The sequence below is a fragment of the Pseudomonas sp. PA15(2017) genome (assembly GCF_001945395.1).
Lineage (GTDB): Bacteria > Pseudomonadota > Gammaproteobacteria > Pseudomonadales > Pseudomonadaceae > Aquipseudomonas.
In genome coordinates this window covers 1-57140 of record NZ_MSXV01000001.1, presented here as the reverse complement: position 1 = coordinate 57140, position 57140 = coordinate 1, and the positions used below count along the sequence as shown (strand labels likewise).

The following is a 57140-nucleotide window of genomic DNA, read 5'->3' as shown; positions in this document are numbered from 1 at the left end:
ATGGACAATAACGTCGAGATCGTCGGCAAACAGCCTGAGCAGCAGAGCATCTGGACCCAGTTGCTGGTCGCCAGCTTCCCGATTCTGGTGATCATCGCCGTGTTCATGTTCTTCATGCGCCAGATGCAGGGCGGTGCTGGTGGCAAGGGCGGGCCGATGAGCTTTGGCAAGTCCAAGGCACGTCTGCTCTCCGAAGATCAGGTCAAGACCACCTTCGCTGACGTCGCCGGTTGCGACGAGGCCAAGGAAGAGGTCAGTGAACTGGTCGAATTCTTGCGCGATCCGGGCAAGTTCCAGCGCCTGGGTGGTCGCATCCCGCGCGGCGTGCTGATGGTCGGCTCGCCGGGTACCGGTAAGACCCTGCTGGCCAAGGCCGTTGCCGGCGAAGCCAAGGTGCCGTTCTTCACCATTTCCGGTTCCGATTTCGTCGAGATGTTCGTCGGTGTCGGTGCTTCCCGCGTGCGCGACATGTTCGAGCAGGCCAAGAAGCATGCCCCGTGCATCATCTTCATCGACGAGATCGACGCCGTTGGTCGCCATCGTGGCGCCGGCATGGGTGGCGGTCACGACGAGCGCGAGCAGACCCTCAACCAGTTGCTGGTGGAGATGGACGGCTTCGAAATGAACGATGGCATCATCGTCATCGCCGCTACCAACCGTCCGGACGTGCTCGACCAGGCCCTGCTGCGTCCGGGCCGTTTCGACCGTCAGGTGGTCGTCGGCCTGCCGGACATCCGTGGTCGCGAGCAGATTCTCAACGTGCACATGCGCAAGATCCCCATGGGCGAAGACGTCAAGGCAGCGGTCATCGCTCGTGGTACGCCTGGCTTCTCCGGCGCCGACCTGGCCAATCTGGTCAACGAGGCCTCGCTGTTCGCCGCGCGCGCCGGCAAGCGCCTAGTGGAAATGAAGGAATTCGAGCTGGCCAAAGACAAGATCATGATGGGTGCCGAGCGCAAAACCATGGTCATGTCCGACAAGGAGAAGCTCAACACCGCTTATCACGAGGCGGGCCACGCCATCGTCGGTCGCCTGGTGCCAGAGCACGATCCGGTTTACAAGGTCACCATCATCCCCCGCGGCCGTGCCCTGGGTGTGACCATGTTCCTGCCCGAGGAAGATCGTTACAGCCTCAGCAAGCGTGCGCTGACCAGTCAGATCTGTTCGCTGTATGGCGGTCGCATCGCCGAAGAGATGACGCTGGGGTTCGATGGAGTCACCACGGGCGCTTCCAACGACATCATGCGTGCCAGCCAGATTGCCCGGAACATGGTCACCAAATGGGGCCTCTCCGAGAAGCTCGGCCCGCTGCTCTATGCAGAGGATGACGATCAGCCGTTCCTGCGGGGTGGTGGCGGCTCTTCAGGCGCCAGCGTGTCGGGTGAAACCGCCAAGATGATCGACTCCGAAGTGCGCGCGATCATCGACGGCTGCTACAACACGGCCAAGCAGATCCTCACCGATAACCGTGACAAGCTCGACGCCATGGCCGAAGCGCTGATGAAGTTCGAGACCATCGATATCGATCAGATCGACGACATCATGAGTGGTCGCACGGTGCGCGAGCCGAAGGACTGGACCGGCGGCGGCAACGATGCCGGCAAGCCATCCGCCAAGTCTGACGAAGCGGATCGCCCCGAGAAGCCCATCGGCGGGCCTGCTGCCGAGGTATAAAAGCCGTCTCATGTCTCTCGTGCAAACAAACGACCGGCTGCCCTGTGGCAGCCGGTTTCTTGATTTAAGCCATCCGCAAGTGATGGGCATCCTCAACGTCACCCCAGATTCCTTTTCCGACGGTGGCCGTTTTGCCTTGCGCGATGCGGCGCTGCGGCATGCCGAAAGCATGGTACGCGCCGGTGCGACGCTGATCGATATCGGCGGCGAATCCACGCGGCCGGGCGCTGCCCCGGTCTCGGCAGCCCAGGAGCTCGAGCGCGTAGCGCCGATGGTCGAGGCGGTCGCCGCCGAGCTGGACGTGATCATTTCCGTGGATACCTCCACGCCCGAGGTGATGCGCGAGTCGGCCAGGCTAGGTGCAGGGCTGATCAACGACGTGCGCTCGCTGCAGCGAGAGGGTGCCTTGCAGGCGGCGGCTGAGAGCGGTTTACCGGTGTGTCTGATGCATATGCGGGGCGAGCCCACGACCATGCAGCAAAGCCCCTGGTACGATGACGTGCTGGACGCAGTGTCGGATTTTTTGCGCGAGCGCTTGGCGGTCTGCGAGGCAGCCGGCATCCCGGCGCAGCGCATCGTGCTCGATCCGGGTTTCGGCTTCGCCAAGACGCTGGAGCATAATCTTAGCCTGTTCAGGCGCATGCCGGCGTTGCAGGCTTTCGGTCTGCCGCTACTGGTCGGCGTTTCGCGCAAGAGTATGATTGGCGCCGTGTTGGGGCGTGAAGTCGATGGTCGTCTGTACGGCAGCCTGGCTTTGGCGGCCCTGGCGGTAGCCAAGGGCGCGCATATCTTGCGCGTGCACGATGTGGCGGAAACCGTGGACGTGGTGCGCATGGTCGCTGCGGTCGAAGCGGCGCATTAAATAGAAAAAGGGAGTTGTCGTTTTGAGTCGCAAGTATTTTGGCACCGACGGTATCCGTGGGCGCGTCGGGCAGTACCCCATCACCCCGGACTTCATGCTCAAGCTGGGCTGGGCCGCCGGCATGGCGTTTCGCAAGCAGGGCAAGTGTCGCATCCTGATCGGCAAGGACACGCGCATCTCCGGCTACATGTTCGAGTCGGCGCTTGAGGCGGGGCTCTCCGCCGCCGGGGCTGATGTGCTGCTGCTGGGGCCGATGCCCACGCCGGCGATCGCCTACCTGACGCGTACCTTTCATGCCGAGGCCGGTATTGTCATCAGCGCCTCGCACAATCCGCATCATGACAACGGCATCAAGTTCTTCTCGGGGCAGGGCACCAAGCTACCCGATGAAGTCGAGCTGATGATCGAAGAGCTGCTCGATGCAGCGATGACCGTTGTCGAGTCCGAGCAGCTCGGGAAGGTGTCGCGAATCAACGACGCCGCCGGCCGCTATATCGAATTCTGCAAGAGCAGTGTGCCGACCAGTACCGATTTCTCGGGCCTGAAGATCGTGCTCGACTGCGCCCACGGTGCAGCTTACAAAGTGGCACCAGCGGTATTTCAGGAGCTGGGTGCCGAGGTGTCGGTGCTGTCGGCCCAGCCCAACGGGCTGAATATCAATGCTGATTGCGGTTCCACGCACATCGAGAACCTGCAGGCCGAAGTCAAGGCGCGCCACGCCGATCTGGGTATCGCCTTCGATGGCGACGCCGATCGGGTGTTGATGGTCGATCACACCGGTGCGGTAGTCGATGGTGACGAACTGCTGTTCATCATCGCCAGGGATCTGCAGGCCCGCGGCAAACTGCAGGGTGGGGTCGTCGGCACCTTGATGAGCAATCTGGGCCTCGAGCTTGCACTCAAGGAGCTGGATATCCCCTTTGTGCGGGCCAACGTTGGCGACCGTTACGTGATCGCCGAGCTGCTCGAGCGCGGTTGGCAGGTGGGCGGCGAGAACTCCGGGCATCTGGTGTGCTTCCAGCATGTGACGACCGGTGATGCCATCGTGGCTGCGCTGCAGGTGTTGCTGGCCATTCGTCGCCGCGGTCAGAGCCTGGCCGAGGCACGCCAAGGGCTGCGCAAGTGCCCGCAGGTGCTGGTCAATGTGCGTTTTGGCGGTGGCGTCGACCCGCTCAAGCATCCCGATGTGCAAGCCGCCAGCGACAGTGTGACCCAGCGCATGGCCGGCCGTGGCCGCGTGCTGCTGCGCAAGTCCGGCACCGAGCCGTTGGTACGGGTGATGGTCGAAGGTGAGGACGAAGCCCAGGTTCGAGCCTATGCCGACGAATTGGCTGAAATTGTCTCGCGTGTCTGTGCTTGATTCGGCTTGCCAGTCCCCAAGCGGTTGGGTAACATCTGCGCCCTCTTTGACCAACGAGGTAAAGCATGCGTCGCTCAATGGTTGCTGGTAACTGGAAAATGCACGGTACCCGCGCCAGTGTCGCAGAGCTGATCGACGGTCTGAATCGGCAGGCACTGCCTGCCGATGTCGAGGTTGCGGTGTTTCCTGCCAGTGTTCATCTTGTCCAGGTTGTCGAGGGGCTCGGTGGGCTTGCGGTGTCGGTAGGCGCCCAGGACTGTGCCGTCGAGGCCGGTGAGGGGGCATTGACCGGTGAGGTGTCGAGCGAGCAGCTGTGTGATGCGGGTTGCGAGCTGGTGCTGATTGGTCATTCCGAGCGTCGCCTGATTCTGGGTGACAGCGACGAGCAGGTCGTGCGCAAGTTCGCGGCGGCTCAGCTCAAAGGGCTGGTGCCGGTACTGTGCGTTGGGGAAACCCTGGAGCAGCGCGAGGCGGGCGAAACTCTCAAGGTGGTTGCCGGTCAGCTCGATGGCGTGATCGATGCGCTGGGTGTTGCGGTGCTGTCCAGTGCAGTGGTGGCGTATGAGCCGGTCTGGGCCATCGGTACCGGCCTGACGGCGACGCCTCAGCAGGCGCAGGACGTGCATGCGGCAATTCGAGCGCAGGTCGCTGCGAAAGACCCGCAAGTGGCAAGTGGTTTGAGAATTCTTTATGGCGGCAGCGTCAAAGCCGCCAATGCAGCCGAGCTATTCGGCATGCCTGATATCGATGGGGGGCTTGTGGGTGGAGCCTCTCTGAATGCGGATGAGTTCGGTGCGATCTGTCGCGCTGCAGGAAACTAAGAATATGCTGGAAACAGGCGTTGTAGTTCTTCATCTGCTGGCAGCGATCGGTGTGGTTGTGCTGGTGCTGCTGCAGCAGGGTAAAGGTGCCGATGCAGGTGCTTCGTTCGGTGCTGGTGCTTCGAATACCGTGTTCGGTAGTCAAGGAACCACTACCTTTCTGAGCCGAGTTACTGCTATACTCGCCGCCAGTTTTTTCATTACCAGCTTGGGTTTAGCGTATTTTGCTAATCAAAAGTCTGATACACTGGGTCAGGCTGGCTTGCCAGATCCGGCAGTGATGGAAGTGCCGCAGGGCAACAAGCCTGCAGAAGATGTACCGGTGCTTGAGCAACAGCAAGCGCCAACTTCGAGTGAGCAAGACGTACCTCAGGCTCCCGAAGCGCAGTAAGTGTCAAATTTGCCGAGGTGGTGGAATTGGTAGACACGCTACCTTGAGGTGGTAGTGGCCATAGGCTGTAGGGGTTCGAGTCCCCTTCTCGGTACCAATTGAACAGGACAGCCCGCTGCATGCGGGCTTTTCTGTATCTGGGGATTGGTTGACCCGCGTAGCGGTTCGGTCGTATAATTCGCTCCCAGTTTTAGCGCGGGGTGAACAGTCCGGTAGCTCGTCGGGCTTATAACCCGAAGGCCGTTGGCTTAAGTCCATCCCCCGCAGCCAGTTGTCATTGAGCCCCTTTCAAGGGGCTTTTTGTTAGCTGGAGGACAGATTTTCCGCCGTCTGGGCGGTCTTGTAGATGGGCGTTTCGCCCATTTTTTATTTGCACAGCATGCGCGAGGGGTTCAGGTGTCGAGCAAGCTAGAACAGTTGCAGGCCTTGGTGGCCCCGGTAGTCGAAGCGCTTGGCTACGAATGCTGGGGTATCGAGTTCCTGTCTCAGGGGCGGCATTCGCTGCTGCGTATCTACATCGATCATGCCGACGGCATTCTTATCGACGATTGCGAGAAGGTCAGCCGGCAGATCAGCGGCGTTCTCGATGTCGAGGATCCCATCAGTGCCGAATACACCCTCGAGGTGTCGTCGCCTGGCATGGATCGGCCACTGTTCACGTTGGCCCAGTTCGCCAGTCACGTCGGCGAGCAGGTGAAAATCAAGTTGCGCTCACCGTTCGAAGGGCGCCGCAACTTTCAGGGTCTGCTCCGCGGTGTGGAGGAAGAGGACGTGGTGGTGCAGGTGGATGACCACGAGTTTCTTTTGCCGATCGATATGATCGACAAGGCCAACATTATCCCCCGATTTGATTGAGACACGGATCCCGCGGGATCGGAATGTGTCGGTCCCAATGGATTGCGAAAGGCGAGGCGTACGATGAGCAAAGAAGTACTGCTGGTTGTTGAGTCGGTATCCAATGAAAAGGGCGTACCGGCCGCTGTGATTTTCGAGGCGCTGGAGTTGGCGCTGGCCACGGCGACCAAGAAACGTTTTGAAGATGAAGTCGAACTGCGGGTGGCGATCAATCGCCAGAGTGGTAGCTACGAGACCTTCCGCTGCTGGACCGTGGTCGACGAGGAAAACTTCGAAGATCCGGCGCACCAGGTGACGACTGACATGCCGCGTGCGGTCGAGGCCAACGCCAAGGTCGGCGACGTACTTGAGGAGAAGATCGAGTCCATCGAGTTCGGGCGTATCGCTGCGCAGACCGCCAAGCAGGTCATCGTGCAGAAGGTCCGTGAAGCCGAGCGTGCGCAGGTCGTCGAGGCCTACCGCGAGCGCCTGGGTGAAATCATCGCCGGCACCGTCAAGAAGGTTACCCGTGACAACGTCATCGTCGACCTGGGTGCCAACGCCGAGGCCCTGCTGGCCCGCGAAGACATCATTCCGCGTGAGACTTTCCGTGTCGGCGTGCGCCTGCGTGCGCTGCTCAAGGAAATCCGCACCGAGAACCGTGGTCCTCAGCTGATCCTGTCGCGTACCGCGCCGGAAATGCTGATCGAGCTGTTCCGCATCGAAGTGCCGGAAATCGCCGAAGGCCTCATCGAAGTCAAGGCCGCCTCCCGTGACCCGGGTTCGCGCGCCAAGATCGCGGTACGTTCCAAGGACAAGCGCATCGACCCGCAAGGCGCCTGTATCGGCATGCGTGGGTCACGCGTTCAGGCGGTTTCCGGCGAGCTGGTCGGTGAGCGTGTGGACATCGTGCTGTGGGACGACAACCCGGCACAGTTCGTCATCAACGCCATGTCGCCGGCCGAAGTCGCGGCGATCATCGTCGATGAAGATGCCCATGCCATGGACATCGCCGTTGGCGAGGACAACCTGGCCCAGGCCATCGGCCGTGGCGGCCAGAACGTGCGCCTGGCCAGTCAGCTGACCGGTTGGACGCTGAACGTGATGACCGAGTCGGACATCCAGGCCAAGCAGCAGGCCGAGACCGGTGACATTCTGCAGAGCTTCATCGACGAGCTGGAAGTCGACGAAGAACTGGCCCAGGTGCTGGTCGAAGAGGGCTTCACCAGCCTGGAAGAAATCGCCTACGTGCCGATGGAGGAGATGCTCAGCATCGACGGTTTCGACGAAGAAATCGTCAACGAACTGCGCTCTCGAGCGAAGGATCGTTTGCTGACCAAGGCCATCGCCACGGAAGAAAAACTGGCAGACGCCCAGCCGGCCGAAGACCTCCTCGAAGTCGAGGGTATGGACAAAGGCCTGGCGCAGGAACTGGCAGTACGCGGGGTGGTTACCCGTGAAGACCTGGCCGAGCAGTCGATCGACGACCTGCTCGACATCGACGGCATCGACGAAGAGCGTGCCGGCAAGCTGATCATGGCCGCCCGAGCCCACTGGTTCGAGTAAGTTTTACGGCCTGAGGAGAGAAGTGCATGACGCAAGTCACGGTGAAAGAACTGGCCCAAGTGGTCGACACACCGGTAGAGCGCCTGCTGCAGCAGATGCGAGAGGCGGGTTTGCCGCACAGCAGTGCCGAGCAAGTTGTCACCGATAACGAAAAGCAGGCCCTGCTTGCTCATCTGAAGAGCAGCCACGGCGACAAGAAAGCCGAGGAACCGCGCAAGATTACCTTGCAGCGCAAGACCACCAGCACCCTCAGGGTCGCTGGTAGCAAGACCATCAGCGTTGAAGTGCGCAAGAAGAAGACCTTCGTCAAGCGCAGCAACGAAGAGATCGAAGCCGAGAAACAGCGCGAGCTCGAAGAGCAGCGTGCTGCGGCGGAAGCTGCTCGCCTGAAGGCCGAGGAAGAAGCCAAGCGCCAGGCCGAAGAGGATGCCAAGCGTCAGGCGGCTGCAGCGCCGACCGAGCGCGCCGCCGAAGCGGCGGTGGCGCCGGCCGTCGTCGATGCGCCGGTCGCTCCGGCTGTCGACGAGCGCAAGAAGGACGAACCGCGTCGCCCCGACAAGGCGCGTAGTGACGATGCCGATCGCCGTGGCGGTGAGCGCAAGACCACTCAGCACCGCCCGACCGTCAAGGAAAAGGCGCCTGCTCCACGTGTGGCGCCGCGTACCATCGACGAAGAAAGCGATGGCTTCCGTCGCGGTGGCCGTGGCAAGTCCAAGCTCAAGAAGCGCAACCAGCATGGCTTCCAGGCTCCGGCCGGCCCGGTGGTGCGTGAAGTGTCGATCGGCGAGACCATCACCGTGGGCGAGCTGGCCCAGCAGATGTCGGTGAAGGCTGCTGAAGTCATCAAATTCATGTTCAAGATGGGCACGCCTGCGACCATCAACCAGGTGCTCGACCAGGAGACCGCTCAACTGGTCGCCGAAGAGCTGGGCCACAAGGTCAAGCTGGTCAGCGACAACGCGCTCGAAGAGCAGTTGGCCGAGTCCCTGAAGTTCGAAGGTGAGGCCATTTCCCGTGCGCCGGTGGTGACCGTCATGGGTCACGTCGATCATGGTAAGACCTCGCTGCTCGACTACATTCGTCGTGCCAAGGTCGCGTCCGGTGAAGCCGGTGGTATCACGCAGCATATCGGTGCCTACCACGTGGAAACCGAGCGCGGCATGGTGACCTTCCTCGATACCCCGGGCCACGCTGCGTTCACTCAGATGCGTGCTCGTGGTGCCAAGGCTACCGACATCGTCATCCTCGTGGTGGCGGCCGACGACGGCGTAATGCCGCAGACCCAGGAAGCGGTTCAGCACGCGAAAGCGGCTGGCGTGCCGATCGTGGTCGCGGTGAACAAGATCGACAAGCCCGATGCCAACCCGGACAACATCAAGAACGGCCTGGCCGCGCTCGACGTGATTCCGGAGGAGTGGGGCGGTGACGCGCCTTACGTGCATGTCTCGGCCAAGATGGGTACCGGCGTGGACGAACTGCTCGAAGCGGTTCTGCTGCAGGCCGAAGTTCTCGAACTCAAGGCCATGCCGACGGCGCCTGGTCGTGGCGTGGTCGTCGAATCGCGTCTGGACAAGGGCCGCGGCCCGGTGGCTACCGTGCTGGTTCAGGACGGTACGCTGCGCCAGGGCGACATGGTGCTGGTCGGCTCCAACTACGGCCGCATCCGCGCCATGCTGGACGAAAACGGCAAGCCTGTTAAGGAAGCCGGTCCGTCCATCCCGGTCGAGATTCTCGGCCTGGACGGCACGCCAGAGGCGGGTGACGACATGACCGTCGTGGCCGACGAGAAGAAGGCCCGTGAGGTTGCGCTGTTCCGTCAGGGCAAGTTCCGCGAAGTGAAACTGGCTCGTGCCCACGCCGGCAAGCTGGAAAACATCTTCGAAAGCATGGGCCAGGAAGAGAAGAAAACCCTCAACATCGTTCTCAAGTCCGATGTGCGTGGTTCTCTCGAGGCGTTGCAGGGCTCGCTCAGCACCCTGGGCAACGACGAAGTGCAGGTGCGTGTGGTCGGTGGCGGCGTCGGTGGTATCACCGAGTCCGATGCCAACCTGGCCCTGGCGTCGAACGCCGTGCTGTTCGGCTTCAACGTCCGTGCTGACGCTGGTGCGCGCAAGATCGTCGAGGCCGAAGGTCTGGACATGCGCTACTACAACGTCATCTACGACATCATCGAGGACGTCAAGAAGGCGCTCACCGGTATGCTCGGCAGCGACGTTCGCGAGAACATCCTCGGCATCGCCGAAGTGCGCGACGTGTTCCGTTCGCCGAAGTTCGGCGCGGTTGCCGGTTGTATGGTGGTCGAAGGTACGGTCTACCGTAACCGTCCGATCCGCGTACTGCGCGACGACGTGGTGATCTTCGAAGGCGAGCTGGAGTCCCTGCGTCGCTTCAAGGACGACATGGCCGAAGTGCGTAACGGCATGGAGTGCGGTATCGCGGTGAAGAGCTACAACGACGTCAAGGTCGGCGACAAGATCGAAGTGTTCGAGAAGGTCCAGGTGGCTCGCAGCCTGTAATCGCGAGTCGCAACACGCAGCGCCCGGCCCCGCATCTGCGCGGCCGGGCGTTTGCCGCTTTTGAGTCCGCTGCTTTTGCAGGCGGCGAGACGAGTGGAAGGTAGCAACGATGGCAAAAGACTACAGCCGTGCCCAGCGTATCGGCGACCAGATTCAACGCGAATTGGCGCAGCTGATTCGTACCGAAGTCAAAGACCCGCGCCTGGGTGGCCTGGTCACCGTTACCGCGGTCGATGTCAGCCGTGACGCCAGCCATGCCAAGGTGTTCGTCACCGTCATGGGCGCCGAGCCGCAGGAGGGTTCCGAGCCCATCGCGCAGAGCCTCAAGGTGCTCAACGATGCCAGCGGTTTCCTGCGCATGCAGCTCGGCAAGGCGATGAAGCTGCGCAGCGTGCCGCACCTGCGTTTCCATTACGACGAAAGCATCGTGCGCGGTGCCCAGTTGTCGGCGCTGATCGAGCGCGCGGTGACCGAGGACAGCAAGCACGTCGACAGCGACACCGAGGCCAAGGAGTAGGCGCGTGGCCCAGGTTAAGCGTATTCGTCGCAAGGTCGACGGCATCATCCTGCTCGACAAGCCAAAGGGCTTCAGCTCCAACGCGGCGTTGCAGAAGGTGCGCTGGTTGCTCAATGCCGAGAAGGCCGGGCACACCGGCAGCCTCGATCCACTGGCCACCGGCGTGCTGCCGTTGTGCTTCGGCGAGGCGACCAAGTTTTCCCAGTATCTGCTCGATGCCGACAAGGGCTACGAGACGGTTATGCAGCTCGGCGTTACCACCACCACGGCCGATGCCGAGGGTGAGGTGATCGAGCGCCGCGACGTGAATGTCGACGCCTCGGACATCGAGGCGCTGCTGCCGCGTTTTCGTGGTGACATCAGTCAGGTGCCGCCGATGTATTCGGCGCTCAAGCGCGACGGCCAGCCGTTGTACAAACTTGCGCGTGCCGGAGAAGTAGTGGAGCGCGAGGCGCGTTCTGTTACTATTGCGCGCCTGGAGTTGCTGAGCAGTGCGGCCGACAAGGCGAGCCTGGCGGTGGACTGCAGCAAAGGTACCTATATCCGTACGCTGGTCGAGGATATCGGGCATCTGCTGGGCTGTGGTGCCCATGTCGCCGAGCTGCGCCGTACCAAGGCCGGCCCGTTCGACCTGTCGCAGAGTGTCAGCCTGGATGAGCTGCTACAGGCCCATGAAGAGGGTGGCAACGAAGCCGTCGATCGCTTCCTGCTGCCGGTGGACAGCGGGCTGCAGCATTGGCCGCTGCTGAGCTTTTCGGAGCACGGTTCGTTCTATTGGCTGCAAGGGCAGCCGGTTCGCGCCGCGGACGCGCCGAAGTTCGGCATGGTTCGGGTGCAAGATCACAATGGTCGCTTCATCGGTATTGGTGAAGTGAGCGAAGACGGGCGTATTGCGCCGCGTCGTCTGATTCGGTCCGCGTGACCGTGGCGAGCCGCTCCGGCGGCTCGTAACGAGGGTGGCTGTCAATAGGCACGGTCATACCTCCTTTAAAACACGGGAAGCGATTCCCGGCCTATTGAGACTGTCCTTGCGACTGTCTCCAGATGAGAGGATGCCCACATGGCACTCAGCGTTGAAGAAAAAGCCCAGATCGTTAACGACTACAAGCAAGCTGAAGGCGATACCGGTAGCCCGGAAGTCCAGGTTGCTCTGCTGTCCGCCAACATCAACAAGCTGCAAGGCCACTTCAAGGCCAACGGCAAAGACCACCACTCGCGTCGTGGCCTGATCCGTATGGTCAACCAGCGCCGCAAGCTGCTGGACTACCTGAAGGGTAAGGACACCAGCCGTTACAGCGCCCTGATCGGTCGCCTGGGTCTGCGTCGCTAAGCAATGCTTAGCTGTCGTTGACCGCAAAAGCTGGAAGTGGGCTCGCCCTGCTTCCAGCTTTTGCGTTTATGCTTCACCCGTTTTATGGCTTCAGCCACTTTGGACAGCGCCGGGCCGATTCCCGCAGCGATTGCCCACCCATTCGCAAGAACCGTTTCCCCCAAAGGCAACAGAGAGAAGGAAAACACCGTGAACCCGGTAATCAAGAAATTTCAATTCGGTCAGTCGACCGTCACCCTCGAGACTGGCCGTATCGCCCGTCAGGCTTCCGGCGCCGTGCTGGTCACCGTCGACAACGACGTCACCGTGCTGGTCACCGTGGTAGGCGCCAAGTCTGCCGACCCGAGCAAGGGTTTCTTCCCGCTGTCCGTGCACTACCAGGAAAAGACCTACGCAGCCGGCAAGATCCCCGGCGGCTTCTTCAAGCGTGAAGCGCGCCCGAGCGAGAAGGAAACCCTGACCTCGCGCCTGATCGATCGTCCGATCCGCCCGCTGTTCCCGGAAGGCTTCCAGAACGAAGTGCAGGTCATCTGCACCGTGGTCTCGACCAGCAAGAAGACCGATCCGGACATCGCAGCGATGATCGGTACCTCGGCCGCCCTGGCCATCTCCGGCATTCCGTTCGACGGCCCCATCGGTGCCGCCCGTGTTGCCTACCACCCCGAGACCGGCTACCTGCTGAACCCGAATTACGAGCAGCTCAAGGCGTCGAGCCTGGACATGGTCGTGGCCGGCACCAAAGACGCCGTACTGATGGTCGAATCCGAAGCCAAAGAGCTGACCGAAGACCAGATGCTGGGCGCCGTGCTGTTCGCCCATGACGAATTCCAGGCCGTCATCCAGGCCGTTACCGAGCTGGCCGCCGAAGCGGGCAAGCCGCGTTGGGACTGGCAGGCCGCTGCCGCCAACACCAGCCTGCTGGACGCCATCCGCGCCGAGTTCGGTGCTGCGATCTCCGACGCCTATACCATCATCATCAAGCAGGATCGCTATGCGCGCCTGGGCGAGCTGCGCGACCAGGTGGTTGCCAAGTTCTCCGGTGAGGAAGGCCAGCCGAGCGCCGGCGCAGTCAAAGACGCCTTCGGCGAAATCGAATACCGCACCGTGCGTGAGAACATCGTCAACGGCAAGCCGCGTATCGATGGCCGTGACACCCGTACCGTGCGTGGCCTGAACATCGAAGTCGGGGTGCTGGACAAGACCCACGGTTCGGCCCTGTTCACCCGTGGCGAAACCCAGGCGCTGGTCGTGGCCACCCTCGGCACCGCCCGCGATGCACAGCTGCTCGACACCCTCGAAGGCGAGAAGAAAGACCCCTTCATGCTGCACTACAACTTCCCGCCGTACTCGGTGGGCGAGTGTGGTCGCATGGGCGCCACCGGTCGTCGTGAGATCGGCCACGGTCGCCTGGCTCGTCGTGGCGTTGCCGCCATGCTGCCGAGCGCCGACGAGTTCCCGTATACCATCCGCATCGTCTCGGAGATCACCGAGTCCAACGGCTCGTCGTCCATGGCCTCCGTTTGCGGTGCTTCCCTGGCACTGATGGACGCGGGTGTACCGATGAAGGCGCCGGTTGCCGGTATCGCCATGGGTCTGGTCAAGGAAGGCGAGAAGTTCGCCGTGCTGACCGACATCCTCGGTGACGAAGACCACCTGGGCGACATGGACTTCAAGGTAGCCGGTACCGCCAATGGCGTCACCGCGCTGCAGATGGACATCAAGATCCAGGGCATCACCGAAGAGATCATGGAAATCGCCCTGAACCAGGCCCTGGAAGCGCGCCTGAACATCCTCGGTCAGATGAACCAGGTGATCGCCCAATCGCGCAGCGAGCTGTCGGCCAATGCCCCGACCATGCTGGCGATGAAGATCGACCAGGACAAGATCCGTGACGTCATCGGCAAGGGCGGCGCCACCATCCGCGCCATCTGCGAAGAGACCAAGGCCTCGATCGACATCGAAGACGACGGCTCGATCAAGATCTTCGGCGAAACCAAGGAAGCCGCCGACGCTGCCAGGCAGCGTGTACTGGCGATCACCGCCGAGGCCGAGATCGGCAAGATCTACGTCGGCAAGGTCGAGCGTATCGTCGACTTCGGCGCCTTCGTCAACATCCTGCCGGGCAAGGATGGTCTGGTACACATCTCCATGCTCAGCGATGCGCGCGTAGAGAAGGTCACCGACATCCTCAAGGAAGGCCAGGAAGTGGAAGTGCTGGTGCTGGACGTGGACAACCGCGGCCGTATCAAGCTGTCCATCAAGGACGTCGCCGCTGCCAAAGCTTCGGGTGTCTGATCCGGTCTGAAGCCGCGTAACGAGAAAGCCAGCCAGGGCGACCTGACTGGCTTTTTTATTGCCTGTCGTCTGGCCGCGGATGGGGGCAGCGACGTCGCACTGCCGCAATGAGACGCTCGGGCTGGCTGTCTCCTGGCATGAACACGGACCCGATATCGTGCTGGCCTGCTGAGCCGTCACGCAAAAAAAACGCCAGTCAGGCGCTGCCTGGCTGGCGTTCTTCGTGGGCTCGTCGTTATCAGTCGGTGTACTGGAACAGCTTGATGATCTTCTGCACGCCCGAGGTGCTCTGCACCACATTGCTCGCGGCATTGGCTTCCTGGCGGCTGACCACGCCGAGCAGGTAGACGATACCGTTCTCGGTGATCACCTTGATGCGGCTACCCGGCACGCCGCTGTCGGCGAGCATCTGGGTCTTGATCTTGGTGGTCAGTAGCGAGTCGTTGCTGCGTGCCAGTAGTGAGGTGGGCTGCTGCACCTGCAGTTCGTTATGCACTTTGCGTACGCCTTGTACGGTGCGTGCGGCCTGTTCGGCAGTGGCTTTCAGGTCGGCGCGGGGCGTCTGGCCGGCGATCAGGATCACGCCGTTGTAGCTGCTCACCACGATGCGCGAGGTGGGGCTGGCGAGGTCGGCGTGGGCGCGGGTGATGGCATTGGCAACATTGGGGCCGACGAACTGGTCGTCGATCTTGTTGCCGATGCTGCGGCTGCCGCAGCCGCCCAGGATCAGGCTCAATGCCAAGGCGGCGAAGATCAGTGGTGAACGGGTCATTCTTCACTCCCAAACAGTTGACTGTCGATAAGGTCGCACAAGCAATGGATGGCCAATAGATGGACTTCCTGGATGCGCGCCGTGACCTTGGACGGCACGCGAATCTCGACGTCTTCGGGCAACAGCAGTGAGGCCATGCCGCCGCCATCGCGGCCGGTCAGGGCGACCACGGTCATTTCCCGGTCGTGAGCGGCCTGGATGGCCTGAATCACGTTGGCGGAGTTGCCGCTGGTGGAGATGGCCAGCAGCACGTCGCCTGGTTGGCCTAGTGCGCGGATTTGCTTGGAGAAGACTTCGTTGTAGCTGTAGTCATTGGCGATCGAGGTGATCGTCGAGCTGTCGGTGGTCAGGGCAATCGCCGGCAGGCTGGGACGCTCGCGCTCGAAGCGGTTGAGCAGCTCCGAGGAGAAGTGCTGCGCATCACCGGCCGAGCCGCCGTTGCCGCAGGAGAGGATCTTGCCTTCACTGAGCAGTGCCTGAACCATCACCTGGCTGGCATGCTCGATGAACGGAGGCAGAACCTCCATGGCGTGGTGCTTGGTTTCGATGCTGCCGTGAAACAGCTGGCGAATACGGGCTTGCATATCCATGTAGAGCTTTGACCTTGACTATAACGAGGCCTCGGCCCGTGGGCGCGCGGCACTGTCGTTGGAAACGGCGGTGGGTCAGAGTATCGCAGCGAGCCTGGGCTTCAACTGTCGAAAGCGTTTCTGATCCATTCCAGTGATGCGGGTCTGCCATGGCCTACGGCTATGACATCGAAACGGCAGGGATGTTTGGCCCAGCGTTTCTCCTGTTGCAGAAATTGCATGGCCGTGGCGATCAGCTTGTCACGCTTGCGCCTGTCGACGCTCTCGACCGCGCCACCCCATGCACTGTGCTTGCGGTAGCGCACTTCGGCGAATACTACTGTATCGCCATCGAGCATGACCAGATCGAGTTCGCCGCGCTGGCCGCGCCAGTTCTGCTCGATGAGTTCTAGCCCATGGCTTTGCAGGTGCTCGCAGGCGAGGGCTTCGGCCGCTCGCCCGCTGGCGTGGCGTGGATCGTCACTCAATGTTGGTTTCTGGCAGGCGCTGAACCTGGCCATTGCTGAATTGCGCCCAGGGCAGCTGGCGCTCGACGCGCTGCGAGGCGTTCAGGCTCAGGTTGCCGGACAGCCCTTCGACGCGGCTGTCGGGCAGCGTCTTCAGTTGGTCGAGGCGCGGCGCCAGGCGGAAGGCGTCGACGCCCATGGCGTAAAGGCGACCCAGGCTGCCGCCGGCTTGTGGCCACTGGCTGTTGACCTGCTGGCGCAGCGGATCGTTGGCATCCAGCAGCCAGGGTGTTTCGCAGAAGCGGATGCCGTCCAGGTCGCGGTACTGGGCTGCACTCATGCTGCCGCTGAACAGGTGCGACGTGGCATACACCGGCACGTCGCCGGCGTATTGGTAGGCCAGGGTCGGCTTGATCTGTTGGGCCTGTTGCGGCGTGGCGGCGAGGAAGATGAAGTCCACGTCCTGGCGGCGCGAGGTGCCATTGACCTGCAGCAAACGGGCGACCTGGCCTGCCATGTCTACGGGCTGGTCGATCTGCTCGGCGCCCAGGAAGGTGCCGCCGGCGGCTTGCCAGCTCTGGCGGAAGGCGTCCATTACGCGGTTGCCCCAGTCACCCTTGGGTACCAGGGCGACAGCGTTGCGCATGCCGTCGGCCCAGGCGCGGCGCGCGACCTCGCGGGCTTCGTCTTCGGCGGCCAGGCCGAACTGGAACAGTTGTGCCGGGTTCTTGGCGCCCGGGTCGGCGTAGTTCAGGGCCAGCGTGGTGATCGGCAACTGATCGCGGTTACCCAGTTGGGTGACCAGATTCTTCTCCAGCGGCCCGATCACCAGCTCCACACCGTCGGCCTGGGCCTGGCGATAGAAGTCGTCCAGGGAGGTCAGACGGGCACTGTCATACAGCTGGATCTGCGGCGGGTTTTCCCCTGCCTGTTGGGCCTGGTAGTGGGCGGCCAGGAAGCCGTCACGCAGGGCGCGCGATACCGAGGCCAGTTGGCCTTCCTGGGGTAGCAACAGGGCGATCTTCTCCAGCGGCTTGCTCGACAGGGCGCGCAGGTCGGCAAGGGCCTTGGGTAGTTGCTGGGCGGCGGGATGGTTAGGGTGCTGGGCCAGCCAGCGATCGATGGCATCCTGCTGCTGCTTGAGCGTGCCAACGGTTTTCGCCACCTGGGCCAGCGACAGCCAGCCGGCCAGGTCGGCATCGTCGGCAGTTGGTGCCGGTTCGGCCGGCAGGCTGGAGACCAGTTTCCAGATGTGATCCTGGTTGCGCTGCGCCTCCTCGCCGCTCAACAGCGGAGCAATGAACACACGCTCGCGGGCCGCGGCGAGAATCTGGCCATCTTTCTCCAGGGCGTTAGCGCGGGCCAATTGGGTGCGGGTCTGCTGCTCGACCGGCAGTTCGCCGAGGCGATCGAGGCTGGGGTGGGCCAGGGCCCCGAGGGCGGCCTTGGCATCGTTACGCGCCAGGGCCAGTTCAGCCTTGAGGGTGCTGGCGTAGATCTGCTGCGCCGGCTTGAGCAGTTGCAGGTTGACCTGTCCGAGAATGCTCTCGGCGCGTTGCGCGTTGCCCTGTTTGGCGGCCAGGTCGGCGGCCGACAGACGCAACAGCTGGGCGTCTTCGCTCTGGCTGGTGCCGGCTTGCTGGAGCATCTGCTCCACGCTGGCCTGGGGTGTGCGAGGCAGTTCGCCAAGGTTCGAGGAGGGCGAGCTGCTGCAGGCAACGAGCAGGCCGGCTAGGCAAAGTGCAGAGAGCGGACGCAGGCAGGCAATCATGTAAGCGATTCCGGGTCTTGAGCAAATGAACGCCGGATTGTACCCAAGGCACCGCCTCGGCGCGACGAAGAAGGTGTTAACCGGTACGCAGAGGTCGCAGCTGATCGCGCTGGCGACGTGTTTCCGCCCGGGCGGGTCGCTCGCGTTACAATGGCACCTTTCCAGCTATTCAAAGAGGCATTGCCGTGATCGCTAATGACGCACCCCGATCCGCTGCGGGCACCCTGTTCGTGGTTGCGACGCCCATTGGCAATCTCGACGACCTCAGTGCTCGCGCGTTGAAGGTGCTCGGCGATGTCTCGCTGATCGCCGCCGAAGACACGCGACACTCGGCGCGCCTGATGCAGCACTTCGGCATCGGCACGCCCCTGGCGGCCTGCCATGAGCACAACGAGCGCGATGAGGGTAATCGCTTCATCGATCGCCTGCTGGCGGGAGACGATGTGGCGCTGATTTCCGATGCCGGCACGCCGCTGATTTCCGACCCTGGCTATCACCTGGTGCGCCAGGCGCGGGCTGCCGGGATTCGCGTGGTGCCTGTACCCGGCGCCTGCGCGCTGATCGCGGCGCTGTCGGCTGCCGGCCTGCCGTCCGATCGGTTCGTGTTCGAAGGCTTTCTGCCGGCCAAGTCAGTCGGGCGGCGAACCCGTCTCGAGCTGGTTCGCGAGGAGCCGCGTACGCTGATCTTCTATGAGGCGCCGCATCGCATCCTCGAGTGCCTGCAGGACATGCGCGAGGTGTTCGGCGGCGAGCGCCAGGCGCTGCTGGCTCGGGAGCTGACCAAGACCTTCGAAACCCTGCAGGGCATGCCGCTCGATCGGTTGTGGGAGTGGGTGGCGGCCGATGCCAATCAGCAGCGCGGTGAATGCGTGGTGCTGGTGGCCGGCTGGCAGGCGCCCGAGGACGAGGCGGCGGTGAGTGTCGAGGCGCTGCGCGTGCTCGATCTGCTACTTGCCGAAATGCCGCTCAAGCGTGCGGCCGCGCTGGCGGCGCAGATCACCGGCGTGCGCAAGAATCTGCTTTATCAGGCGGCACTGGAGCGCCAGCAGGGTGGTTGAACTTGTTCTTGCCGGGCCTCAGCGGTTACCCTAGGCGGCGGAGAGTCGATCGGACAGTCGCTGCCTTCCATCTGGAAGGGGGAGGAAAGTCCGGGCTCCATAGGGCGGAGTGCCAGGTAACGCCTGGGAGGCGCGAGCCTACGGAAAGTGCCACAGAAAACAACCGCCTAAGCGCTTCGGCGCCGGTAAGGGTGAAAAGGTGCGGTAAGAGCGCACCGCACGGCTGGTAACAGTCCGTGGCTAGGCAAACCCCACTCGGAGCAAGACCAAATAGGGTTCCATTGGCGTGGCCCGCGCTGGAACCGGGTAGGTTGCTAAAGGTGTGCAGTGATGTACGCCGTAGAGGAATGGCTGTCCTCGACAGAACCCGGCTTATAGATCGACTCTCCACCTCCTTCTGCTTTTGCTTCTTCTCCTCATTCCTAATACCGAAAAAATCTTACTCTTAACAAACTACTTTAAGTTTGTCGGGTAGGTTGTTGTATGTGGTTGTTTTTTAGCCATCTTTCCCGCTTTGGGCGCTCGCCCCACCCCTCATTTATTCGCTAAATCTCCGTTCTATAAGGAATTTTCCGTTCTGGCGCGCCTTGACGGTGGGGTATGCGCGTTTCTATAGTGTGCTCCGGTGGTAAAAAGTGGCATGAAGTGGGTTTTTTTGGATGTGGATGGCTGAATAAAGGGGAAACGCGATCGTGTTTCGCGGAGCTAACGCCATAAGTCTTGACGCCAAGGGGCGGCTCGCGATGCCAAGTCGGTATCGGGACGAGCTCGTTTCGCGTTCGGCCGGCCAGCTCATCGTCACCATCGACGCCATCGATCCCTGCCTTTGTGTCTACCCGTTGCCGGAGTGGGAAATCATCGAGAACAAGCTGCGCGAGCTGGCTTCCTTTCGTGAAGAGAACCGCCGCCTGCAGCGTCTGCTGATTGGTAATGCCGTCGATCTCGAGCTGGATGGCAGTGGTCGTTTCCTGGTTCCACCGCGGTTGCGCGAATACGCCAAGCTGGACAAGCGCGCGATGCTGGTGGGGCAGCTCAATAAATTTCAACTGTGGGATGAGGATTCCTGGAATGCCGTGGCCGATGCCGATCTGGCCGCCATCAAGCAACCGGGCGCTCTTTCCGATGACCTTCGTGACCTGATTCTGTGAACATGACCGCTACCTTTCGCCATATCACCGTGTTGCTCGAAGAGGCCGTTGCGGCGCTCTCGCCGCGCGCCGATGGCTGCTATGTAGATGGCACGTTCGGGCGAGGTGGGCACAGCCGGCTGATCCTCGAAAGGATCGGACCAGACGGTCGCTTGCTGGGGTTCGACAAGGACCCTCTCGCAATCGCGACTGGAAATACGCTAGCGGCCGAAGACGGCCGCTTTGTCGTTGTACAGAGAAGCTTTGCGGAACTTGGCGACGAACTCGCTGTCCGCGGCCTGGCCGGTGGCGTGAGTGGCATTCTGCTGGATCTGGGTGTGTCCTCGCCGCAGCTTGATGACGCCGAACGCGGCTTCAGCTTTCTCAATGACGGCCCGCTGGACATGCGCATGGACCCTGCGCGGGGCGTCAGCGCTGCGCAGTTCATCGCCACTGCCGATGAAGACGAGATCGCTCGCGTATTCAAGGAATATGGTGAGGAGCGTTTCGCCAAGCGCATGGCGCGTGCCGTGGTGGCTCGTCGCCAGGAGCAGGCTTTCGAGCGCACCGCCGACCTGGCGCAGGTGCTGACCGTCGCCAATCCCGCCTGGGAGAAAGGCAAGAATCCCGCGACCCGTGCCTTCCAGGGCCTGCGCATCCACGTCAACAATGAGCTGGGCGATCTGGAGCGTGGCCTCGACGCTGCGCTGGAAAACCTGGACGTGGGCGGCCGTCTGGTGGTGATCAGCTTCCACTCCCTGGAAGACCGCATCGTCAAACAGTTCATGCGCAAGCACGCCAAGGGCGAAATGGACAAGCTGCCGCGTGACCTGCCCATCATTCCCAAGGCCTTCGAGCCGCGTCTGAAGCTGATCGGCAAGCCACAGTTCGCCTCCGAGGCCGAGCTCAAGGCCAACCCACGCTCGCGCAGCGCAGTCATGCGTGTCGCGGAGAAACTGCGATGAGCGGCGTGGCCCTCAAGCGTTTCCCCAAGGGCAGCCTGCTGATGCTGGTGCTCTTCGTCGGCGTGCTCGGTTCTGCGCTGGCGGTGTCCTATAGCGCGCACTGGAATCGTCAGCTGCTCAACAGCCTGTACGGCGAGCTCAGTGTGCGCGACAAGGCGCAGGCCGAGTGGGGCCGACTGATCCTCGAACAAAGTACCTGGACGGCCCACAACCGGATCGAGACCCTGGCCAGCGAACAGCTGAAAATGCGCATTCCCGATGCCGCCGAAGTGCGCATGGTGGCACCATGATGAAGCTCGAAGGGGCTCTGTACCCATGGCGTTTCCGCCTGGTGATGCTGCTGCTCGCGCTGATGGTCGCGGCCATCGCGGCGCGCATCTTCGAGCTGCACGTGTTCGATCATGACTTCCTCAAGGCCCATGGCGACGCACGCAGCGTGCGGCATATTCCGATTCCGGCGCACCGCGGGCTGATCACCGACCGTAACGGCGAGCCGCTGGCGGTCAGTACGCCGGTCACCACCCTGTGGGCCAATGGCAAGGAGCTTCAGGCTGGCAAGGCGCAGTGGCCGGTACTGGCGGCTGCGCTGGGTCAGGAGCCCAATGCCTTCGCCCAGCGCCTGCAGGCCAACGCCGAGCGTGAATTCATGTACCTGGTGCGCGGCCTGACTCCTGAGCAGGGCCAGCGCGTGCTCGATCTCAAGGTCCCGGGCGTTTACTCCATCGAGGAGTTTCGTCGCTTCTATCCGGCAGGTGAAGTCACCGCCCACATGGTCGGCTTTACCGATATCGACGACCGCGGTCGTGAAGGCGTCGAGCTGGCGTTCGAGGACTGGCTGGCCGGCGTACCTGGCAAGCGTCAGGTACTCAAGGATCGCCGTGGCCGCCTGATCCGCGACGTGCAGGTCACCCAGAACGCCAAGGCCGGCAAGGCGCTGGCATTGTCCATCGACCTGCGCCTGCAATACCTGGCACACCGCGAGCTGCGCAATGCGCTGGTCGAGTTCGGTGCCAAGGCTGGCAGCCTGGTGATGCTCGACGTCAAGACCGGTGAGATCCTCGCCATGGTCAACCAGCCGACCTACAACCCCAACAACCGCCGTAATCTGCAACCGGCTGCCATGCGTAACCGCGCCATGATCGACGTGTTCGAGCCGGGTTCGACCATGAAGCCGTTCTCCATGAGTGCGGCCCTGGAAACCGGGCGCTGGAAGCCTACCGACAAGGTCGACGTACAGGGCGGTACGCTGCAGATCGGCCGCTATACCATCAAGGACGTGTCCCGCGTGCCAGAAGGCGTACTCGACCTGACGGGCATTCTGATCAAGTCCAGTAACGTGGGCATGAGCAAGGTCGCCTTCGACATCGGCGGCGCGGCTATCTACGACGTGATGCAGCAGGTCGGTCTGGGTCAGGATACCGGCCTGAGCTTCCCGGGGGAGCGCGTCGGCAACCTGCCCAACCACCGTGAATGGCGCAAGGCGGAAACCGCGACCCTTTCCTACGGCTATGGCCTGTCGGTCACTGCCGTGCAGCTGGCCCATGCCTACGCCGTGCTGGGCAACAATGGGCGCAGCGTGCCGATGTCGCTGACACGTACCGATCGCGTGCGCGACAGCGTGCAGGTGATCCCCGAAGACGTTGCTCACACGCTGCAGGGCATGCTTCAGCAGGTGATCGAGGCCCCGGGCGGCGTATTTCGTGCCCAGGTGCCGGGTTACCACGTGGCCGGCAAGAGCGGCACGGCACGCAAGACCGCTGCCGGCACCAAAGGCTACCAGGCCAACGCCTATCGCTCGCTGTTCGCCGGCTTCGCACCAGCCAGCAACCCGCGTATCGCCGTTGCCGTGGTCATCGATGAACCGAGCAAGAGTGGCTACTACGGCGGCCTGGTGTCGGCCCCTGTATTCAGCCGTGTGATGGCCGGTGGCCTGCGTCTGATGAACATCACCCCGGACAACCTGCCCGAGACCACGGCCGTGCAGGCCGAAGCCCCAGCGGCAACCAGCAATGGAGGGCGCGGCTGATGCCCATGCCATTGAACCAGTTGTTGCCCCAGGCCAGTAGCGGCGTGTTGATCCGTGAACTGACCCTCGACAGCCGCCAGGTGCGCCCTGGCGACCTGTTCCTGGCCGTGCCCGGCACTCGCCAGGATGGCCGCGTGCATATCGCCGACGCGATTTCCCGTGGCGCCGCTGCGGTCGCCTTCGAGACCGACGGCTCGCTGCCGATGACCGCCGAAAGCGCCGAGCTGGTCGCCATCAAAGGGCTGGCCGGGCAGCTGTCGGCCATTGCCGGGCGCTTCTACGGTGAGCCGAGCCGCGGCCTGCACATGGTCGGCATCACCGGCACCAACGGCAAGACCAGCGTCAGCCAGTTGCTGGCCCAGGCCCTGGACCTGCTCGGTGAGCCGTGCGGCATCGTCGGCACCCTCGGCAACGGCTTCTATGGCGCGCTGGCCCAGGGCCTGCATACCACGCCGGATCCGATCGGCGTGCAGGCGACCCTGGCGGGTCTGAAAAAGAACGGCGCGCGCGCCATCGCCATGGAAGTGTCGTCCCACGGCCTGCATCAGGGCCGCGTTGCTGCACTGGATTTCGACGTGGCGGTGTTCACCAACCTGTCGCGCGATCACCTCGATTACCACGGTTCGATGGAGGCCTACCAGGCTGCCAAGGCCGCGCTGTTCGCCTGGCCGAGCTTGCGCGCTCGCGTCATCAATCTGGATGACGCCATGGGCCACCAACTGGCCGCCCAGGAGCGCGACTCGCGGCTGATCGGCTACAGCCTGCAGGATTCGAGCGCCTACCTGTTCTGCCGCGATATTCATTTCGATGACCAGGGCGTGCGCGCCACGCTGGTTACGCCGCGCGGCGAAGGCAGCCTGCGCAGCTCGCTGCTGGGCCGCTTCAACCTCAGCAACCTGCTTGCCGTGGTCGGTGCGCTGGTGGCCATGGATTACCCGCTCGACGAGATTCTCAAGGTGCTGCCGCGCTTGCAGGGCCCTATTGGCCGCATGCAGCGCCTGGGCGGTCAAGATGCACCACTGATCGTCGTCGACTACGCCCACACCCCGGACGCCCTGGAGCAGGTTCTGGGGGCGCTGCGCCCCCACGTGACGGGCCGTCTGCTGTGCCTGTTCGGCTGTGGTGGTGACCGTGATCGCGGCAAACGCCCGCTGATGGCCGCAGTGGTCGAGCGCCTGGCCGATGCCGCGCTGGTCACCGACGACAATCCGCGTTCCGAGTCGCCCGTGCAGATCTTCGACGACATTCGCAGTGGTTTCCGCAATGCCGGGCAGGTGAGCTTCATGCACGGTCGTGGCAATGCCATCGCCCAACTGATTGGCGACGCTCAAGTGGGCGATGTAGTCGTACTGGCCGGTAAGGGCCACGAGGATTACCAGGAAATCGGCGGGGTGCGTCAGCCGTTCTCCGATCTGCAGGAGGCCGGTCGTGCACTGGCTGCATGGGAGGCGGCACATGCTTAAGGCATTGCGGTTGAGCGAAGTTGCCGGCGCCCTGAGCGGTCGCGTGGTCGGTGATGACAGTGCCTTCTCGGCCGTCAGCACCGACAGCCGCAGCATCCTGCCGGGCCAGCTGTTCGTGGCCCTGAGCGGCCCGCGTTTTGATGGTCATGATTACCTGGCCCAGGTCGCTGCCAAGGGCGCGGTCGCGGCGCTGGTAACGCGCGAGGTCGCGGATGTCGGCCTGCCACAACTGGTGGTTGCCGACACCACCCTGGCGCTCGGCCAGTTGGGCGCGCTCAATCGTCAGGCCTACGGTGGCCTGCTGGCCGCCGTGACCGGCTCCAGCGGCAAGACCACTGTCAAGGAAATGCTGGCTGCCATCCTGCGCGCCGCCTGCGCCCAGGATGGCGGTGCCGTGCTGGCCACCCGCGGCAACCTCAACAATCAGCTGGGCGTACCGCTGACCTTGCTGGAGTTGGGCCCGAAGCACACTGGCGCCGTCATCGAGCTGGGCGCCTCGGGCATCGGCGAGATCGCCTACACCGTCGGCCTGACCAAGCCGCAAGTGGCCATCATTACCAACGCCGGCAACGCCCATGTGGGTGAGTTCGGCGGTCCTGAAAACATCGTGCTGGCCAAGGGCGAAATCCTCGAAGGCCTGGGTGAGGCGGGCATCGCCGTGCTCAACCGTGACGACGTGGCGTTCGAGCGCTGGGTCAAGCGCGCTGCCGGTCGCCGCGTGCTGAGCTTCGCCCTGCGCGACAGCAGCGCCGACTTCCATGCCAGTGAGCTGAGCCGCGACCCACGTGGCTGCCCGGCGTTCACGCTGTTCTGCCAGGAAGGCCAGGCCCGTGTGCAACTGAATCTGCTCGGTGAGCACAACGTGGCCAATGCACTGGCCGCCGCCGCCGCCGCCCATGCCCTGGCGGTACCGCTGGTGGCCATCAAGAACGGCCTCGAGAGCCTGTTGCCGGTCAAGGGCCGTGCCGTCGCGCAATTGGCGCAGAACGGCGCCCGGGTCATCGACGACACCTACAACGCCAACCCGGCTTCGATCTGCGCCGCCATCGACATCCTTGCCGGCTTCTCCGGTCGCAAGGTGCTGGTGCTGGGCGACATCGGCGAGCTGGGCGCGTGGTCCGAGCAGGGCCATCGCGACGTGGGCGACTACGCAGTCGGCAAGGCCGATTTGCTCTATGCGGTCGGCCCTCAGATGAAACATGCCGTGCAGGCCTTTGGCGCCGGGGCGCGGCATTTCGCCGACCAGGCCGCGCTGATCGACGCGGTACGCGCCGAGCCCGGCGACAGCACCATTCTAATTAAAGGTTCACGCAGCGCCGCGATGGAAAAAGTCGTCGCCGCGCTGTGTGGCGACAGTGGGGAGAGTCACTAAATGCTGCTGCTGCTGGCAGAGTATCTGCAACAGTTCCACAAGGGCTTCGCGGTCTTTCAGTACCTGACCCTGCGCGGGATTCTCGGTGTGCTGACGGCGCTCGCGTTGGCGCTGTTCCTCGGCCCCTGGATGATTCGTACCCTGCAGATCCGCCAGATCGGCCAGGCCGTGCGCAACGACGGCCCGCAGTCGCACCTCTCCAAGAAGGGCACGCCGACCATGGGCGGCGCGCTGATCCTCTCGGCCATCGCCATCAGCACCCTGCTGTGGGCTGACCTGAGCAATCGCTACGTGTGGGTGGTGCTGATCGTCACGCTGCTGTTCGGCGCCATCGGCTGGGTCGACGACTACCGCAAGGTGATCGAGAAGGACTCGCGCGGCCTGCCGAGCCGCTGGAAATACTTCTGGCAATCGGTGTTCGGCGTCGGCGCGGCCGTCTTCCTTTATATGACTGCGCAGACGCCGATCGAAACTACCCTGATCGTGCCGCTGCTCAAGGACGTCAGCATTCCCCTGGGCATCGGCTTCGTGGTGCTGACCTATTTCGTCATCGTCGGCTCCAGCAACGCGGTGAACCTCACCGACGGCCTCGACGGCCTGGCGATCCTGCCTACCGTGATGGTCGGCGGCGCCCTGGGCATCTTCTGCTACCTGTCGGGTAACGTGAATTTCTCCGAATACCTGCTGATTCCCTATGTGCCGGGTGCTGGCGAACTGATCGTGTTCTGCGGCGCGCTGATTGGCGCCGGCCTGGGCTTTCTGTGGTTCAACACCTACCCGGCGCAGGTGTTCATGGGCGACGTGGGTGCGCTGGCGTTGGGCGCTGCGCTGGGCACCATCGCCGTGATCGTGCGCCAGGAAATCGTCCTGTTCATCATGGGCGGCGTGTTCGTGATGGAAACCCTATCAGTGATCATCCAGGTCGCCAGTTTCAAGCTGACCGGCAAGCGCGTGTTCCGCATGGCACCGATTCACCACCATTTCGAGTTGAAGGGTTGGCCCGAGCCACGGGTCATCGTTCGTTTCTGGATCATCACCGTCATTCTGGTGTTGATCGGCCTCGCTACTTTGAAACTGCGTTGAGGACAGCATGAGCCTGATCGCTTCCGACCAATTCCGCATCGTTGTCGGCCTCGGCAAGAGCGGCATGTCCCTGGTGCGCTACCTCGCGCGCCAGGGCGTGCGCTTCGCCGTGGTCGACACCCGTGCCAATCCGCCGGAGCTGAGCACCTTGCGTGAACAGTTCCCGAGGGTCGAAGTGCGTTGTGGCGAGCTGGACGTGGAATTCCTCAGCCGCGCCAGCGAACTGCTGGTCAGCCCCGGCCTGGCCGTGGCCACGCCGGCGTTGCAGGAGGCGGCCAGGCGCGGCGCCAAGCTGTCCGGCGATATCGGCCTGTTCGCCCGCGCGGCGAAGGCGCCGATCATCGCCATCACCGGCTCCAACGCCAAGAGCACCGTGACCACCCTGGTAGGTGAGATGGCGGCAGCGGCAGGGCGCAAGGTCGCCGTGGGCGGCAACCTGGGTATGCCGGCGCTGGATCTGCTCGCCGACGATGTCGAGCTTTACGTCATCGAGCTGTCCAGCTTCCAGCTGGAAACCACCGAGCTGCTCAACGCCGAAGTGGCCACCTGCCTGAACGTCAGTGAAGACCACATGGATCGCTACGCCGATCTGCCGGCTTATCACCTGGCCAAGCACCGCATCTTCCGCGGCGCGCGGCAAGTGGTGGTCAATCGTGACGATCCGCTGTCGCGGCCGATGATCGCCGACCAGGTGCCGTGCTGGAGCTTCGGCCTCGGCAGGCCGGACTTCAAACGTTTCGGCCTGCTCGAGGAAAATGGCGAAAAGCACCTGGCCTATCAGTTCGACGCGCTGCTGCCGGTGCGCGAGCTGAAGGTGCGTGGCGCCCATAACCAGTCCAATGCCCTGGCAGCGCTGGCGCTCGGCCATGCCGTGGGCCTGCCGATGGCCACCATGCTCGACACCCTCAAGGCCTTCACCGGCCTGGCGCACCGCTGCCAATGGGTGGGTGAGCGCAACGGCGTGAGCTACTACGACGACTCCAAGGCCACCAACGTCGGCGCTGCACTGGCAGCCATCGAGGGCCTGGGCGCCGATATCGCCGGCAAGCTGGTGCTGATCGCTGGTGGCGACGGCAAGGGCGCCGATTTCTCCAGCCTGCGCCAGCCGGTGGCAGCCCATTGCCGGGCCGTGGTGCTGCTCGGCCGCGACGCCGACAAACTGGCCGCGGTACTCGACGGCACCCTGGACATCGTGCGCGTCGACAGCCTGCAGGCTGCCGTCGAACAGGCTGCCGTGCTCGCCCGGAGTGGCGATGCGGTGCTGCTGTCGCCGGCCTGCGCGAGCCTGGACATGTTCAGGAATTTCGAAGAACGCGGGCGTCTGTTCGCCCAGGCCGTGGAGGCGCTCGTCTGATGCTGTCCTTCCTGCGCCCATACCCGTCCCCGTTGTTCAGCCGTCGTGGCCTGGACATGGACTTCCCGATGCTCGCCGGCTGCCTGGCGCTGCTCGGCCTCGGCCTGGTGATGATTTCCTCGGCGTCCACCGAGGTGGCAGCGGTGAACACCGGCAGCCCGCTGTATTACATGATCCGCCACCTGATTTACCTGGCCATCGGCCTGGGCGTTGCAGGCGTGGTGCTGATGGTTCCGCTGGCCACCTGGCAGCGCCACAGCTGGTTGCTGCTGCTGGTGGCCGTGGTTCTGCTGGTATTGGTGCTGCTGCCCGGCATCGGTCGCGAGGTCAACGGTGCCAAGCGCTGGATCGGTTTCGGCGCGTTCAACATTCAGCCTTCCGAGATCGCCAAGGTTTTCGTGGTGCTCTATCTCGCCGGCTACCTGGTACGTCGCCAAGAAGAGGTGCGCGAAAGCTGGGCGGGCTTCTTCAAGCCGTTCGTAGTGTTGCTGCCCATGGCCTTCTTGCTGCTGCTCGAGCCCGACTTCGGGGCGACCGTGGTGATGATGGGCGCGGCCATGGCCATGCTGTTCCTCGGTGGCGTCGGCTTGTTCCGTTTCCTGCTGATGGTCGCTCTGGCGGTTGGCGCGGTATTCGTGCTGGTGCAGAGCCAGGAGTACCGCCTGCAGCGCCTGATCACCTTCACCGACCCTTGGGCCGACCAGTACGGTTCCGGCTACCAGCTGACCCAGGCGCTGATCGCCTTCGGGCGTGGCGAATGGCTGGGTGTCGGTCTGGGCAACAGCATTCAGAAGCAGTTCTACCTGCCCGAAGCGCACACCGACTTCGTGTTCTCCGTGCTGGCCGAGGAGCTGGGCCTGGTCGGTGCGCTGGCAACCGTCGGCCTGTTCGTGTTCGTCAGCGTGCGCGCCTTGTACATCGGCCTGTGGGCCGAGAAGGCCAAGCAGTTCTTCTCGGCCTATGTGGCTTTCGGCCTGGGCTTCCTGTGGATCGGCCAGTTCCTGATCAACATCGGCGTGAATATCGGTCTTTTACCCACCAAGGGATTGACCCTGCCGTTCCTGAGTTATGGCGGCAGCTCCCTGGTGATCTGCTGCGTCAGCCTGGCGCTGTTGCTGCGCATCGAGTGGGAAGCGCGCAATGGTCTGGGCAGCGAAGACGTCGAGTTCGACGAGAGCGACTTCCCCGAGCCCGAGCGGGAGGTGCAGTATGTCCGCTAACGTGTTGATCATGGCGGGCGGCACCGGCGGCCATGTGTTCCCGGCGCTGGCCTGCGCCCGTGAATTCCAGGCACGCGGCTATCGCGTGCACTGGCTGGGTACGCCGCGCGGTATCGAGAATGAACTGGTTCCGGCTGCCGGGCTGCCGCTGCACCTGATCAATGTCACTGGCCTGCGCGGCAAGGGCAAGCTGTCGCTGCTCAAGGCGCCGCTGCAACTGCTCAAGGCGCTGTTCCAGGCCCGCAAGGTGGTGCGCGAACTGCAGCCGGTCTGCGTGCTCGGCATGGGCGGCTACGTGACCGGTCCGGGCGGCCTGGCGGCGAAGCTGGCCGGCGTGCCGCTGATCATTCACGAGCAGAATGCCGTGGCCGGTACCGCCAATCGCAGTCTGGTGGCATTCGCCAGCCGGGTCTGCGAGGCTTTCCCCGACACCTTCGCCGCGTCGGACAAGCGCCGCACCACCGGCAACCCGGTACGCGAAGAGCTGTTCCTGGAAACGCCCCGCGATACGCTGACCGGTCGTCGGCCACGCCTGCTGATTCTGGGTGGCAGCCTGGGTGCCGAACCGCTCAACAAATTGCTGCCGCAAGCGCTGGCGCAGGTTTCTGTCGACCTGCGCCCGGAAGTCTTCCATCAGGCCGGCAAGCAACACGCCGAGGTGACCGGCGAACGATACAACGCAGCGGGCGTCGAAGCGCAGGTCGCGCCCTTTATCGGCGACATGGCCCGCGCCTACGCCTGGGCCGACCTGGTGGTCTGCCGCTCCGGTGCGCTGACCGTCAGCGAACTGGCTGCCGCCGGCCTGCCGGCTTTCCTGGTGCCGTTGCCCCACGCGATCGACGACCATCAGACGCGTAACGCCAGCTATCTCGCGAAGGACGGTGCCGCCGTTCTTCTGCCACAACGCTCCACTGACGCTGCCGATCTGGCAGCGCAGCTGACCGAGGTCTTGATGCACCCCGAACGACTCAAACAAATGGCCAGCACCGCACGTCGCCTGGCCAAGCCCGATGCTACCCGTACCGTCGTCGATGTCTGCCTGGAGGTGGCCCGTGGCTAAGTCTCCCGCAGCGGTCAAGGCAGAAGTGCGGCGCATGCGTCGTATCCGCCGCATTCACTTCGTCGGCATCGGCGGCGCCGGCATGTGTGGTATCGCCGAAGTCCTGCTCAATCTGGGCTATGAAGTGTCCGGTTCCGACCTGAAGACCTCGGCCGTGACCGAGCGCCTGGAAAACTTCGGTGCGCAGATCTTCATCGGCCACCGTGCCGAAAACGCCGAGAGCGCCGACGTGCTGGTGGTCTCCAGCGCCATCAACACCTCCAACCCGGAAGTGGCCACCGCGCTCGAGCGCCGCATTCCCGTGGTGCCGCGCGCTGAAATGCTCGCCGAGCTGATGCGCTATCGCCACGGAATCGCCGTGGCCGGTACCCATGGCAAGACCACCACCACCAGCCTGCTGGCCTCGGTGTTCGCCGCTGGTGGCCTGGATCCGACCTTCGTGATCGGCGGCCGCCTGAATGCTGCCGGCACCAATGCCCAGCTCGGTTCGAGCCGCTACCTGATCGCCGAAGCCGACGAGAGCGACGCCAGCTTTCTGCACCTGCAGCCCATGGTGTCGGTAGTGACCAACATCGACATGGACCACATGAGCACCTATGAGGGCGACTTCAACAAACTGAAGAAGACCTTCATCGAGTTCCTCCACAACCTGCCGTTCTATGGCCTTGCCGTGCTGTGCGTGGACGATCCGGTGGTACGCGAGATCCTCTCCCAGGTCGGCCGTCCGACGGTGACCTATGGCTTCAGCGAAGATGCCGACGTGCGCGCCATCAACGTGCGCCAGCAGGGCATGCAGACCTTCTTCACCGTGCTGCGCCCCGACCGCGAGCCGCTCGACGTGTCGGTGAACATGCCGGGTAACCACAACGTGCTCAATGCTCTGGCGACCATCTGCATCGCCACCGACGAAGGCATCAGCGACGACGCCATCGTCCAGGGGCTGTCGCAGTTCCAGGGCGTCGGTCGGCGTTTTCAGGTGTACGGCCAACTGCCGGTCGAAGGCGGTGAAGTGATGCTGGTCGACGACTACGGTCATCACCCGCGCGAAGTGGCAGCGGTGATCAAGGCCGTGCGTGGCGGCTGGCCGGAGCGTCGCCTGGTGATGGTCTATCAGCCGCACCGCTACAGCCGCACCCGCGATCTGTACGACGACTTCGTGCAGGTATTGACCGATGCCAACGTGCTGTTGCTGATGGAGGTCTACCCGGCTGGCGAAGAGCCGATTCCTGGTGCCGACAGCCGTCAGCTGTGCCACAGCATTCGCCAGCGCGGTCAGCTGGACCCCATCTATATCGAGCGCGGCGCCGACCTGGCACCGCTGATCAAACCGCTGCTGCGTGCTGGCGACATCCTGCTTTGCCAGGGCGCCGGTGACATCGGTGGCGTCGCCCCACAACTGCTGCAGAGCCCGCTGTTCAGCGCGCAAGGTCAACGCAAATGAGTGCCGAAACCCTGAAATCCCAACTGCCGGTAGCGGCATTCGGCCGTGTTGCCGTGCTGTTCGGCGGCAAGAGCGCCGAGCGTGAGGTATCGCTCAAGTCCGGCAATGCCGTGCTGAGCGCGCTGCAGAGCGCTGGCGTGGATGCGTTCGGCATCGACGTGGGTGACGACTTCGTTGCCCGCCTGGGCAGCGAGAAGATCGACCGCGCCTTCATCGTGCTGCATGGCCGTGGCGGTGAAGATGGCAGCATGCAGGGCCTGCTCGAGTGCGCCGGCATTCCTTATACCGGCAGCGGCATTCTTGCCTCGGCGCTGGCCATGGACAAGCTGCGCACCAAACAGGTGTGGCAGAGCCTCGGCCTGTCCACGCCACGCCACGCCGTGCTGGCCAGCGCCGACGACTGCCGTCGCGCCGCTGATGAGCTGGGCTTCCCGCTGATCGTCAAGCCGGCGCATGAAGGCTCCAGCATCGGCATGGCCAAGGTCGGCGACGTGGATGCTCTGATCGCCGCCTGGCAGGATGCTGCCTGCTATGACAGCCAGGTGCTGGTCGAGCAGTGGATCCATGGCCCGGAGTTCACCATCGCCATGCTGCGTGGCGAGGTGCTGCCGCCGATCGCCCTGGGTACCTCGCACAGCTTCTACGACTATGAAGCCAAGTACCTGGCCGATGACACCCAGTATCGCGTGCCTTGCGGCCTGCCGGCCGACACGGAGGCCGAGCTGAAGGCTCTGACCGCGCGCGCCTGTGAGGCGGTCGGCACCCAGGGCTGGGCACGCGCCGACGTGATGCAGGACGCCGATGGGCGTTTCTGGTTGCTGGAGGTGAACACCGTTCCGGGCATGACCGACCACAGCCTGGTGCCGATGGCGGCCCAGGCAGCCGGTCTGGACTTCCAGCAACTGGTGTTGGCGATTCTTGCCGACAGCGTCGAGGCTCGGGGGTAAGCATGGGCGCCATCCTTCGTCATCAGCCAGGTTCAGGCACGCCGGTACGCGGCAAGGCCGTGCCGCGTGGTGCGAGCCGCCTGGTGGCCAAGGAGCCGATCAGTGTGCGCCTGCCGCGACCGAACTTCAGCCTGTTCAAGCGTCTGACCTGGCCGGTAATGCTGCTGGTACTGGGCTTCGGCGCCTATGAACTGTCGTTGCGCCTGCTGCCTTACGCCGATCGGCCGATCGCCAAGATCAGTGTGGAGGGCGACCTGAGCTACATCAGCCAGCAATCGGTGCAACAACGCATTGAACCTTTTGTCAGTGCAAGCTTCTTCAGTGTCGACCTTGTCGGTATGCGCCACGAACTGGAGCAGATGCCATGGATCGCCCACGCCGAAGTTCGCCGCGTGTGGCCCGATCAGGTGGTGGTGAAACTGGAAGAGCAACTGCCGATCGCTCGCTGGGGCAACGAGGCGCTGATCAACAACCAGGGCCAGGCGTTCGCGCCCAGGGAACTGACGCATTACGAGAATTTGCCGCAACTGTATGGCCCGAAGCGGGCCCAGCAACAAGTGATGCAGCAGTATCAGGTGCTGAGCCAGATGCTGCGCCCAATGGGGTTCACCGTGGCACGCCTGGAGCTGCGTGAGCGTGGTAGCTGGTTCCTGTCCACGGGGCAGGGGATCGAGGTGCTGCTGGGGCGCGACCATCTGGTGGAAAAAATACGTCGTTTCGGCGCCATCTACAGCAAGGCGCTGAAGGATCAGAAAGACAACATCGCGCGGGTCGATCTGCGCTACGCCAACGGCTTGGCCGTCGCGTGGCGCGAGCCGCCGGCATCGGCAGCGGTCGATACCGCTGCGGTGCAGTGAATAGAGAGAGAAGGCAGGAAACATGGCAAACGTGCAGAGCGGCAAGATGATCGTCGGCCTCGACATCGGTACCTCCAAGGTGGTGGCGCTGGTAGGCGAAGTGACCGCTGATGGTCAGCTGGAAATCGTCGGCATCGGTACTCACCCATCGCGCGGCCTGAAGAAGGGCGTGGTGGTCAACATCGAGTCCACCGTGGCGTCGATCCAGCGTGCGGTCGAAGAGGCCCAGCTGATGGCCGGCTGCCGCATCCACTCGGCATTCGTCGGCGTGGCCGGCAATCACATCCGCAGCCTGAACAGCCACGGTATCGTCGCCATCCGTGATCGTGAGGTCAGCAACGCCGACCTGGAGCGCGTGCTGGACGCCGCCCAGGCGGTGGCCATTCCTGCCGACCAGCGTGTGCTGCATACCCTGCCGCAGGATTACGTGATCGATAACCAGGAAGGCGTGCGCGAGCCACTGGGTATGTCCGGCGTGCGTCTGGAAGCCAAGGTACACGTGGTCACCTGCGCGGTGAACGCGGCGCAGAACATCGAGAAGTGCGTGCGCCGCTGCGGCCTGGAAGTCGACGACATCATCCTCGAGCAGTTGGCTTCCGCGTATGCGGTGCTGACCGATGACGAGAAGGAGCTGGGCGTATGCCTGGTCGATATCGGCGGCGGCACCACCGACATCTGCATCTTCACCGAAGGCGCGATCCGTCATACCGCGGTGATCCCGATCGCCGGCGACCAGGTCACCAACGATATCGCCATGGCGCTGCGTACGCCGACCCAGTACGCCGAAGAGATCAAGATCCGTTATGCCTGCGCCCTGGCCAAACTGGCCGGTGCCGGCGAAACCATCAAGGTGCCGAGCGTCGGTGATCGTCCGCCGCGCGACCTGTCGCGCCAGTCCCTGGCCGAAGTGGTCGAGCCGCGTTACGACGAGCTGTTCACCCTGATCCAGGCCGAGCTGCGCCGCAGTGGCTACGAGGATCTGATCCCGGCGGGCATCGTGCTCACCGGTGGTACGGCGAAGATGGAAGGCGCGGTAGAGCTGGCCGAAGAGATTTTCCACATGCCGGTTCGCCTCGGTGTGCCCCACAGCGTCAAGGGGCTCAGCGACGTGGTCCGCAACCCGATTTACTCGACGGGTGTTGGCCTGTTGATGTATGGCCTGCGCAAGCAGTCCGACGACATCCCGATGCCCGGCAATGGCGGGTACGGTGATGAAACCAAGGCACCGGTTCTGGAGCGGCTCAAACGCTGGATCCAGGGCAATTTCTAATGTGGGCGACGCGGCACGGGCGTGTGCGGCGTCACCGGCAGTAGGCGTTAAAAACTAGAAAATACAGGAGAGAGACCATGTTTGAACTCGTAGACAACCTTCCGCAAAGCGCGGTCATCAAGGTTATCGGTGTCGGTGGTGGCGGTGGCAACGCAGTCAACCACATGGCCAAGAGCAACATCGAAGGCGTCGAATTCATCTGCGCCAACACCGATGCTCAGGCACTGAAGAACATCGGCGCACGTACCGTGCTGCAACTCGGTACCGGCGTTACCAAGGGTCTCGGCGCTGGCGCCAACCCGGAAGTCGGTCGTCAGGCCGCCATCGAAGACCGTGAGCGCATCGCCGAAGTGCTGCAGGGCTGCGACATGGTGTTCATCACCACCGGCATGGGCGGCGGTACCGGTACCGGTGCAGCGCCTGTGATCGCCGAAGTGGCCAAGGAGCTGGGCATCCTCACCGTTGCGGTGGTGACCCGTCCGTTCCCGTTCGAGGGCCGCAAGCGCATGCAGATCGCCGACGAAGGCATCCGCGCGCTGCAGGAAAGCGTCGACTCGCTGATCACCATCCCCAACGAGAAGCTGCTGACCATTCTCGGCAAGGACGCCAGCCTGCTGTCCGCCTTCTCCAAGGCCGACGACGTGCTGAGCGGTGCCGTTCGCGGTATCTCCGACATCATCAAGCGTCCGGGCATGATCAACGTCGACTTCGCCGACGTGAAGACCGTGATGAGCGAAATGGGTATGGCGATGATGGGCACCGGCTGCGCCAGCGGCCCGAACCGTGCGCGTGAAGCCACCGAAGCGGCCATCCGCAACCCGCTGCTCGAAGACGTCAACCTGCAGGGCGCCCGTGGCATCCTGGTGAACATCACCGCTGGCCCGGATCTGTCCCTGGGTGAGTATTCCGATGTGGGTAACATCATCGAACAGTTCGCTTCCGAGCACGCCACCGTCAAGGTCGGTACCGTGATCGATCCGGATATGCGTGACGAGCTGCACGTCACCGTGGTCGCAACCGGCCTGGGTGCGCGCATGGAAAAACCGGTGAAGGTGGTCGACAACACCGTGCAGGTAGCTGCAGCTCAAGCCGTAGCCCCGGTAGCCGCTCCGGTTCGCGCCGAGCAGAACGTCAACTACAAGGACTACGAGCGCCCGACCGTTCAGCGTCAGAGCCACGGTGGCGCAGCCACTGCGGCAAAAATGAACCCGCAGGACGACCTGGATTACCTGGACATTCCGGCATTCCTGCGTCGTCAGGCGGATTAATGAAATCTATCAGGAGCATGAAGGTGATTGGTGTTCAGCAAAGGTCGGTTCTGCTATTATCGCCAGCCTTTGTTGAAAACAATTCGCACCTAGCGTAAAGCGGCCAGACCCATGATCAGACAACGCACCCTGAAGAACATCATCCGCGCCACGGGTATCGGCCTGCACTCCGGGGAGAAGGTTTACCTGACCCTGAAGCCGGCTCCGGTGGATACCGGTATCGTGTTCCGCCGTACCGACCTCGACCCTGTGGTGGAGGTCAAGGGGCACGCCCTGAACGTCGGCGAGACCACCATGTCGACCACGCTGGTCAATGGTGATATCAAGGTGGATACGGTAGAGCACCTGCTCTCGGCCATGGCTGGCCTGGGCATCGATAACGCCTACGTCGAGCTCTCTGCCTGTGAAGTGCCGATCATGGACGGCAGTGCGGGTCCCTTCGTTTTCCTGATTCAGTCGGCTGGTCTGCAAGAGCAGGACGCCCCCAAGAAGTTCATCCGCATCACCCGTGAAGTGACCGTGACGGACGGCGACAAGCGCGCCACCTTCGTTCCGTTCGATGGCTTCAAGGTGAGTTTCGAGATCGACTTCGATCACCCGGTATTCCACGACCGCACCAAGACCGCGAGTGTCGATTTTTCCAGCACCTCGTTCGTCAAGGAAGTCAGCCGTGCCCGCACCTTCGGTTTCATGCGTGATATCGAATTCCTGCGTTCGCATAACCTGGCACGCGGCGGCAGTGTGGACAATGCCATCGTGGTGGACGAAGACGGTGTGCTCAACGAAGACGGCCTGCGTTACGAGGACGAATTCGTCAGGCACAAGATTCTCGATGCGATCGGTGACCTTTATCTGCTCGGCAACAGCCTGATCGGTGAGTTCCGCGGCTACAAATCCGGCCACGGCCTGAACAATCGTCTGCTGCGAGCCTTGATCGCACAGCCGGATGCTTGGGAAACGGTGACGTTCGAAGACGCCGACACTGCTCCGATCTCTTACATGCGCCCGGCTGCGGCGGTGTAAGGCAATCTCTCCTAGTTTTATCGCTTCCAAGGCCACCTTCGGGTGGCCTTTTTTTATGCTGCGATCAGGTAGCCCGACAGACGGCCACGGAGGCATGCGAGGCGCGCCAGGCACGCATCGGGTATCAGGTTGTCATTTTCATGGCGCTCGTCGTTGGCGAATCTAACCAGCTGACCGGTTTAGCAATCGCTGCGCCGACGATGGCTGGCGAGGCGCTCCAGGGCAGCTTTCAGGCGCGGATCGCTGACCCCTTCGGCGGTTTCCTGGATGCTGTCGGCGGCGCTGTCGGACAGCTCGAAAGGCCGTGGCGCCTCGCGTTTCTCGCCGCTGGAAGGTTGCACCTTAAAGAGGATTTTCGTTAAGGTCGCGAACGTTTCGAGCGCCTGCAACTGTCGTTGCAGGCGTTTTTGCTGATAACGCAGCCGTGTGGCCCAGTGACCATCGGTGACGATCAGCAGCAGACAGCCCTCCCGCCACGATGCCACGCGACAGTGTTCACGGGCGGCAGGCTGCAGCTGGCTCTCCACCACCTGTTGCAGGTGGTCGAGGCGTTGAGCCTGATTGAACAGGGCTTTCAGCGGCTTCGCCTCGCGCAGGAGCGCGGCGGGCGCCTTGGCCGGCAAGGGACGAAAACTCATGGCAGGAAGCCTGCAGCGTTTTGGGGCCGTCATGGTAGCAGAACCTCTGCTGACCGCTCGGGTTCCACTTTTTTCAGATGGGGATGTCATGCACATCATTTTACTCAGCCGACGCCATGGCGCCGCGCGCTCGCTCAGCTTCGATCTGCGCTGGCTTGGAGCCGGCCTGGGGCTGTTGACCGTGCTGGCGGTGGGCGGCGGTGCGGCACTGGGTGCCTGGATGGCGCCGCAACCAGGGCCGGTATTGGACAGCGCGGTGGTCAGCCAGGCGCTCGATGCCCAGCGCGAGGAAGTCGGTGCGGTGCGCGTCGACGCCCAGCGCCAACTGGATGCTTTCGCCGCCCACGTCGCCGAGCTGCAAGCGCGTCTGACCCGGCTCGATGCTCTGGGCGAGCGGCTTACCGAGCTGGCCGAGCTGGACGCCAGCGAATTCGATTTCTCGCTGGGTGTGGGGCAGGGCGGCCCGGAGGAGCCGATCGGCGGGGCGGCTTATGCGCCGCCGCCGTTCTTGAGCACGCTCGATGAACTGGCCCTGCGCATGAACAGCCGCGAACAGCAGCTCGAAGTACTGGAGCAACTGCTGGCCGACCGCCGTCTCGACGAGGCGACCATGTTGTCTGGTCACCCGGTACTGCAGGGCTACGTATCGTCGCCATTCGGTCGGCGCATCGACCCGCTGACCGGGCGCATCAGCATGCACAAGGGCGTGGACTTCGCCGCCAAGGCGGGCAGCGACGTGGTAGCGGTCGGTGCCGGCGTGGTGACCTTCGCCGGGCGCCGCAACGGCTATGGCAACACCGTGGAAATCAGCCATGCCGATGGCTACGTCACCCTGTACGCACACAACCGCAGCAACATCGTGCAGGTCGGCGATCTGGTCCAGCGCGGCCAGGCGATCGCCACGGTCGGCAGCAGCGGGCGCTCCACCGGTAATCACGTGCACTTCGAAGTCACTCGCAACGGCGCGCTGGTCAATCCGCACAGCTACATCGCCCGCGTCAGCGACGAGCCCTGATCGAGCCGGCCAAGGCCGGCTCGCACTGCGCCGATGGCCCTGTGCCAATCGCGCTCTTTCTTCAATTCCGTTTCCGGGTAGAATGCCCTCTTCGCACGCAGCCATAAGGGCTGCATGGGCGACTCACGGGGCCGCCCTCCATTCATAGCGTGGAAGATCCTGTCGATATGTTTGCGCCTTTGTTGAAAAAACTCTTTGGAAGCAAGAACGAGCGTGAAGTCAAACGCATGCTCAAGGCGGTTCAGGCCGTCAATGCATTCGAGGAGCAGATGCTCGCGCTCTCCGATGAGCAACTGCGTGCCAAGACCGAAGAATTCAAGGCCCGCCTGGCCAAAGGCGAAACCCTCGATCAACTGCTGCCCGAAGCCTTTGCCGTCGCCCGCGAGGCGGGTAAACGCGTCATGGGCATGCGCCACTTCGACGTCCAGTTGATCGGCGGCATGACCCTGCACGAAGGCAAGATCGCCGAGATGCGTACCGGTGAGGGCAAGACCCTGGTCGGTACCCTGGCCGTGTACCTCAACGCCCTGGAAGGCAAGGGCGTGCACGTGGTCACGGTCAACGACTATCTGGCCCGCCGCGACGCCAACTGGATGCGCCCGCTGTACGAATTCCTCGGCCTGTCGGTCGGTATCGTCACGCCGTTCATGCCGCCGGAAGAAAAGCGCGCTGCCTATGCCGCCGACATCACCTACGGCACCAACAACGAATTCGGCTTCGATTACCTGCGTGACAACATGGCGTTCAGCGTTGAAGAGAAATTCCAGCGCGAGCTGAATTTCGCGGTGATCGACGAAGTCGACTCGATCCTCATCGACGAAGCCCGTACCCCGCTGATCATCTCCGGCCAGGCCGAAGACAGCTCGAAGATGTACACCGAGATCAACCGCCTGATTCCTCGTCTCAAGCAGCACATCGAGGAAGAAGAGGGCGTGGTCACCCAGCAAGGCCACTACAAGGTCGACGAGAAGAGCCGCCAGGTCGAACTCAACGAAGACGGCCATCAGGTCATCGAAGACATGCTGACCCAGGCCGGTCTGCTGGCCGAGGGCGAGAGCCTGTATTCGGCGCACAACCTGGGCCTGCTGACCCACGTCTATGCCGGCTTGCGCGCCCACACCCTGTTCCAGCGTAACGTCGAATACATCGTGCAGAACGGTCAGGTGATTCTGATCGACGAGCACACCGGCCGTACCATGCAGGGCCGTAGACTGTCCGAGGGCTTGCACCAGGCCATCGAAGCGAAGGAAGGCGTGCAGATCCAGGCCGAGAGCCAGACCCTGGCCTCGACCACCTTCCAGAACTATTTCCGCCTGTACAACAAGCTGGCCGGCATGACCGGTACTGCGGATACCGAAGCCTTCGAATTCCATCAGATCTACGGTCTGGACGTGATGGTCATCCCGACCAACAAGCCGATTTCCCGTAAGGACTTCAACGACCTGGTCTACCTGACCCAGGAAGAGAAGTACGCGGCAATCATCACCGATATCAAGGAATGCCAGGCCCAGGGCCGGCCCGTTCTGGTCGGTACCGCGACCATCGAAACCTCCGAGTACATGTCGCGCCTGCTCGAGCAGGAAGGCATCGAGCACAAGGTGCTCAACGCCAAGTTCCACGAGAAGGAAGCCGAGATCATCGCCCAGGCCGGTCGCCCGGGTGCGCTGACCATCGCCACCAACATGGCCGGTCGTGGTACCGACATCCTGCTCGGCGGTAACTGGGAAGTGGAAGTCGCGGCGCTGGAGAATCCGACGCCGGAGCAGATCGCTCAGATCAAGGCCGACTGGCAGAAGCGCCACCAGCAAGTGCTGGAGTCCGGTGGTCTGCACGTGATCGCCTCCGAGCGCCACGAATCGCGCCGTATCGACAACCAGCTGCGGGGCCGTGCCGGTCGCCAGGGTGACGCCGGTTCCAGCCGCTTCTACCTGTCGCTGGAAGACAGCCTGATGCGCATCTTCGCCTCCGACCGCGTGAAGAACTTCATGAAGGCCCTGGGCATGCAGCCGGGCGAGGCCATCGAGCACCGCATGGTGACCAACGCCATCGAGAAAGCGCAGCGCAAGGTCGAAGGTCGCAACTTCGACATGCGTAAGCAACTGCTCGAATACGACGACGTGGCCAACGAACAGCGCAAGGTGATCTACCACATGCGCAACACCTTGCTGACCGCCGACAACGTGGGCGAGACCATCGAGGACTTCCGCAGGGAAGTGTTGGACAGCACCATCAATGCGCACATGCCGCCGCAGTCGCTACCTGAGCAGTGGGATATCGCCGGTCTGGAAGAGGCGCTGTACGCCAGCTTCAACCTGCGCCTGCCGATCCAGCAGTGGCTCGATGAAGACGACAAACTCTATGAGGACACCCTGCGCGAGCGCATCCTCAAGGAACTGATCGACGCCTACCACGAGAAGGAAACCCAGGCCAGCGCCGAAGCCCTGCGTACCTTCGAGAAGCAGATTCTGCTACGGGTACTCGACGACCTGTGGAAAGACCACCTGTCGACCATGGATCACCTGCGTCACGGCATTCACCTGCGCGGCTACGCGCAGAAGAACCCGAAACAGGAGTACAAGCGCGAGTCCTTCACGCTGTTCCAGGAACTGCTGGATTCGATCAAGCGCGATGCCATCCGTGTGCTTTCGCACGTTCAGGTGCGCCGTGAAGATCCGGTCGAGGAAGAAGCCCGTCTGCGTCGCGAGGCCGAGTCCATGGCCCAGCGCATGCAGTTCCAGCACGAGGAGGTTTCCGCGCTCGAAGAGCCGGAAGCCGAAGGCCAGGAAGGCGATGTCGCCGTGGCAGCCGCCCCGGTGCGCGCTGAGCAGAAGATCGGCCGCAACGAGCTGTGCCCGTGCGGTTCCGGCAAGAAGTACAAGCACTGCCACGGTCAGGTCAACTGATCAACGCAATGCCGTGAAACGTCCAAACGCCGCGAAGGGTCTAGCCCTTCGCGGCGTTTTCGCATCGAACATGCTGTGCCCATCCACCTAATTCGAGGAGCTCTCCCATGGCTGTTGGTCTTGGCCCGCTGTCTACCCTGCATCCGGTTCCAGGTTTCGAGCTGGGCATCGCCTCCGCCGGCATCAAGCGCCCGGGGCGCAAGGATGTGGTGGTGATGCGCTGTGCCGAGGGCAGCAGCGTGGCGGGGGTGTTCACCCTCAACGCGTTCTGCGCGGCGCCGGTGATTCTGGCCAAGAAGCGGGCGTCCGGCAGCGTGCGCTACCTGCTGACCAATACCGGTAATGCCAATGCCGGAACCGGTGAGCCGGGCCTGCAGAACGCCACGCGCACCTGCGCCAGCCTGGCCGGCCTGGCCGGTGTGGATGAGAGCGAAGTGCTGCCGTTCTCCACCGGCGTAATCGGCGAGCCGCTGCCGGTCGAGAAAATCGAAGGCGCCCTGCAGGCCGCGCTGGACAACCTCTCCGAAAACAACTGGGCCGATGCCGCCACCGGCATCATGACCACCGACACGCTGCCCAAGGGTGCCAGCCGCCAGTTCACCCACGAGGGCGTGACCGTCACCGTTACCGGCATCAGTAAGGGTGCGGGCATGATCAAGCCGAACATGGCCACCATGCTCGGCTATATCGCCACCGACGCCAAGGTCGCCCAGGGCGTGTTGCAGGACCTGCTGCGTGACGCCGCGAACAAGTCGTTCAACCGCATCACCATCGACGGTGATACCTCCACCAACGACTGCTGCATGCTGATCGCCACCGGCAAGGCGGCCCTACCGGAAATCACCCAGGCCAGCGGCGCGCTGTTCGCCGCGTTGAAGCAGGCGGTATTCGAGGTGTGCATGGACGTGGCTCAGGCCATCGTTCGTGATGGCGAAGGCGCTACCAAGTTCGTCACCGTGCAGGTCAACGGCGGGGCGACGCACCAGGAATGCCTGGACGTCGGCTATGCGGTGGCCCATTCGCCGCTGATCAAGACCGCGCTGTTCGCCTCCGACCCCAACTGGGGGCGCATCCTCGCCGCCGTCGGCCGTGCCGGCGTGGCCCAACTGGACGTCAGCAAGATCGACGTGTTCCTGGGCGAGGTGTGCATCGCCAGCAAGGGCTGCCGCGCCGCGACCTACACCGAAGAGCAGGGCTCCGCGGTGATGGCCGAAGAGGAAATCACCATCCGCATCGAGCTGGGCCGTGGCACTTGCAGCGAGACCATCTGGACCACCGACCTGTCTCACGAGTACGTGAAGATCAACGCCGAATACCGCACCTGATCCTCGTGCCGGTCGCCGACAGGGCGGCTGGCGCGTTCATTCCGCTCGCGCATGGCCCCATGAGCGAGCGGAATTTGCCTTGCCGGCAGCCAACGGCGAAGCTGTCGTTCTGTTCCTTCTGATCGCTGGAGAAATAGATGTCGCTCGAACTGGTGATAGGCAACAAGAATTACTCGTCCTGGTCGCTGCGCGGCTGGCTGCTGCTCGAGCTCAGCGGCGCGGCGTACCAGGAAACCCTGGTGCCGCTGTTTCGGGCCGACACCCACGCGCGGCTGCTCGAGCATTCGCCCACCGCCAAGGTGCCGGTGCTCAAAACCGAGGATGCCGGGGTGATCTGGGATTCCCTGGCGATCGCCGAATACCTGGCCGAGCGCTATCCCGAGGTGGCCCTCTGGCCGCGTGATGTGGCCGCCCGCGCCATGGCCCGCTCGGTCTGCGCGGAGATGCACAGCGGCTTCGGCGCGCTGCGCAGCCATATGCCGATGGACATGCAGCGTAACGCGCCGCTGGCCAGCGTGGCGGACGACGTCAAGCACGATATCCAGCGTGTCGTCGCGTTGTGGGCCGGCTGCCGCGAGCGCTTCGGCCAGGGCGGTGCGTACCTGTTCGGCGAGGTCAGCATCGCCGATGCCTATTTCGCCCCGGTCGCCAGCCGGCTGCGCAGCTATGGCGTGCAACTTCCGGCGGATGCAGCGGCCTACGTGGACACCATTTTTCAGTGGCCGGCGTTCCAGCGCTGGTTGCAGGCAGCTTTGAAGGAGTAGACGTGAAACGCGTGCATGTAGCGGCAGCGGTAATCCGCGGTGACGATGACCGAATCCTGATTGCCAAGCGCCCTGACGACAAACACCAGGGCGGGCTCTGGGAGTTTCCGGGCGGCAAGGTCGAGGAGGGCGAAGCCGTTCTCGCGGCGCTGTCGCGCGAGCTGCACGAGGAGCTGGGCATTACCGTGGAGGCGGCGCGGCCGCTTATCCAGGTGCGCCACGATTACAGCGACAAGCATGTGCTGCTGGACGTCTGGGAAGTCAGCCGCTTCGCTGATGAACCCCACGGCGCCGAAGGTCAGCCGCTGGCGTGGGTCAGCGCACGGCAATTGGGCGACTATGAATTTCCTGCCGCCAACCGACCGATCGTCGCGGCTGCTCGGCTGCCCGAACATTACCTGATCACCCCGGAAGGGTTGGACGGCCCCGAGCTGCTTGCAGGCGTGCGGGCAGCGATTGCCAACGGTATTCGCCTGATCCAGCTGCGCGCGCCGGCGATGTTCGACGCCCAGTACCGCGATATCGCCGTGGACGTCCAGGGGCTCTGCGCCGGCAAGGCGCAGTTGATGCTCAAGGGCCCGCTGGAGTGGCTGGGCGATTTCCCCGCAGCCGGCTGGCACCTCACCGCCGAGCAGCTACGCAAGTACGCCAGCAAGGGCCGTCCGCTGCCCGAGGGCCGCTGGCTGGCCGCTTCCTGCCACAGTGCCGAAGAACTCGAACTGGCCTCGCAAATCGGAGCCGATTTCGTCACCCTGTCGCCTCTGCAGGCCACTGCCAGCCATCCCGATGCCCCTCCGCTGGGTTGGCAGCAGGCGACCGACTTGTTGAAGGGCTTCAACCAGCCGTGCTACCTGCTCGGCGGTGTCGGCCCACAGCAGGCCGAGCAGGCCTGGCAGGCCGGTGCCCAGGGCGTCGCCGGGATTCGTGCGTTCTGGTCCGAGCCTCAACACTGACGGCTGCGCTTGTGTCAGCAGGCCGTAGCGCCTACCCTGCGGCGTCCCGTTTTCGAGTGATTCACGGCCCATGGCCTCCGTTCTCAACGTCATCCTGCCGGTCTTCGCGCTGATCCTTGCCGGATTTGCCTGCCGGCGCCTGGGCCTGCTGGGCGCCACCGCCGCCTCGGAGATCAACCGCATGGTGGTCTGGCTGTGCCTGCCGGCGCTGCTGTTCGAGGCGATGGCCACCGTGGTGTGGGACGATATCTGGCAGCCCGGCTTCATCCTCGCCTATGGCATCGCCACCCTGGGGCTCTTCGTTCTGGTGCTGCTGGTGGCCCTGCGCCGTACCGGCAGCCTCGCCGACGCCAGCGTGCGTGGGCTCAGCGCCTCCTACGCGAATACCGGTTACATGGGCATTCCGCTGTGCCTGCTGGTATTCGGCGATGCCGGCATGGAGCCGGCGCTGATCGCCTGCCTGATCGTCATCTGCGTGCTGTTCGCCCTGGCGGTGGTGTGCATCGAAGTGGGCCTGCAGAACGAAAAGAGTCTGCTGGGCGCGGTGCGCAAAGTCGGTGTCGCGCTGTTCAAGAACCCCATCGTCATGGCGCCGCTGCTCGGTGGCCTGTGGGCGGCCACGGCGCAGCCGCTGCCGGCACCCCTGCACCAGTTTCTCAAACTGCTCGCCGCCGCCACTGGGCCCTGCGCGCTCATCGCCCTTGGCTTGTTCCTGGCTGAAAAGCACGCGGGGCCGAAGCAGCGCGGCACCGGCCTGGTACTGATCAAGCTGGTCGCTCACCCGCTGATTACCTGGGGATTGGCCGTCTACGTGTTCCGCCTGCCACCGATGTGGGCACACGCCGCGCTGCTGCTCAGCGCGCTGCCGACCGGCACCGGTCCGTTCATGCTTGCCGAGTTCTACCGCCGCGACGGTGCCGAGGTGTCGAGCACCATTCTGTTGTCGACACTGGGCTCGCTGGTGACGCTGTCGATCTGTCTCTACCTGATCGCGCCCTGACGACCGCACCTGGAGCCTTTGCATGCCACCCTCCGATCAGCCAATCCTACGCCCCAGCACGCTGCACCTGCCCGCTGGCGACTGGGCGACGGTGCTCGACTGTCTGTGCGCGCACTTCTCGGCGATTTCGCGGGACGTCTGGCTCGAGCGCATGGCCCGCGGCCGGGTGCTGGACGCCGAAGGCGCGCCCATAGGCGTCGATCACCCTTACCGGGTCGGCCTGCGCGTACATTACTTCCGTGAGGTGCCCGCCGAGCCGTTGATTCCCTTCGAGGAAACCATCCTGCATGTCGATGAGCACATTCTGGTCGCCGACAAGCCGCATTTCCTGTCGGTGATGCCGGCCGGCGCCTACGTCGAGCAGACCTTGCTGGCGCGGCTGGTCAAGCGTACCGGCAATGCCGATCTGGTGCCCTTGCACCGCATCGACCGCCACACCGCCGGGCTGGTGCTGTTCTCCAGCAACCCGCAGACCCGCGGGCGCTACCAGGCGATGTTTCGCGAGCGCGCCATCGACAAGCGCTACGAGGCGCTGGCCGCTCCCTTGCCAGGGCTGCAGTTTCCGCTGTTGCGCGAGACGCGCTTCGAGGCCGGGGAGCCGTTCTTTCGCATGCGCGAGGCAGCGGGGGTGGCGAACACCCGCACGCGCGTCGAGGTCATCGAGAAACGCGCCGAGCACTGGTTGTACGGTCTGGAGCCGGTCACCGGCAAGAAGCATCAGTTACGGGTGCATATGGCGGCCTTGGGCGCGCCGATCCTCAACGATCCGTTCTATCCCGACGTCAGCTGCGCCGAGGGTGAACCCGACGACTACGGGCGGCCGCTGAAGCTGCTGGCCCGCGGGCTGTCGTTCAGCGACCCGCTGAGCGGCGAGCTGCGCCGCTTCGAGAGTCGCCTCAGCCTTTGACGGCGGCCTGCCAGAGCACTTCGTCGATGCCCAGGCGCCGGGCGATCAGCCGCGCGGCCACGAACAGCAGGTCGGACAGCCGGTTGATGTAGGCCAGCAGCTCACCGCGCAGCGTTTCGATGGCATGCAGCTGGCCGCAGCGCCGCTCGGCAGTGCGGGCGCTGCTGCGACACAGGTGGGCCTGGGCGATCAACCGCGAGCCGCCGGGCAGGATGAAGTTGGTGAGCGGCCCGACTTCCTCGTTCCAGCGGTCGATGGCCGTTTCCAGGCGCTCGATTTCGGCGCTCTGCAGCGCATGGTATTCGGGCATCGCCAGCTCGCCACCAAGGTCGAACAGGCGGTGCTGGCAGGGCGCGAGCACCTCGACCAGCTCGCCGAGCCCCGGATGGCTCGCCTGCTCTTCGAGCAGGTCGGCGAGCAGCAGGCCGAGCTGGCTGTTGAGGGTGTCCACTTCGCCGATGGCTTCGATGCGAGGGTGATCCTTGGCCACGCGGCGACCATCGGCCAGGCCGGTCTGCCCGGCATCGCCGGTGCGTGTGTAGATTTTCGAGAGTCGATAACCCATGGCGTCTCCGCTGATCAGTTGCCTACGCCCAGCGGCAAGCGCAGGGTGAAGCAGGTGCCCTGGCCGGTGCGCGAGTGCACCTCCATCTGGCCCTTGTGGTTGTTGGTGACGATGAAGTACGAGACCGAGAGCCCCAGGCCGGTGCCCTGGCCGACTTCCTTGGTGGTGAAGAACGGTTCGAAGATACGCTTGCGCACGGCTTCGGGAATACCCACGCCATTGTCCTCGACCTGCACTTCGGCCCATGGCGGCGCCAGGCGCGTGCGCAGGATCAGCTTGCCGGGGATGCTGTCGTCGTCGCGCAGGTGGATGGCCTGGGCGGCGTTCTTCAGCAGGTTGAGCAGCACCTGTTCCAGTTCGTTGGCGATGCCGGGAATCGGCCCGAGCTGCGGATCGAATTCGCGCTGGATCAGCAGGCTCTTGAAGTCGAAGCTTTCGGTCAGGTCGAAGTCGTTGCTGGCGATCTCCACGGCCTGGTCGATCAGCGCCGGCAGCTGGCAGGGCGCCAGCTGCCGGTTGCTCAGGCGGCTGAAACTGAGCATGTGGGTGACGATCTTCGAGGCCCGCGCCCCGGCCTGCTGGATGCCGTCGAGCAGCATGGGAATTTCCCGGGCGCTCAGGTAGCGGTCGATGGCCGTCAGGCTGACGTCGGCCAGTTCGGCCTGCTCCTGATTGCGTGGCAGCTCCGGCGACAGGCGCCGGCGGATGTTCTGCACGTTGTGCAGGATGGCGCCCAGCGGGTTGTTGATCTCGTGCGCCATGCCGGCCGCCAGGCCGCCCACGGAAAGCATCTTCTCGGACTGCACCATGACCTCTTCGAGGTTCAGGCGCTGGGTGATGTCGTCGATACGGATCACCACGCCACGGCCGATACTGCCGATCAGCGGGTAGAAGGTCAGGGCGTAGTGATGGGGCTCGTCGTCGCGAATCCAGGTGACGCGTTCGATCTTCTCGACCCGGTGCTGCTCGGCGGTGCGCTTGAGTTTGGACAGGTAGGGCTTGAGCAGCGGGAAGGCGAGGAACACTGGCTGGTTGACCGCCTCGTCGATGGAGGTACCGGACAGCGCGCTGGCTTCCTGATTCCACTGCGCCACGTACAGCTGTTCGTCCAGGGCGATCAGCGCCGAGGGCATGGAGTCGATGATGCTGTTGAGGTAGTTCTGGAAACCGGTGAGCTTTTTCTCGATCTTGCTGCGCACCTGCACTTCGAGTTCCAGCTTGCGATTGGACAGGCGCGTTTCCTCGGCCAGGCCGCGGGCCTGGTTGTAGGCTTCCTCGGAGTCGTCGCGGGCGCGCTTGAGCTGCTGCTCGCGCGCTTCGATGCGCTCGAGCATGGTGTTGAAGGCCTCGGCCAGACTGCCGATTTCATCGCGATTGCCGCGCCGCGCGCGCAGCGAGTAGTTCTCCTCGCGGGTGACCTGGCGGGTCAGCTCTTCGAGGCGTTTGATCGGGCTGGTGACCAGGCGGCGGATCTGCCGCGCCACCAGCAGCCAGAGCACCAGGCTGAAGCCGAGGATCACCAGGCTGGCGGTCACGGTGCCGGTGTAGAAAGCGCCCGGCAACTCGCTGGAGGCGACCAGCAGCAGGTGCCCAGGTGGGGCATCGGCCTGGGGCAGTTCGATCAGCTGGTTGGCGCGGAATTCACCGATGCGCCAGTTGTCCAGCGCATCGACCTGGGTGGGCAGATCGAGTTTTTCGCCACGCTGCAGTTGCGCCATGCTGTTGCCAGCGGCGTCGTAGATCACCGCGGCGCGCAGCGGGCCATAGCCATCCAGGCGTTTCAGCAACTCGTGGGCTGCTTCGCGCGAACTCAGGGCCTCGCGGCTCAGGGCCGAAGTGGCGAACAGCCGGCCGAGGGTCTGCAGTGCCTGGGGGGCGACGCTTTCCTGGGAGATCCAGTAGGCCGCGCTGATGAAGGTCATGTTGGCGACCACCAGCACGGCAGCCAGCAGGACCAGCAGCGCCGCGAGCAATTTTCGGCCAACGGGGAGGTTCTTCAGGCGGTGGCGCAGGCGCATGGGCATGTTTCGTGGTGACAGGTGAGGGCGCAGGTTAGCGCGTGACTCAATAGCGCGGCAATCCGTGCCGGTCCAGATGCTCGAGCAGTTGCCGGTGCACGACTTTCAGGTGCGGCACCTGCAGCGCTGCGCGTTCGGCGGCAGCGCAGGCGTAGCCGAGCAGGTAGCTGATTTCGGTGCGGCGACCGGCGGCCACGTCCTGGTACATGGATGAGTAGTTGGCAGCCGTGGCCTCGATCACCCGCCATACGTCGAGGTGCAGATCCCGGGCGGCGTCAGCCTGGCCACAACCGTGCAATAGCCCGGCGAGTTCGGCGCACAGTGCATCGACCTGATCGCCGTGGCGGACCAGTTCGCCATTGCGACAGCCGTGCAGTACGGTCAGCGGATTGATGGCGCAGTTGAGCGCCAGCTTGCGCCACAGCCGCGCCAGAATGTCCGGGCTCCAGGTATGCGGAATGTGGCTGCGCTGCAGATCGCTCAGCCAGCCTGGCGGTGTGGCATCGAGTGGATCGCCAATCCAGTTGTGGCCCTGACCGGCGAACACCACCCGCCAGTCACCATCGCGAAAAGCGCCCTCGGTGCTGGAGGCGGGCAGGCAACGGCGGCCGGGTAGCTGCACGGCCACTTCGTCCTGGCTGCCCAGGCCGTTCTGCAGCAGGATCACCTCGGCCTCCGGCGTCAGCCGGTGGGCGACTGCCGCGATGGCTTCGGCGGCGTCGTAGGCCTTGCAGGCCAGCAGAAGACGCTCGATGGGTGCCTGTTCGTTCAGGTCACCGGCGACGATGGCGTACAGGCTGGCCTGGCCCTGTTCGACGAGCGTCAGCCCGCCTGCCTGACGGTAGGCGGCCAGGCGCTGCGCGTCACGGAGAATCAGCTGCACTGGCACGCCGGCGCGAAACAGGCGGGTGGCCCACAGGCTGCCCAGGCTGCCGGCGCCGAGTACGTGCCAGCTCATGTGCGCGGCAGGCGTACGGCGGTCACGCGGCCGCTGGCATGGGCTTCGGGTAGCAGTCGGCTGGCCAGGTCGAGCAGGTACTGCTGCTCCATCGGCATGGCCTTGCTGTCCAGCCCGACCACGGCAATGCCGGCCTTGAGGCTGATGAACCCTTCGCTGGTCTTGAAGGCCTTGAGGTTGAGTCCTTCGTGCAGGCGCTTGAAGCTGCTCGGCGAGCACTCCTGCAGGTCGTCGAGCAGGGTGATCAGCGCGAAGTGGCGGTCGTCCAGGCTCACCAGCACGTCCAGCGGACGCACCAGCTGTTGCAGGCGACGGGCCACGCTGCGCAGCAATTCGTTGTAGAAGGCCTTGCCGTGGCGTGCGCCCAGCTCATCGGCGCCCTGCAAGCCGATCAACAGGTAGCACAGCGCGCCGCCGCGCGACTCGACCTGGCGCAGGCTGTCCGCCATCTTCTGTTTCAGGTAGCGGGTGTTGCCCAGGCCAGTCAACGGCTCGACCAGGTTGCGCTCTTCCAGGCTGGCGATGTTCTGCACCAGCAGGGCGTTTTCCTGGAGCAGGCGCTGCAGGGTGCTGCACAGGCGTTCGGCGGCGAATACTCGCGGCAATAGCTGTTCGTTCATGGACGACTTGCTGATGAAGTCATCGACGCCGCGGTCGAAGGCCTCGTTGAGCACATTCTCGCCTTCCTTGCCGGTCAGCAGGATGATGTAGGTGTAGTGTTCGGCCGCCTCGTCGAGTTGGCGCACCCGTCCGGTCAGCTCCAGGCCGTCCATTTCAGGCATCAGCCAGTCGGCCAGCAGCACGCTGGCGGGGCGTTGTTCGAGATTGCTGATGGCTTCGGCAGCGCTGCTGGCGAAGCGAATATCCTGATATCCAGCCTGGCTCAATGCGCGCCCGATCATGGCGCTCGAGAACTTGGCATCGTCCACCACCAGAATACTGAGATGGGGGTTGGGCATGTTTTTTATGGCACTCGTTGGCAGGAAAACGGGTCGAGGGAAGGGGAGTAACCAATACAACGCCGAGCGGTCTGTATCAGAGCGGATATAATGATCGCGCCAATTTTATCGTCAAGCCATCCGCGCGATTTGCGCAGAACTTATTCACGATCTCGCGAACCGGCGCCCAGCACGATGCAGCTCGCATCGCTGCACAGGTGGCTGCCAGTCGGTGAATCGCGAAACAGCGCTGCCCGATCGCGCTTTATATCTGGAGGATTTCCATGCCCTCGTTCGACGTGGTGTCGGAGCTGGACAAACACGAACTCACCAATGCCCTGGACAATGCCACCAAGGAGCTGGAGCGGCGCTTCGACCTGCGCGGCAAGTGCAGCTTCGAGGTCAAGGACAAGGCCGTCACGCTGACCGCCGAAGCCGATTTCATGCTCGAGCAGATGCTCGACATCATTCGCGGCTGTCTGATCAAGCGCAAGATCGACAGCCAGTGTATGGAAACCAAGGACCCCTACGCGTCCGGCAAGGTGGTCAAACAGGAGGTCGAATTCCGCGAAGGCATCGACAAGGAGCTGGCCAAGAAGATCGTCGCCCACATCAAGGAAGCCAAGCTCAAGGTGCAGGCCGCCATTCAGGGCGAACAGGTGCGGGTCACCGGCAAGAAGCGCGACGACCTGCAGGAATGCATCGCCTCGCTGCGTGGCAAGGATTTCGGCATGCCCCTGCAGTACAACAATTTTCGCGACTGATACGGCGGGGTTTATTGAACCCCGGCGAACGGTGGGCGTCGCAATTTCCTGAGCGCCCGTCCGAACGCATGGCGTTTTCGTTTGCATTGCTAGAAGGAATGCCCGATGGATATGAGCATCGACCAGTTGGTCGTGATGTCGCAGGCCTGGATTCCGGTATTGCTGCAGTACAGCGGCAAACTGACCCTGGCCATCGTAACCCTGTTGATCGGCTGGTGGCTGATCAGCAAGCTGACAGGCAAGGTCAGCGCCCTGATGGACGGCCGCAAGGTCGATCGCGCGCTGAGCAGCTTCATCGGCAGCCTGGCGAGCATCGTGCTCAAGGTGCTGCTGATCATCAGCGTGGCGTCGATGATCGGCGTGGAGACCACTTCGTTCATCGCGGTGATCGGTGCGGCCGGCCTGGCCATCGGCCTGGCGCTGCAGGGCAGCCTGGCGAACTTCGCTGGCGGCGTGCTGATCATGCTGTTCCGCCCATTCAAGGCCGGCGATTTCATCGAGGCCCAGGGTGTTTCCGGCTCGGTGGACTACATCCAGATCTTCCACACCGTGCTGCGCACCGGTGACAACAAGGTGGTGATCGTGCCCAACGGCACCTTGTCCAACGGCATCATCACCAACCACTCGCGGCAGAATACCCGCCAGGTGCTGTACGACGTGAAGCTCGACTACGATGCCGACCTGGCCAAGGCCCGCGAAGTGCTGCTGGAGCTCTCCAAGGATGCGCGCGTGCACCAGGAGCCGGCGCCGGTGGTGGTGGTATCCAACCTGGGCGAAACCTCGATCAACCTGTCGCTGCGTATGTGGACGGCAGCCGGCGACTACTGGCCGGTAATCTTCATGCTCAACGAGAGCGTACGCGATCGCCTGCGCGCCGAAGGTGTCGAGCTGGCGCAGCCGCCGCGCATGGTGCAGATGGTTCAGCAGGGCAAGGCCGGCTGAAACGCGGCACGCAGAAATGAAAAAGCCGACGAGAGTCGGCTTTTTCATGGGCGTCATTCCTGTTTCGGCGGCTCGTCGGCCGGTAGCGCACTGGCCCGGTTGCCCTGGCGATGCCACTGCAGCAGGATCAGCAGCAGGGTCGGCACGCCCATCAGCGCGGTGATCAGGAAGAAATCCGCGTAACCGAACTTCTCCACCAGCACGCCGGAATAGCCACCGATCAGGCGTGGCAGCAGCAGCATGATGGAACTCAGCAGCGCGTATTGGGTGGCCGAGAACTTCAGGTTGGTCAGGCTCGACAGGTAGGCGACGAACGCCGCCGTGGCCAGCCCGGAACTGAAGTTGTCCGCCGAGATGGTGAAGATCAGCATCTGCAGGTTGGCACCCATGCCGGCCAGCACCATGAACAGCAGGTTGGTGGCCGCCGACGCCGCGCCACCGATGAACAGGATCGGCATGATGCCGAAGCGCACGATCAGCAACCCGCCAGCGCCGGCGCCGACCAGGGTCATGATCAGCCCGAACAGTTTGCTGACGCTGGCGATCTGGTCCTTGGTGAAGCCCTGGTCGATGTAGAAGACGTTGGCCATCACGCCCATGACCGTGTCGGACATGCGATAGGTGGCGATCAGCCCCAGTAGCAGGAAGGCCTGCCAGCGGTAGCGCAGGATGAAGTCATTGACCGGCGTGAGCACTGGCGCCAGACCGCGGCGGCCCATCGACGACAGGCACAGGGCGGTCAGGATCGTATAGAGGATGGCGCGCAGGAAGGCGCGGTCCTCGAGCAGCAGGTCGAGCAGCGTGGCTTCGCCGGTCACCAGGCTGGGGAAGTCGGTGTTGTAGAGCTGGGTGAACATCGCCGGCACCGACACCAACAGCACGATCAGCACCAGCACCGAAGCGATCTGGTGGCTGAACCCATATTTGGCGGCAGCCAACTGGGTCTTCATCGACACCGCCGGCTCTTTCATCCACAGGCTGGTCAGCAGGCCCGGCAGCATCAGCAGGGCGAACAGCAGGTAGGTACCGGCCCAGGCTGCGTGCTGATAGAGCAGGGTGGTCGAGCCGAGGCCCTCGGCGACGTACAGTGCGCCGGCGGTGGCCAGCAGTGCAGCGACCCGGTAGCCGGCCATGTAGCTGGCAGCCAGGGCGGCTTGGCGGGTGTCGTCGACGATCTCCAGGCGGTAGGCATCGACGGCGATGTCCTGGGTCGCCGAGGCGAAGGCCACCAGCACGGCGAGGGCGATCAGCCAGGTCAGGTGAGTGTGTGGATCGCAAAGCGCCATGCCGGCCAGGCCGATGGCGATCAGAATCTGCGACAGCACCAGCCACGAGCGCCGCCTGCCGAGCTTGCCGAGCAACGGCAGGCGCCATTGGTCGAGCAGTGGTGACCACACCCACTTGAAGGCGTAGGCCAGGCCGATCAGGCTGGCGAAACCGATAGTCTCGCGTGCCACGCCGGCTTCACGCAGCCACACCGACAGGGTCGAGAATACCAACATGTAAGGCAGGCCGGCGGCGAACCCAAGCACCAGAAGAACCAGTGTCGAGGGGCTGGAGTAGGCGGCGATCGCGTCGCGCCAGCTTTTACGATGCATTGAAAGGGGTCGGCCTGGGGGGAGAAAGCATGAACAAGTGGCGCACTCTAGGGGCTAGGGTCGGGTCAGTGCAAGCCGGTTGCGCGTGATGCACCGAGTCTCATGCCTCGTGCTCCAGGGGCCGCCAGCCGTGACGTCGGATATCCACCCGGCCATTGTGGGATAGCACCCCTTCGACGCGCAACCGGGCCCGTTGTTCAACCCCGCTTGGCGAGTCCGTCGTCAGGCTCAAGCGGCCCCCGGCAGCGACCACACGATGCCAGGGCAGGGCAGTGCCATCGGGCAACTGACCGAGGGCTCGGCCGACCCAGCGTGCGGCGCGCCCCAGACCTGCCAGCGCAGCCAGCTCGCCATAGGTGACCACCTTGCCAGCCGGCACCTGGGCCAGCGCCAGGTACAAGGCGTCACGGCGGGCCTGCTGGTTATCGTCGGCCAGTGGCGCGCTGTAATCGGGCTGTCGTGTCGGCATGGCAGTCTCCTCGCTCCGTTTGGATGTCGGCCGTCAATGAACTCGAGGCATTTCCGTCGGTCATTTCTTGCTCAAATGTCGGGTATGCGGATAATGCCCGATTTACCGCGAACCGGAGCGACAGCATCCGCTTATGTTTACTCGTACCTTGTTGTGCCTGGGCCTCAGCGTAGCCGCCACACCGCTGCTGGCCGATACCGTATGGATGAAGAACGGCGACCGTCTGACCGGAACCATCAAGGTTTTCGACGGCGGCAAACTGATGCTGCAGACCGCCTACGGTGGTTCCATCCCGCTGGACTGGAAGCAGGTCGCCACCCTGGAAAGCGATCGCGAGTTGCTGGTCAAGGAAAACGACATCACCGGCGAGCGCGCCAAGTCGCTGCAGGCCGCCGATTCGGGCAAGGTGATTCTCGCCAATGGCGATGCACCGAAAACCGTCGAGCTGGCCAGCATCAAGCAGATCATGAAGCCCAAGCCCTTCGTCGAAGACTTCATGTGGAAGGGCAACGTCGATGTGGCCATGGATTACAAGCGGGCCGAGAGCGACACCGATGACTATGACATCGACCTCAAGACCCAGGCCCGTCACGGCAAATGGCGTCACAACGCGAAGGTCGACTACAACCGTGAATTGCGCAACGACGTGGTCAGCACCGACAACTGGGGCACCGAATATGCCCTCGACCGCTTCCTCGATGAACAGTGGTTCTGGCAAGGGCGTCTGGAGTACAAGCGCGACAAGGTCGAAGACCTGGAGCGTCAGCGCACCATCGGTACCGGTCCGGGTTACCAGTTCTGGGATAACGAACTGGGCGCATTTTCCGTTGCCGGTCTGCTCAATCGCTCCGACTACGAATATGCCAATGGCGAGCAGGACGACTTCTACGCCATCAGCATGCGTTGGGACTACAACCGCTACCTGATCGGCAAGACCTTCCAGTTGTTCAGCTCTGGCGAAGTGGGCAAGCCGCTGGCCAGTGCCGCTGATTACTCACTGGATGCCGAAGTGGGCCTGCGCTACAAGGTCACCGACTGGGCCTCGTTGAACATGAAAGCCTCGAAGGATCAGGTCAGTGGCTCGGATGGCGACAAGGATGAAACCCGCTACACCATCGGTTTCGGGGTGGGTTGGTAACCCGGTTCGCTGCAACGCTGAAAGCCCCGCCCGCGTGCGTAATGCTGTTCACTTAAGCGGAGCAGCCTTACGATCCACTGGATATCGGGTTTTGGAAATCTTCACCGTCCTGGTTCTTCCCGGCCTTGGACGGTGATCCAGAAACATCCCTCCGATACCTCCCCGCAACTCAGCCAACCTTCTGCCTGTCGCCGATACCGGATTAGCAGCTGCCATGACGATCAGTTGTACCGCAATGTACTGGCAGGCAGGTTTGAAGCGTATGTCTGAAGGCGTTCGGCCAAAGGCTATTGCGGCGTGGCTGGCCTCTCGACGGATGATGTTGTAAGCCAGTAAAAGTCCCCAGACCTCTTGATAAATAAGGTCGACCTTCTTGCTGCGCAGCGTTACCGCATTCTGCTGCATTGAGCTTTTGATATCCCGGAAGCCCAGCTCGATTTCCCAGCGTTCCAGATATAGTTCGGCGACCGCTTCTGCGCTGTAGTCCTCGACCGGCAGCGACGTGAGCAGCGATCTGATACACCCCTGGCTTTGATAGCTGACCTCGCGCACTTCCCAGTGTGTGGGGAGAGCCGGGTTTCGTTTGCGAGCCTGAGGCGAGACTTTCATCCGTACGCGACGATCATGCTCGCCATAGCGCTCGACTTCCTCCATCACCAGGTTCTTGCGAGCTGGCGTGAGCCAGTGCCGATTGCTTCCCCCATCGGCAATGCTCAGCAGCAAATCAGCTCCCCAAAAGCCTTTGTCGAACAATGTAATCGAATTGTCCGGAATCTGGCCCAGGAAGGTTTCGGCCAAGCGCATCTCACTGCCGCGATAAGGACCGAGCTGCGCATCGAGGATCACGTGGGAGCGCACGTTCATCAAGGCAACTAGGCGCAGCATCGGAAAAGGCGTCTGGCGCTCGGTGCCCGTATTACCAGAGCCAAAATGCTCCCTCAGCTCAGGAGAATCAGGGGTTCTCAG

At 63.4% G+C, this 57140-nt stretch carries 51 protein-coding genes, 2 tRNA genes and 1 other RNA gene (1 of these 54 running past the window's edge); 42 read left to right on the top strand and 12 right to left on the bottom strand.

Translation table 11 applies throughout. The features are described 5' to 3' along the window. From ftsH to pnp, 14 genes are all read left to right on the top strand, one after another. Positions 1–1674, top strand: partial view of an ATP-dependent zinc metalloprotease FtsH gene (gene ftsH, locus BVH03_RS00270; protein WP_075959323.1) — the 3' portion only. Its footprint begins 243 nt before the window's first position; the window shows 1674 of its 1917 coding nt (coding positions 244–1917); its start codon lies off the left edge, out of view; the stop codon is at positions 1672–1674. A 10-nt stretch (positions 1675–1684) separates the two neighbouring features. Beyond that, positions 1685–2536 (top strand): dihydropteroate synthase, encoded by an 852-nt coding sequence (gene folP, locus BVH03_RS00265; RefSeq protein ID WP_075959322.1) that lies wholly within the window; start codon positions 1685–1687, stop codon positions 2534–2536. 22 nt (positions 2537–2558) lie between these two features. Then, a complete protein-coding gene (glmM, locus tag BVH03_RS00260) occupies positions 2559–3896 on the top strand; it encodes a phosphoglucosamine mutase (RefSeq protein WP_075959321.1) in 1338 nt (445 codons plus the stop codon). Between the two features lie 65 nt (positions 3897–3961). Next, complete coding sequence (tpiA, locus tag BVH03_RS00255; RefSeq protein ID WP_075959320.1) at positions 3962–4717, top strand: triose-phosphate isomerase; 756 nt, start codon at positions 3962–3964, stop codon at positions 4715–4717. A gap of 4 nt (positions 4718–4721) precedes the next feature. Next, positions 4722–5108, top strand: coding sequence for a preprotein translocase subunit SecG (gene secG, locus BVH03_RS00250; protein WP_075930951.1), 387 nt, complete (start codon positions 4722–4724; stop codon positions 5106–5108). Positions 5109–5119: 11 nt separating this feature from the next. Then, a tRNA-Leu gene (locus tag BVH03_RS00245) sits at positions 5120–5205 on the top strand. 97 nt (positions 5206–5302) lie between these two features. After that, a tRNA-Ile gene (locus tag BVH03_RS00240) sits at positions 5303–5378 on the top strand. A gap of 126 nt (positions 5379–5504) precedes the next feature. Beyond that, on the top strand, positions 5505–5963 hold the full coding sequence (gene rimP / locus BVH03_RS00235) for a ribosome maturation factor RimP (protein WP_013792672.1): 459 nt from the start codon (positions 5505–5507) through the stop codon (positions 5961–5963). 63 nt (positions 5964–6026) lie between these two features. Next, positions 6027–7508, top strand: a complete 1482-nt coding sequence (gene nusA, locus BVH03_RS00230; protein WP_075930950.1) for a transcription termination factor NusA — start codon at positions 6027–6029, stop codon at positions 7506–7508. Between the two features lie 26 nt (positions 7509–7534). Next, the gene (gene infB / locus BVH03_RS00225; RefSeq protein WP_075959319.1) at positions 7535–10024 is read left to right on the top strand and encodes a translation initiation factor IF-2; all 2490 of its coding nucleotides are present in this window, start codon (positions 7535–7537) and stop codon (positions 10022–10024) included. 109 nt (positions 10025–10133) lie between these two features. Next, complete coding sequence (gene rbfA / locus BVH03_RS00220) at positions 10134–10541, top strand: 30S ribosome-binding factor RbfA (RefSeq protein WP_075959318.1); 408 nt, start codon at positions 10134–10136, stop codon at positions 10539–10541. A 4-nt stretch (positions 10542–10545) separates the two neighbouring features. Continuing rightward, on the top strand, positions 10546–11463 hold the full coding sequence (truB, locus tag BVH03_RS00215) for a tRNA pseudouridine(55) synthase TruB (RefSeq protein WP_075959317.1): 918 nt from the start codon (positions 10546–10548) through the stop codon (positions 11461–11463). A gap of 138 nt (positions 11464–11601) precedes the next feature. Then, entirely contained in the window at positions 11602–11871 is a 270-nt protein-coding gene (gene rpsO / locus BVH03_RS00210; RefSeq protein ID WP_042554902.1) for a 30S ribosomal protein S15, read from the top strand. A 189-nt stretch (positions 11872–12060) separates the two neighbouring features. Then, positions 12061–14166, top strand: coding sequence for a polyribonucleotide nucleotidyltransferase (gene pnp / locus BVH03_RS00205; RefSeq protein WP_075959316.1), 2106 nt, complete (start codon positions 12061–12063; stop codon positions 14164–14166). Between the two features lie 238 nt (positions 14167–14404). Here pnp and BVH03_RS00200 read toward each other — a convergent pair whose 3' ends face one another. The 4 genes from BVH03_RS00200 to BVH03_RS00185 all read right to left on the bottom strand — a co-directional run bounded on the left by BVH03_RS00200 (position 14405) and on the right by BVH03_RS00185 (position 17745). Continuing rightward, positions 14405–14938 (bottom strand): BON domain-containing protein, encoded by a 534-nt coding sequence (locus BVH03_RS00200; protein WP_075959315.1) that lies wholly within the window; start codon positions 14936–14938, stop codon positions 14405–14407. Further along, positions 14935–15528 carry a phosphoheptose isomerase gene (locus BVH03_RS00195; RefSeq protein WP_075930946.1) on the bottom strand — a complete coding sequence of 198 codons (594 nt, stop codon included), beginning with the start codon at positions 15526–15528 and terminating at the stop codon, positions 14935–14937. Before BVH03_RS00195 ends, BVH03_RS00200 begins: the two co-directional genes overlap by 4 nt. A 101-nt stretch (positions 15529–15629) precedes the next feature. Then, the gene (locus tag BVH03_RS00190; RefSeq protein WP_075959333.1) at positions 15630–16028 is read right to left on the bottom strand and encodes a YraN family protein; all 399 of its coding nucleotides are present in this window, start codon (positions 16026–16028) and stop codon (positions 15630–15632) included. After that, entirely contained in the window at positions 15988–17745 is a 1758-nt protein-coding gene (locus tag BVH03_RS00185) for a penicillin-binding protein activator (protein WP_075959314.1), read from the bottom strand. Before BVH03_RS00185 ends, BVH03_RS00190 begins: the two co-directional genes overlap by 41 nt. Before the next feature lie 188 nt (positions 17746–17933). On the opposite strand from BVH03_RS00185, the gene rsmI reads away from it, so the two are divergent. The 18 genes from rsmI (at position 17934) to lpxC (ending at position 37279) form a co-directional block, all read left to right on the top strand. Next, positions 17934–18803: a 16S rRNA (cytidine(1402)-2'-O)-methyltransferase gene (rsmI, locus tag BVH03_RS00180; protein WP_168175588.1), complete on the top strand. Its 870-nt coding sequence runs from the start codon at positions 17934–17936 to the stop codon at positions 18801–18803. 41 nt (positions 18804–18844) lie between these two features. Beyond that, an RNA gene (rnpB, locus tag BVH03_RS00175) (RNase P RNA component class A) lies at positions 18845–19194 on the top strand. A gap of 301 nt (positions 19195–19495) precedes the next feature. After that, positions 19496–19951 (top strand): division/cell wall cluster transcriptional repressor MraZ, encoded by a 456-nt coding sequence (gene mraZ, locus BVH03_RS00170; protein ID WP_013792660.1) that lies wholly within the window; start codon positions 19496–19498, stop codon positions 19949–19951. A 2-nt stretch (positions 19952–19953) separates the two neighbouring features. Beyond that, positions 19954–20895 carry a 16S rRNA (cytosine(1402)-N(4))-methyltransferase RsmH gene (rsmH, locus tag BVH03_RS00165; RefSeq protein WP_143485873.1) on the top strand — a complete coding sequence of 314 codons (942 nt, stop codon included), beginning with the start codon at positions 19954–19956 and terminating at the stop codon, positions 20893–20895. Next, the gene (gene ftsL, locus BVH03_RS00160; RefSeq protein WP_075959311.1) at positions 20892–21185 is read left to right on the top strand and encodes a cell division protein FtsL; all 294 of its coding nucleotides are present in this window, start codon (positions 20892–20894) and stop codon (positions 21183–21185) included. Before rsmH ends, ftsL begins: the two co-directional genes overlap by 4 nt. Further along, positions 21185–22921, top strand: a complete 1737-nt coding sequence (locus BVH03_RS00155; RefSeq protein ID WP_168175587.1) for a penicillin-binding protein 2 — start codon at positions 21185–21187, stop codon at positions 22919–22921. Before ftsL ends, BVH03_RS00155 begins: the two co-directional genes overlap by 1 nt. Next, positions 22921–24384, top strand: coding sequence for a UDP-N-acetylmuramoyl-L-alanyl-D-glutamate--2,6-diaminopimelate ligase (locus BVH03_RS00150; RefSeq protein ID WP_075959309.1), 1464 nt, complete (start codon positions 22921–22923; stop codon positions 24382–24384). The genes BVH03_RS00155 and BVH03_RS00150 overlap by 1 nt, the downstream gene beginning before the upstream one ends. Next, positions 24377–25756, top strand: a complete 1380-nt coding sequence (gene murF, locus BVH03_RS00145) for a UDP-N-acetylmuramoyl-tripeptide--D-alanyl-D-alanine ligase (protein WP_075959308.1) — start codon at positions 24377–24379, stop codon at positions 25754–25756. The genes BVH03_RS00150 and murF overlap by 8 nt, the downstream gene beginning before the upstream one ends. Further along, positions 25757–26839 (top strand): phospho-N-acetylmuramoyl-pentapeptide-transferase, encoded by a 1083-nt coding sequence (mraY, locus tag BVH03_RS00140; protein WP_075959307.1) that lies wholly within the window; start codon positions 25757–25759, stop codon positions 26837–26839. It begins immediately after the preceding gene. Positions 26840–26846: 7 nt separating this feature from the next. After that, positions 26847–28193, top strand: coding sequence for a UDP-N-acetylmuramoyl-L-alanine--D-glutamate ligase (gene murD / locus BVH03_RS00135; RefSeq protein WP_075959306.1), 1347 nt, complete (start codon positions 26847–26849; stop codon positions 28191–28193). Then, positions 28193–29413 carry a putative lipid II flippase FtsW gene (ftsW, locus tag BVH03_RS00130; protein ID WP_075959305.1) on the top strand — a complete coding sequence of 407 codons (1221 nt, stop codon included), beginning with the start codon at positions 28193–28195 and terminating at the stop codon, positions 29411–29413. The genes murD and ftsW overlap by 1 nt, the downstream gene beginning before the upstream one ends. Beyond that, positions 29403–30473, top strand: a complete 1071-nt coding sequence (murG, locus tag BVH03_RS00125) for an undecaprenyldiphospho-muramoylpentapeptide beta-N-acetylglucosaminyltransferase (RefSeq protein ID WP_075959304.1) — start codon at positions 29403–29405, stop codon at positions 30471–30473. The genes ftsW and murG overlap by 11 nt, the downstream gene beginning before the upstream one ends. Positions 30474–30507: 34 nt before the next feature. Continuing rightward, on the top strand, positions 30508–31914 hold the full coding sequence (gene murC, locus BVH03_RS00120) for a UDP-N-acetylmuramate--L-alanine ligase (protein ID WP_218189524.1): 1407 nt from the start codon (positions 30508–30510) through the stop codon (positions 31912–31914). Beyond that, complete coding sequence (locus tag BVH03_RS00115; protein ID WP_075959302.1) at positions 31911–32861, top strand: D-alanine--D-alanine ligase; 951 nt, start codon at positions 31911–31913, stop codon at positions 32859–32861. Before murC ends, BVH03_RS00115 begins: the two co-directional genes overlap by 4 nt. Before the next feature lie 2 nt (positions 32862–32863). Beyond that, the gene (locus BVH03_RS00110; RefSeq protein ID WP_075959301.1) at positions 32864–33718 is read left to right on the top strand and encodes a cell division protein FtsQ/DivIB; all 855 of its coding nucleotides are present in this window, start codon (positions 32864–32866) and stop codon (positions 33716–33718) included. 22 nt (positions 33719–33740) lie between these two features. Then, a complete protein-coding gene (ftsA, locus tag BVH03_RS00105) occupies positions 33741–34988 on the top strand; it encodes a cell division protein FtsA (protein ID WP_075930931.1) in 1248 nt (415 codons plus the stop codon). Between the two features lie 77 nt (positions 34989–35065). Further along, positions 35066–36256, top strand: a complete 1191-nt coding sequence (gene ftsZ / locus BVH03_RS00100) for a cell division protein FtsZ (RefSeq protein ID WP_075930930.1) — start codon at positions 35066–35068, stop codon at positions 36254–36256. A gap of 111 nt (positions 36257–36367) precedes the next feature. Then, on the top strand, positions 36368–37279 hold the full coding sequence (gene lpxC / locus BVH03_RS00095) for a UDP-3-O-acyl-N-acetylglucosamine deacetylase (RefSeq protein ID WP_075959300.1): 912 nt from the start codon (positions 36368–36370) through the stop codon (positions 37277–37279). 179 nt (positions 37280–37458) lie between these two features. Here lpxC and BVH03_RS00090 read toward each other — a convergent pair whose 3' ends face one another. Beyond that, entirely contained in the window at positions 37459–37917 is a 459-nt protein-coding gene (locus BVH03_RS00090; protein ID WP_075959299.1) for a DUF721 domain-containing protein, read from the bottom strand. 88 nt (positions 37918–38005) lie between these two features. Between BVH03_RS00090 and BVH03_RS00085 the strand changes: the two genes are divergently transcribed. The 7 genes from BVH03_RS00085 to BVH03_RS00055 all read left to right on the top strand — a co-directional run bounded on the left by BVH03_RS00085 (position 38006) and on the right by BVH03_RS00055 (position 46784). After that, positions 38006–38932, top strand: a complete 927-nt coding sequence (locus BVH03_RS00085) for a M23 family metallopeptidase (protein ID WP_075959298.1) — start codon at positions 38006–38008, stop codon at positions 38930–38932. A gap of 167 nt (positions 38933–39099) precedes the next feature. Next, positions 39100–41835: a preprotein translocase subunit SecA gene (secA, locus tag BVH03_RS00080; RefSeq protein ID WP_075959297.1), complete on the top strand. Its 2736-nt coding sequence runs from the start codon at positions 39100–39102 to the stop codon at positions 41833–41835. 107 nt (positions 41836–41942) lie between these two features. Continuing rightward, positions 41943–43160 (top strand): bifunctional glutamate N-acetyltransferase/amino-acid acetyltransferase ArgJ, encoded by a 1218-nt coding sequence (gene argJ / locus BVH03_RS00075; RefSeq protein ID WP_075959296.1) that lies wholly within the window; start codon positions 41943–41945, stop codon positions 43158–43160. Positions 43161–43297: 137 nt separating this feature from the next. Beyond that, entirely contained in the window at positions 43298–43924 is a 627-nt protein-coding gene (locus BVH03_RS00070; protein WP_075959295.1) for a glutathione S-transferase family protein, read from the top strand. A gap of 2 nt (positions 43925–43926) precedes the next feature. Next, complete coding sequence (locus BVH03_RS00065) at positions 43927–44877, top strand: Nudix family hydrolase (RefSeq protein WP_075959294.1); 951 nt, start codon at positions 43927–43929, stop codon at positions 44875–44877. 70 nt (positions 44878–44947) lie between these two features. Beyond that, positions 44948–45877: an AEC family transporter gene (locus tag BVH03_RS00060; protein WP_075959293.1), complete on the top strand. Its 930-nt coding sequence runs from the start codon at positions 44948–44950 to the stop codon at positions 45875–45877. A 22-nt stretch (positions 45878–45899) separates the two neighbouring features. Further along, complete coding sequence (locus tag BVH03_RS00055; RefSeq protein ID WP_075959292.1) at positions 45900–46784, top strand: RluA family pseudouridine synthase; 885 nt, start codon at positions 45900–45902, stop codon at positions 46782–46784. Here the strand turns inward: BVH03_RS00055 and BVH03_RS00050 are convergent. From BVH03_RS00050 to BVH03_RS00035, 4 genes are read right to left on the bottom strand one after another with little or no spacing between them, the layout of a single operon-like run. Then, entirely contained in the window at positions 46774–47349 is a 576-nt protein-coding gene (locus tag BVH03_RS00050) for a cob(I)yrinic acid a,c-diamide adenosyltransferase (RefSeq protein ID WP_075959291.1), read from the bottom strand. The two genes, BVH03_RS00055 and BVH03_RS00050, sit on opposite strands and share 11 nt — an antisense overlap. Positions 47350–47363: 14 nt before the next feature. Next, positions 47364–49367 carry an ATP-binding protein gene (locus tag BVH03_RS00045; protein ID WP_075959290.1) on the bottom strand — a complete coding sequence of 668 codons (2004 nt, stop codon included), beginning with the start codon at positions 49365–49367 and terminating at the stop codon, positions 47364–47366. A 46-nt stretch (positions 49368–49413) separates the two neighbouring features. Next, the gene (locus BVH03_RS00040; protein ID WP_075959289.1) at positions 49414–50325 is read right to left on the bottom strand and encodes a putative 2-dehydropantoate 2-reductase; all 912 of its coding nucleotides are present in this window, start codon (positions 50323–50325) and stop codon (positions 49414–49416) included. Continuing rightward, entirely contained in the window at positions 50322–51284 is a 963-nt protein-coding gene (locus BVH03_RS00035; RefSeq protein WP_075959288.1) for a response regulator, read from the bottom strand. Before BVH03_RS00035 ends, BVH03_RS00040 begins: the two co-directional genes overlap by 4 nt. 263 nt (positions 51285–51547) lie before the next feature. Here BVH03_RS00035 and BVH03_RS00030 point away from each other — a divergent pair, with 263 nt between their 5' ends. Further along, complete coding sequence (locus tag BVH03_RS00030) at positions 51548–52027, top strand: YajQ family cyclic di-GMP-binding protein (RefSeq protein ID WP_075930917.1); 480 nt, start codon at positions 51548–51550, stop codon at positions 52025–52027. A 105-nt stretch (positions 52028–52132) separates the two neighbouring features. Then, positions 52133–52969, top strand: coding sequence for a mechanosensitive ion channel family protein (locus BVH03_RS00025; protein ID WP_075959287.1), 837 nt, complete (start codon positions 52133–52135; stop codon positions 52967–52969). 53 nt (positions 52970–53022) lie between these two features. Here the strand turns inward: BVH03_RS00025 and BVH03_RS00020 are convergent, their stop codons facing one another. Beyond that, the gene (locus BVH03_RS00020) at positions 53023–54567 is read right to left on the bottom strand and encodes an AmpG family muropeptide MFS transporter (RefSeq protein WP_075959286.1); all 1545 of its coding nucleotides are present in this window, start codon (positions 54565–54567) and stop codon (positions 53023–53025) included. Positions 54568–54667: 100 nt separating this feature from the next. Next, positions 54668–55036 carry an MGMT family protein gene (locus tag BVH03_RS00015; RefSeq protein WP_075959285.1) on the bottom strand — a complete coding sequence of 123 codons (369 nt, stop codon included), beginning with the start codon at positions 55034–55036 and terminating at the stop codon, positions 54668–54670. 133 nt (positions 55037–55169) lie between these two features. Here BVH03_RS00015 and BVH03_RS00010 point away from each other — a divergent pair, with 133 nt between their 5' ends. Next, a complete protein-coding gene (locus BVH03_RS00010) occupies positions 55170–56174 on the top strand; it encodes a DUF481 domain-containing protein (protein WP_075959284.1) in 1005 nt (334 codons plus the stop codon). A 48-nt stretch (positions 56175–56222) separates the two neighbouring features. Here BVH03_RS00010 and BVH03_RS00005 read toward each other — a convergent pair. Beyond that, on the bottom strand, positions 56223–57140 hold a 918-nt coding region (locus tag BVH03_RS00005; RefSeq protein WP_075959283.1), incomplete at its 5' end, for an IS4 family transposase.

Bases quoted from the DNA above. Each gene is read 5' to 3' on its own strand.
- folP (WP_075959322.1), top strand. From the start codon at position 1,685: ATGTCTCTCGTGCAAACAAACGACCGGCTGCCCTGTGGCAGCCGGTTT.
- tpiA (WP_075959320.1), top strand. From the start codon at position 3,962: ATGCGTCGCTCAATGGTTGCTGGTAACTGGAAAATGCACGGTACCCGC.
- secG (WP_075930951.1), top strand. From the start codon at position 4,722: ATGCTGGAAACAGGCGTTGTAGTTCTTCATCTGCTGGCAGCGATCGGT.
- nusA (WP_075930950.1), top strand. From the start codon at position 6,027: ATGAGCAAAGAAGTACTGCTGGTTGTTGAGTCGGTATCCAATGAAAAG.
- infB (WP_075959319.1), top strand. From the start codon at position 7,535: ATGACGCAAGTCACGGTGAAAGAACTGGCCCAAGTGGTCGACACACCG.
- rbfA (WP_075959318.1), top strand. From the start codon at position 10,134: ATGGCAAAAGACTACAGCCGTGCCCAGCGTATCGGCGACCAGATTCAA.
- rpsO (WP_042554902.1), top strand. From the start codon at position 11,602: ATGGCACTCAGCGTTGAAGAAAAAGCCCAGATCGTTAACGACTACAAG.
- BVH03_RS00200 (WP_075959315.1), bottom strand. From the start codon at position 14,938: ATGACCCGTTCACCACTGATCTTCGCCGCCTTGGCATTGAGCCTGATC.
- BVH03_RS00195 (WP_075930946.1), bottom strand. From the start codon at position 15,528: ATGGATATGCAAGCCCGTATTCGCCAGCTGTTTCACGGCAGCATCGAA.
- BVH03_RS00190 (WP_075959333.1), bottom strand. From the start codon at position 16,028: ATGGCCAGGTTCAGCGCCTGCCAGAAACCAACATTGAGTGACGATCCA.
- BVH03_RS00185 (WP_075959314.1), bottom strand. From the start codon at position 17,745: ATGATTGCCTGCCTGCGTCCGCTCTCTGCACTTTGCCTAGCCGGCCTG.
- rsmH (WP_143485873.1), top strand. From the start codon at position 19,954: ATGACCGCTACCTTTCGCCATATCACCGTGTTGCTCGAAGAGGCCGTT.
- ftsL (WP_075959311.1), top strand. From the start codon at position 20,892: ATGAGCGGCGTGGCCCTCAAGCGTTTCCCCAAGGGCAGCCTGCTGATG.
- BVH03_RS00155 (WP_168175587.1), top strand. From the start codon at position 21,185: ATGAAGCTCGAAGGGGCTCTGTACCCATGGCGTTTCCGCCTGGTGATG.
- BVH03_RS00150 (WP_075959309.1), top strand. From the start codon at position 22,921: ATGCCCATGCCATTGAACCAGTTGTTGCCCCAGGCCAGTAGCGGCGTG.
- murF (WP_075959308.1), top strand. From the start codon at position 24,377: ATGCTTAAGGCATTGCGGTTGAGCGAAGTTGCCGGCGCCCTGAGCGGT.
- mraY (WP_075959307.1), top strand. From the start codon at position 25,757: ATGCTGCTGCTGCTGGCAGAGTATCTGCAACAGTTCCACAAGGGCTTC.
- murD (WP_075959306.1), top strand. From the start codon at position 26,847: ATGAGCCTGATCGCTTCCGACCAATTCCGCATCGTTGTCGGCCTCGGC.
- ftsW (WP_075959305.1), top strand. From the start codon at position 28,193: ATGCTGTCCTTCCTGCGCCCATACCCGTCCCCGTTGTTCAGCCGTCGT.
- murG (WP_075959304.1), top strand. From the start codon at position 29,403: ATGTCCGCTAACGTGTTGATCATGGCGGGCGGCACCGGCGGCCATGTG.
- murC (WP_218189524.1), top strand. From the start codon at position 30,508: ATGCGTCGTATCCGCCGCATTCACTTCGTCGGCATCGGCGGCGCCGGC.
- BVH03_RS00115 (WP_075959302.1), top strand. From the start codon at position 31,911: ATGAGTGCCGAAACCCTGAAATCCCAACTGCCGGTAGCGGCATTCGGC.
- BVH03_RS00110 (WP_075959301.1), top strand. From the start codon at position 32,864: ATGGGCGCCATCCTTCGTCATCAGCCAGGTTCAGGCACGCCGGTACGC.
- ftsA (WP_075930931.1), top strand. From the start codon at position 33,741: ATGGCAAACGTGCAGAGCGGCAAGATGATCGTCGGCCTCGACATCGGT.
- ftsZ (WP_075930930.1), top strand. From the start codon at position 35,066: ATGTTTGAACTCGTAGACAACCTTCCGCAAAGCGCGGTCATCAAGGTT.
- lpxC (WP_075959300.1), top strand. From the start codon at position 36,368: ATGATCAGACAACGCACCCTGAAGAACATCATCCGCGCCACGGGTATC.
- BVH03_RS00090 (WP_075959299.1), bottom strand. From the start codon at position 37,917: ATGAGTTTTCGTCCCTTGCCGGCCAAGGCGCCCGCCGCGCTCCTGCGC.
- BVH03_RS00085 (WP_075959298.1), top strand. From the start codon at position 38,006: ATGCACATCATTTTACTCAGCCGACGCCATGGCGCCGCGCGCTCGCTC.
- secA (WP_075959297.1), top strand. From the start codon at position 39,100: ATGTTTGCGCCTTTGTTGAAAAAACTCTTTGGAAGCAAGAACGAGCGT.
- argJ (WP_075959296.1), top strand. From the start codon at position 41,943: ATGGCTGTTGGTCTTGGCCCGCTGTCTACCCTGCATCCGGTTCCAGGT.
- BVH03_RS00070 (WP_075959295.1), top strand. From the start codon at position 43,298: ATGTCGCTCGAACTGGTGATAGGCAACAAGAATTACTCGTCCTGGTCG.
- BVH03_RS00060 (WP_075959293.1), top strand. From the start codon at position 44,948: ATGGCCTCCGTTCTCAACGTCATCCTGCCGGTCTTCGCGCTGATCCTT.
- BVH03_RS00055 (WP_075959292.1), top strand. From the start codon at position 45,900: ATGCCACCCTCCGATCAGCCAATCCTACGCCCCAGCACGCTGCACCTG.
- BVH03_RS00050 (WP_075959291.1), bottom strand. From the start codon at position 47,349: ATGGGTTATCGACTCTCGAAAATCTACACACGCACCGGCGATGCCGGG.
- BVH03_RS00045 (WP_075959290.1), bottom strand. From the start codon at position 49,367: ATGCGCCTGCGCCACCGCCTGAAGAACCTCCCCGTTGGCCGAAAATTG.
- BVH03_RS00040 (WP_075959289.1), bottom strand. From the start codon at position 50,325: ATGAGCTGGCACGTACTCGGCGCCGGCAGCCTGGGCAGCCTGTGGGCC.
- BVH03_RS00035 (WP_075959288.1), bottom strand. From the start codon at position 51,284: ATGCCCAACCCCCATCTCAGTATTCTGGTGGTGGACGATGCCAAGTTC.
- BVH03_RS00030 (WP_075930917.1), top strand. From the start codon at position 51,548: ATGCCCTCGTTCGACGTGGTGTCGGAGCTGGACAAACACGAACTCACC.
- BVH03_RS00025 (WP_075959287.1), top strand. From the start codon at position 52,133: ATGGATATGAGCATCGACCAGTTGGTCGTGATGTCGCAGGCCTGGATT.
- BVH03_RS00020 (WP_075959286.1), bottom strand. From the start codon at position 54,567: ATGCATCGTAAAAGCTGGCGCGACGCGATCGCCGCCTACTCCAGCCCC.
- BVH03_RS00015 (WP_075959285.1), bottom strand. From the start codon at position 55,036: ATGCCGACACGACAGCCCGATTACAGCGCGCCACTGGCCGACGATAAC.
- BVH03_RS00010 (WP_075959284.1), top strand. From the start codon at position 55,170: ATGTTTACTCGTACCTTGTTGTGCCTGGGCCTCAGCGTAGCCGCCACA.